We start from the raw sequence: 49,631 nt of genomic DNA on the forward strand, positions 1-49,631 counted from the left end.
GCCTTGGTCGCAACGTTTATACGTCAGACCGACTTACCCAACCTGACGAGCAGTGCCATTTAACACACAAACAAAAACACCCCATGCCAAGGCATGGGGTGTTTTCAATACAGCTGGTAGGACCAGGCGGATTTGAACCGCCGACCTCCACGATGTCAACGTGGCGCTCTAACCAACTGAGCTATGGTCCTGAAAATTGGTGCTGCCGAGTGAATGGTAGGACCAGGCGGATTTGAACCGCCGACCTCCACGATGTCAACGTGGCGCTCTAACCAACTGAGCTATGGTCCTATCTAGGCGCTATTTACTAAGAGCTATCTAATTAGGCTCTATTGCGCAGAATATTAAGCGCCCGCATGCCAAGCAACGGATGCGAATTTTACCCACTTGCCACTGAATTGCAAGCTATTTCCTTCCGTCATCAATATCTCGCTATACGGCCAAACATCAAAATTTATCAGACCAATGGACACTCATCTCACTATGGAACTAGTCTTAGCGCTCGATATTATGGATAACATAAATTAATTATATAAATTAAGGGGGCAAACCGTGCTTGGTCCTTTGCTAGGAAGCATAGCCATCGCGTTACTATTAGGCACCATTGTGGCACGCATTGAAGTGCACTGGTGGTGGATTCGGTGCTTTGAATTTCCCCGCCTGCAAATCGCTTCCCTGGCATTAGTTACCGCTATATTGACGGTATTTTTTGTTGATGATAGCCAATGGTATTGGGTAGCACTCATTGCATCTGGCACTACGCTAATCATCCAGGCCAATTACATTTTACCCTGGACGCGAATTTGGCCTGTACAAGTGATGGCCGCTGAATCCCCCGAAGCCGAACGCACAGTGACGCTGCTCATCGCCAACGTACTAATGCCAAACCACCGGACTGAAAGGCTAATCGAGATGATTAAGCACCATCAGCCTGACATTGTACTGACCCTTGAATCGGATCAGTGGTGGCAAGACCAGCTAGATCCAGTTCTCGCAGAAAACTGGCCACACAGCGTTAAAGTTCCGCTCGATAATCTATACGGAATGCACCTTTATTCACGCCTTGCTCTCGAGAACACTTCCATCGAGTGGCTAATTCAAGATGATATTCCTTCTATTCACACAAACATCACACTCGACAACGGCGAGCGCATTCGCCTATACGCAGTACACCCGCGCCCGCCCGCGCCAAGTGAAAGCGAGAAATCGCTTTGGCGCGACGCTGAACTACTGCTGATAGGTAAAAAAATCCATGAAGATCCCAAGCCTACGCTGGTGGCTGGAGACCTGAATGATGTGGCATGGTCGCGCACAACACGGCTTTTTTGTCGCGTGGGAGGCATGCTAGATCCACGCCGCGGACGCGGCATGTTCAGTACCTTCCATGCCAAATACCCCTTGTTGCGCTGGCCTTTAGATCACATCTTTGTGACAGAGCATTTCACGCTCGTTAGCATGCAGCGCTTAGGTGCGTTTGGCTCAGATCATTTTCCTATCTTAGCAACGCTCTGTTATCGCCCCTCGCGCAAAGACGAAAATAAAGCGCCTGAAGCAAGTGCCGAGGAGCGCCAAGAAGCCAGTGAAACGATCCAAGAAGGCAAAACCGAAAAGCAAGAGACCTGAGTCACAACATTTTCATGCAGGCTAACTCACCACCTGCTTACTCAGGGATTCCACCCTGAGTGAGCGCCTTCGGATCAAGTAACCGCTCTAAGGTTTTTCTATCAAGGTCAGTCTTCTCTTCTGCCACGTCAATGATGGGTCGTCCCGCCTGATAAGCTTCTTTAGCAATGGCGGCAGCGGCGTTATAACCAATTTCCCCGTTTAAAGCGGTGACCAAAATCGGGTTACGCGCCAGCGGGCCCATCACATTATCTTCACGCACTTTGAACGTGGCGATGGCACGGTCAGCAAGTAGGCGAGCGGTATTACTCATTAAGCTAATGGATGTCAGCAAATTGGAAGCCACCAGCGGTAACATGACATTTAACTGGAAATTACCACTTTGCCCCGCCACGGTAATGGCGGCATCCAAGCCGATCACTTGGGCGGCTGCCTGAGCGGCTGACTCCGGAATCACCGGATTCACCTTACCCGGCATAATTGAACTTCCGGGCTGCAACGCCTCAAGCTCAATTTCACCCAACCCGGCTAATGGCCCGGAGTTCATCCAGCGCAGATCGTTGGCAATTTTCATAATCACGCAGGCCAACCCTTTCAACTGCCCAGACAGCTCCACGGCCGCATCTTGTGAAGAGAGGCTAGCGAAAAAACTGTCGTTAGGCGTAAACAGTAACCCGGTTTGCTCGCTCAGTTCCTGGGCGACTTGCTCAGCAAACCCGACTGGCGCATTGATACCGGTTCCCACCGCTGTACCACCCTGGGCTATGCGGCAAAGCCTTTGCATGGCGCTATCAAAACGCTCTATCGCCTGCCCTACTTGGCTCGACCATGCCCCAAGCTCTTGATCCATACGTAAGGGCATGGCATCCATTAAGTGAGTGCGGCCGGTTTTCACAATGTGGCTTAATTCACCAGCACGCTGGTCAATGGTATCGCGTAGATGTAGTAGCGCTGGCCGCAGCGACGCATGTACCGCAATGGCTGCGGAAAGATGGATAGCTGTCGGAATAACATCATTACTCGACTGGCCCATATTCACATGATCGTTGGGGGTTACCTCAACACCCTCACGACTGGCCAGTGTTGCGAGCACCTCATTGACGTTCATATTGGTAGAAGTACCCGACCCGGTTTGAAACACATCAATGGGAAACTGCTGATCGTGCTTGCCGGTTAACACCTCGCGAGCAGCCTTCTGAATTGCTTCGGCGCGGTCATCATCAAGCCCACCTAATGTTTGGTTGGCGCGTGCTGCCGCAAGCTTAATTCGGGCAACTGCGTGAATAAAGGCGGTCGGCATAGGCGAATGCGAGACCGGAAAGTTGTTAATCGCCCGCTGCGTCTGAGCGCCATAAAGCGCATCGGCGGGCACTTCCAGTTCGCCCATGCTGTCGCGTTCCATACGTGTTGCCATTGCTCGTCCTCCTTTGATTAAAATAATTCCCGCCGTTAACTCTGAGCCATTAACCTGTAGATCGTTCGCTTAGTTATTAATCATCTGAATTACAACCTATTAAGATCAAATGTTGCGCTGCACAAAAACACTTGCTATGCTGCACTGCAAGATAGATTGAAAAATAAGCCAATCAGCAGCGCCAACCTCTGGACAACTGCTCTCGGCAACTAATTTTGGCAATACTGGTTTTGAATATACAGCTCAAACAGTCTTGCTATCACCCTGGAGGGTATAAATATGCGTACTGTAAATACTAACGAAATGACTCAACAGTTTGACAACCTGTTTATGGCACCAATGCGCGCCTATATGACTTTAAGTGTCGATTACACTGAGAAAATGATCAACGCCCAAATGGACGCAAGCAAGGCCTACGTTGATACCGGCATTGCTCAAATGCGCCAAATGATGGACGTAAAAGATGCAGAAGGCCTGCGCAGCTACATGGAAGGCCAGCAAAAAGTAGTTAAAGAATTAGCTGAGCGCGCTAAAGGAGATGCCGACAAGGTCGTTTCTTTACAGCAGGACTTTATTCAGAAAAGCCAGAAAATTACTGAAGACAATGTCAAGCAAGCACAAACGGCTGCTAGCAAGATGAGCAAAACCGCTTAAGTCACTCCTTTTTGGAGGTTCCTTAACGGAGCAGCGTGCTTCGTATGATGAAAACGCCCTCGTCGGCTTTATGCTGACGAGGGCGTTTTTGTTACCAGCCGAGCGCCGACTTCACAAACGGGATTGTGAGCTTGCGCTTGGCAGATAATGACGCTTTATCGAGTGTTTCAATGGCGCGGCATAACTCACCTAATTCGCGCGGGCCACGGTGCAGAATATAGCGTCCTACGTCATCAGGAAGCTGCATTCCTCTTACGCTGGCACGCAGCTTTAAGGCAGCCAAGCGCTCATTATCATCCTCTAACGGGTGAACATGAAACGTAACTCCCCATGTTAAACGCGATGCCAAGTCGGGCAAAACGACATTTAACTGCCGGGGAGATGCGCTGGCGACAATGATCAGCTTTTTACCAGCGTCACGCAGGCGATTGAAAGCATGAAACAGTGCCTCTTCCCAGCGCTTACGTCCGATCACGCACTCTAAATCATCAATGGCAACGAGGTCCAAACGCTCGATATCTTCAAGCATCAAGGGAGGAAAGTGGCCTAGATCATTTAATGGCAGGTAAAGCGCGCGTTTATCAGCATCTGACGCCGCATGGCACGCTGCCTGGAGCAGGTGACTACGCCCCACGCCTGGCGCTCCCCATAAGTAGAGAAACTGCTCTCCCTCAGCCGCTAGCTGCTGTGACACATGCTCAACCAGCGGCGCGTTTGTACGCGCCACATAATAGTTATCAAAGGTTGCATCGTCGCGCAATCCTACCCCTAAGGGAAGCTGTGCCGGCGGACGGCTCATAGGGACTCCCTGTGGTCTGGACGACTAGCGGCTTCATGATTAGGCGTATGGCGCCCCAATTCAATATGATGGGAAGAACTCTCTTCCAGAATCGTCGTATGTTTATCGTTATATAGCTCACTGTCTTGATAACGGATTTTTACTTCTTTCAGCAACACTAAAATTACTGCTGCAATGGGTAATGCCAATAGTACCCCCGTTAATCCAAACAGACTCCCCCCCGCCAACACGGCGAAAATAACCGCAACCGGATGTAACCCGATTTTATCGCCAAGCAGTTTGGGCTGCAGCACCGCGCTTTCGATGATTTGGCCAACGCTGAAAACAGCGATGACGCCGGCCACGCCTAGCCAGCTTCCATACTGGAACAGTGCTACCACAACCGCAATGACCAGCCCAACGATAAAGCCTAAGAATGGAACGATGCTGACCAACCCGGAGATAAACCCTATTAAAAGGCCAAAGTTAACACCCATCAGCGTTAATCCAGTCGCGTAAATAACGCCTAAACACAGCATCACTAGCAGCTGACCACGTAAGAAAGCCGATAATACTTCATCGCATCGGCGCGCCAGCCTAAAGGTATCATCAGCAAACTGACGTGGAATGAGATCAGCAATACTGGCAAGCAACCGGTTCCAATCCAGGAGTAAATAAAAGGTAACCACGGGGATTAACGCCACATAAGTTACCCAAGTGGCAAAGGCCATTCCTGAGCGCCCAATCTGGCCTAATGCTTGGGCTAAATAGCCACTCGCATCGCGCCAGTTTTCCGCCAACATCTCTTGCACATTATCTAACTCAGTTGCTAGATCATAACCTGTCCACTCTTGCACCTGAGGTGCCAATACATTTTCTACCCAATCAAATACACCTGGTACAGCCTCACCCAATTGCTTTAGCTGCTGGACAACAAGCGGTATTAAAATCAGCAAACTTGCTGCCAAAGCGACAAGCAACACTAAAAAGACGCTGCTCACCGCCAATGGCCTGTTCATTCCCCAGCGCTGAAAACGGTTAGCCAAAGGATCGGCTAAATAAGCGAGAATCATCCCAGCAATAAAAGGCATCAGCACTGCATCTAACAAAACAATCAAGCCACCGACCACCACTAACAGCAGGATACCCCACCAAGAATTACGCATACATCCCTCTCAATCCCGGTTTTAATCCGAGCACTAACTATGCCGGATATGAGCGAAAGTCGCTCGTTTAGCGTTGCATAATGTGTGACAGCGGTGCGAGCTGGGCCGCTGAGTGTTACAATCCGCTGCAGTTATCGCCCAGCACTGGCTATGTCGCCAGCACTACCAGCACCGCTATTTGCTTCACAGGATCTGTCATGACCGAGACCTCCTCTTCTTCGGCTACTCCTTCCCTCAGCTATAAGGACGCAGGCGTCGATATTGATGCCGGTAACGCCTTGGTTGACCGCATCAAACATGTCGCCAAACGAACCTCTCGCCCAGAAGTAATGGGCGGGCTGGGTGGTTTTGGTGCGCTTTGCGAAATTCCAGCAGGCTATCGGCAACCCGTGCTTGTCTCGGGCACAGATGGCGTCGGCACTAAGCTGCGTCTGGCAATGGATCTTGGCAAACACGATACGATTGGTATCGATTTAGTCGCCATGTGTGTTAACGATTTGATCGTTGCCGGCGCCGAGCCGCTGCTATTTCTTGACTACTATGCCACGGGTAAGCTTGATGTGGATATTGCTGCTGACGTTGTCACCGGTATTGGTGCCGGTTGTGAGTTAGCAGGATGCGCGTTGGTAGGTGGGGAAACCGCCGAAATGCCTGGCATGTATGAAGGCAGCGACTATGACCTGGCTGGATTTTGCGTGGGTGTCGTTGAAAAATCAGACATTTTAGATGGCAGCAAAGTAGCCGAAGGTGATGTAATTCTTGGCTTGGCTTCATCGGGTCCGCACTCCAACGGCTACTCGCTGATTCGTAAAATCCTCGAGGTCAGTAACGCCTCGCTGGACGCTGACATCGCAGGCACCAGCCTCGCTGATGCACTTATGGCACCCACCCGGATCTATGTTAAATCGCTGCTCTCTTTAATGCGCGGTAGCGATATTTCTGTACATGCCTTATCGCATATTACTGGTGGTGGTCTGCTGGAAAATATTCCTCGCGTGCTGCCCGACGACCTCGCTGCCCATATTGATATCAACAGCTGGCAGCGTCCGGCGGTGTTTGATTGGCTGCAAGCCAAGGGCAACGTCAATGAAACCGAAATGCATCGTGTGCTTAACTGCGGCATCGGCATGGTTGTCGTAGTATCGGCGCATCAAGCGGAGCAAGCTATCGCTCACCTGGAAACTGAAGGTGAGTCCGTTTATCGCCTGGGTCAGATTGTTAAGCGTCAAGAGGAAGCCGTTATTCTGGAGAACCTCTCGGCATGACCAATACGGACTACCAAAGCGATACTATCCGTGACGTAACGCCAGAGCCCCTTGGTGCACGCCGCATTGTGGTACTTATTTCGGGTAGTGGCAGCAATCTACAGGCACTTATTGATGCCCAGTCTCATGATCGTTTGGGCGGTGGTGAAATTGTCGCGGTGATTTCCAATGTTGCTGACGCTTACGGCTTAAAGCGCGCTCATGAAGCAGGCATTGAAGCGGTCGCGCTACCCCACCGTGAATATGATAGCCGCGAAGCCTATGATGGCGCGTTAATTAAAGTCATTGAGCGCCACGAGCCAGATCTCATTGTACTGGCCGGCTTTATGCGCATCTTGACGCCCCGTTTTGTGCAACGGTTTTTGGGCCGCATGTTGAATATCCACCCTTCGCTTCTGCCGGATTACCAAGGCCTCAACACTCATGCGCGGGCGTTGGCGGATGCTGTTGCCAGCCATGGCTGTAGCGTGCATTTTGTCACTGAAGAGCTAGACGGTGGTCCAGTAGTGCTGCAAGCAGAACTGCAGGTCAGCGCTGATGATACGGTCGAGACGCTACAAGAGAAGGTTCATGCCCGTGAGCATTTGATCTACCCCATTGCTGTGCAGTGGTTCCTGGAAGGCAGGCTTCAGTTCAGTGCAGAAGGCGCTAAAATGGATGGTCACTTGCTGCCAGCACACGGCATGCGACTTTCCCACGCCGACGCTGCTGAAGAACTTGATGAGGAGTTAGACGAAGAGCCTCAGGATTAACTGGCGCATTTAACCAACAGCGTAGTGACTAAAAAGCGCCTTACGATTAATAAACCGTAAGGCGCTTTTTCATAGCGCGATGGTGAACATCAGGTGCGTGGCAGCGTAACGCCGCGCTGCCCCATATATTTCCCGCCCCGATCTTTATACGAGGTTTCACACACTTCATCGGACTCTAAAAACAGCATTTGAGCCACGCCCTCATGGGCGTAAATTTTCGCGGGCAGATTGGTGGTATTAGAAAACTCAAGGGTCACATGGCCTTCCCACTCAGGTTCTAACGGCGTTACATTAACAATAATGCCACAGCGCGCGTAGGTAGATTTTCCTAAGCAAATGGTGAGTACGTTGCGAGGAATACGGAAGTACTCAACTGTGCGCGCCAGGGCAAATGAATTCGGCGGAATAACGCACACATCGCCTTTAATATCGACGAAGCTTTTTGCATCAAACGCTTTCGGATCAACAATCGCCGAGTGGATATTGGTGAATACCTTAAACTCATCCGCACAACGCACGTCATAGCCATAACTTGAAGTGCCATAGGAAATAACGCGCTGGTCGTTTACATAGCGCACCTGTTCGGCTTCAAATGGCTCAATCATCGCATCGCTTTTTGCCATACGACGAATCCAATTATCAGATTTGATACTCATGTGTTACTTCATCACTCGCTAAAAGAAATAGTGGGGCCATTGGCTTGGCTGGCATTAACCGCTTCAGCTACTTTTTGGGCAATCGCAGCAAAGGTCTGACTCACCGAACCTTCAGGCTCAGATATCACACTCGGGCGCCCAGAATCTGTCAGCTCGCGAATAGAGAGCGTCAATGGCAACCGACCTAGTACTTGAGTATCGTACTCTTGTGCGATGCTGTCGCCACCGCCAGTGCCAAAAATAGCCGCTTCGTGGCCACAGTTTTCACAATGATAAAGGCTCATATTCTCAACCACGCCCAGCACTGGAACATTAACCTTACGGAACATTTCGATGCCTTTACGGGCATCCAGCAGCGCAATATCCTGGGGCGTTGTGACAATGACAGCCCCTGCCACTGGCACTTTCTGCGCCAGCGTCAGTTGGATATCGCCGGTGCCCGGCGGCATATCGATCAGCAGAAAATCCAGATTGTCCCATTGGGTTTGTGTCAGCATCTGCTGAAACGCCCCCACAACCATTGGCCCGCGCCATACCATCGGCTCGCGAGTATTGACCATAAACGCCATCGACATCGCTTGAAGGCCATGGGCTTCCAACGGCAGAAACTTATCATTGGCCGCCGCTTGAGGGCGAACGCCCTCTTTCACACCTAACATTTGGGCTTGGCTAGGCCCATAAATATCTGCATCAAGCACACCCACGCGGTACCCTTGCGCCGACAAGGCTAACGCCAAGTTCACGGTAACCGTGGATTTCCCCACGCCTCCTTTACCCGATGCCACTGCAATAATATGTTTAACTCCATCCATTCAATGGCACTCCTAGCGTTGTTAGGCTCTGCGCATTAAAGCAGGCTCTGAAATTCACGTTGAGTGAATGATACTCCTCGGGGCCTCAATCATAAACCAGCAACAAGAAAGCGGATGCCGGTTGCCCGACACCCGCTCTCATTTTGTTGTGTTAACGACTCACTGCGTGTTAATGATTAACCAGCATTTTGCTCTGCTTCGTCACTTCCACCGTCGCTGTCGTTGGCACTCTCATCATCAGATGAACTCTCTTCATTTGATGAATTACCAGTCTCTTCACTTACCGACTGCTCAGTCTCGGCCATACGTCTATCTAAGTTTGAAAGTTCGTCGCGCCATTCGCTGAGTTGAGTCTCCAAGCGCTCAAGCTGATTTTCTCGCTCTTCAATATCGCTCTCAACACTAGCCACTTCTTCACGGCCCATATCCAAAGCAACCATCAAGTCGTCCATCTCACTGCGCACTTGGCTGAGGCTCTGCTCTTCTTCTTCACGAAGTTCAGTCAACGAATCAATCTCATTTTGCAATTCATCGCGCTCACTAGCCAACGAATCACGCTCACTTTGAATAGTGGCAAGCTCTTCTTGGGCGCTAGCGACTTCCTCTTCCAGACCACTGATCTGTTCATTAGCTTGGCTGATCTGCTCTTCCAACTCAGCCAACGCATCTTCAGCAGTGCTTAATTCTTCTACAGCCTGTTGACGCTGCTCTTCTGCTTGCTGGCGCGCAGACTCCGCTTCCTGACGAGCAGTATCGGCGCTCTCACGCGCTTCTTCTACCTGCTGCAGGGTACTTTCAGCTTCATCGCGGGTTGAGACTATCTCGTCGCGCTCTTCGCGCAACGTGCTCATTTCACCTTCAGCACCTTCTAACTGCTCAGTTAAGGTGGTGATTTCTGACTGTAGTGCATCGCGCTCGGACTCAAGCTCCTCAAGACGCGATTGAACCTCACTGGCTTCGCCCTGAGCGCTTTCTAACGACACCCGTGCTGCCTCTTGCTGCTCTTCAAGCGATGCCATTTCTTCCTGAAGTGCCGCCAAATTGGTTTCAGCCTCCTCAATTTCCGCAATGCGTTGGCTTAACTGACTATTACGCTGCTCGGCACTGGCAAGCTGCTCCTCTAGGTTTTCGACGCGATCCTGACGGGTGCCCGCGTTCGATTGCGCCATGATTGCCCAAACAACTGCAATCGCGGCGATACCCGCAATGGCCTTTACCCGATTATCTTGAAAAAGGGTTTTCATATCCGATTTTTTAGCTGGCTCTGGCTTTTTGGCGGGCGGCTGGTGATCGGTATGGTTGGTTTCCGTCATTATGCTTTCCTCTGTGGTCTAGGCTAACACTTGTTCAAGATAATGATAATTAGTAGCATTATTAATGCGCTAGCAATGGCTGATTTCCCTTTCAGCATACACAGCTCACTGGATCTAGCCAGTCTGTTAATGAAAACGTGTATAAATGTTGCTGAAGCGTTACTGAAAAACGGCTCAATAAAATTAAAAAATTAATCTCGCTTGGCTACCAACGGGTGTTTACCAGGGTCAAAGCCTGAGGCTTGTCCGTTTAATGTGTCAAACCAGGCTAACGTGGAGTGCAGCGAAACGACGCTACCTACCACTAGTAGCGTAGGCGGTTTAATCTCACCCGCCAAGAAAGCATCTGGCAACCGTGAGAGCGTACCAATATGCGTTTGCTGCTGGCGCGTCGTGCCTTGCTCGATTAATGCTAGTGGTGTCTCAGCAAGCAGTCCATTGGCAATAAGTGCGCGACTAATCACTTCGACACTGCCAAGCCCCATGTAAAACACCAGCGTCTGTCCCGGGCGCGCTAAGGCATCCCAATCCAACTCACACTCACCCTGTTGCAAATGGCCGGTAACAAACCTCACCGACTGGGCATGATCGCGATGGGTCAAGGGAATGCCTGCGTATGCAGCACACCCTGAGGCAGCCGTGATTCCTGGTATTACTTCCACACTAATCTGCGCCGCTACTAAAGCTTCAAGTTCCTCCCCACCGCGCCCAAATATAAAGGGATCACCGCCCTTAAGCCGCACCACGCGCTTACCCTGCTTTGCCCAGGTAACCAGCGCTTGATTGATGCCCTCTTGGGGCACACTGTGTCGCGAAGATGCTTTACCCACATAAAATCGCTCAGCCGGATCAGAAATAAGCTCAAGAATCTCACTGCTTACCAAGCGATCATAAAGCACTACCTCAGCGGCCTGCAGCCGCTTGTAAGCTTTTAATGTCAGTAACTCCGGGTCTCCCGGCCCTGCACCTACTAAACTAACGAAACCTTGCGGCTGAATGGTTTGTTCTTGTCTTGCCTCCAACACATCACCTCAAAGAATAAAAAATCTATTTAATATATTAAAAAGTAATTAATCATATCATTTATTTTTTCTCCTGCATGGCCAGCATCTTGAAAGGACACTTAATATTCCAAATGCAAATAAATATATTCCAAAAAAATATTAATAATATTCATTTTATCCGCAATGGCTTACATCCTGTTTACGTAATTAGCGCTAATCTTCACGATTGAATTTTAATTGGCATATGCTTGGAGATTCACGCATGCCCGTGAATGAGATTACAGCCCCTCAAAATGTCTGTGCTGATCAGCTCATTGCCGCTATTCCTGGGGTCATTTTTCAGTTTCACCGTTCACATAATGGCCATATGTACTTTCCCTATTTGGAAGGAGGTGGCGTAGCCCTTAAACATGTTGACCGGGATATATTGGCGCAAAATGCGGGGGGCCTCGTTGAGCAGTTGACGGGAAGCGATCATCCTAAAATCATGTCTGCCATTGAGCGCTCTGCTCGCTGGATGCTGCCATTGACAACCCGTTTTCGACTGCCTTTTCCCAAAGCCAATCCCCACTGGATTGCGGTCAGTGCACGACCAGAACCCGTTACTGACGGTGTGCGATGGAACGGCATAATGATGGACATTAGCGATCAGGTAACTGAAGAGCAACGACTTCGTAAATTGTGCGATACAGACCCTTTGACCGAGCTGCCCAATCGACGCAAGCTGATGGTGCATCTCACTCAATTAGCCTCAACCAGTACGCGTCACGGTACGCCCTTATCTATTATGATGGTGGATATTGATCACTTTAAGCGCTTAAACGATCGCTGGGGTCACTTGCATGGCGACGATGTTCTCAAACAGCTTGCAGATAAAACACAGTCGTTATTGCGCTGTGAAGACATGGTCGCCCGCTTAGGGGGCGAAGAGTTTATGGTAGTGCTGCCACTCACACCGCTGCAGCAATGCCATACGCTTGCCAACCGATTACGCCAAGCGATAAGCATGCACGACTTCGGCATGGGCGCGGGCCATGTAACGCTAAGCATTGGCGTCGCCGAGTACCGCTGTGGTGAACCCCTCACCAGTTTAATCGAACGGGCTGATCAGGCGCTTTATAGTGCCAAAGATATTGGTCGCAACTGTGTCTGTATCATGCGCTAGAACGTAAACCTACGGGTGGGAGATAAATCATGGCAACGCTTGCCGAACAAACTTGCCAGCCCTGTAAGAGAAATGCGTCAAGGTTAAGCCCAGATGAGGCTAAAACACTGCTAAAAGACGTCTGCGAGTGGCAGATTGTCGAGCACGATGGCATCATGAAGCTGTCGCGAAGCTTTACCTTTCGTGACTTTTCCAGCGCATTGGCATTTACCCAGCGCGTTGGCAATATCGCAGAGCAGGCTGGCCATCACCCCGTTATTGTGACTGAGTGGGGTAAAGCTACCGTCACATGGTGGACTCATGCCATAAAGGGCCTGCATCTTAATGACTTCATTCTTGCCGCCAGAACCAACGAGGTAGCCGACTAAATGTTTGAGCATATTGAGCGAGTCCCAGGAGACGCCATTCTCGGGCTGATCGAAGCTTTCAAAAAAGACACCAATCCACAAAAGGTCGATTTAGGTGTTGGTGTTTACCGCGATACTCAAGGCAATACGCCGGTAATGCGCGCCGTTAAGGAAGCAGAAGCTCGCCTGCTCAAGAATGAAACCACCAAAACGTATATCGGCTCTCACGGTGCTCCAAGCTATGGTGAAGTGGTACTTCCCATGGTATTTGGCACTGAATCATCCGTACTAAAAGCCCACCGTGCCAGTGCCACGCAGTCACCTGGTGGAACTGGTGCCCTGCGGTTGGCCGCTGATTTTGTTGCTTCACAGCTACCGGGCAAGGGCATTTGGGTAAGCGATCCAACGTGGCCAAACCATCACGGTATTTTTACCGCTGCCGGTATTGAGTTACACAAGTACCCTTACGTTGACCCTGACAATCGCCTAGATTTTGATGGCATGCGGGCAGCACTAAAAAATATTCCTGAGGGCGATGTGGTGGTACTGCACGCCTGCTGCCACAACCCAACCGGCTTTGATCTTTCACATGATCAGTGGCAAGAAGTATTAGAGATTGTCCGTGAGCGCAAGCTACTGCCCTTGATCGACTTCGCTTACCAAGGCTTCGGTGAAGGTTTGGATGAAGACGCCTATGGCGTTCGTTTGATGGCTGAAAGCCTCGACGAAGTTATCATTACCAGCTCCTGCTCTAAAAACTTCGGTATCTACTGTGAACGCACCGGCTGTTTGATTATGGTGGCAAAGGATAGAGAGCAAATGGAAAACGTTCGCTCTCAAGTCGCGATCGTTGCTCGGGAGAATTACTCCAACCCACCGGCACACGGTGGCGCAATTGTAAGCGAGATCCTGCACGACGCCGAGCTAACCGCGTTATGGCGTGAAGAACTCACCGAAATGCGCGACCGCATCAACACCTTACGTCGTGATTTCGTTGAGGCATTGAAGCCCTATGGTTTGGACCAGAAGTATGCCTGCGTTGCTGAGCAGCGCGGTATGTTCTCCTATACAGGCCTCACACCCACTCAGGTTGATCGCCTGCGCGATGAGTTTGGCATTTACATGGTGCGCTCTGGGCGTGCCAACGTAGCAGGATTCTCCCAAGAGAACCTTCCTTACCTTGCCAAAGCGATTGCCGCCGTTAACGACTGATAAACGCATAAGCGCACGACTAACGCCCAGGCCTGCCTGGGCGTTTTTGTGTGTTGAGCGCTTGACCGATCAGTCAACTATTCGGCACACTCAGCTCTGCCTTGTATACAACACACCATAATCAAGAGGCCTATCATGGCGGCTGCCAGCACTCACTACCCCTGGTACAAAAAAGAAGATACCGACGCGTTTTTCGCACTGTTTCAGAACAATATTGCCAACTTTGTGATTATCGCGATTACCATGCTGGGCATGGGTTTTCCCTCATCCATTGTTTATGGGCAGGTGTTGCCAGGTGCCGCAGTCGCCGTGATGGTGGGCAACTTCTATTATGCCTGGAGTGCGGCAAGACTCGCGAGGAAAGAGAATCGTGCTGACGTAACAGCGCTCTCTTACGGCATTTCCACACCGGTGATGTTCGTATTTCTATTCGGTGTACTGCTACCCGCAAAACAACTTACCGGGGATGCCGAACTGGCCTGGAAGGTGGCCGTTGCGGCCTGCTTTATCAGCGGGGCGATTGAAGCGCTAATTAGCGTTATTGGACGTTGGGTGCAGCATCACCTCCCCCGCGCCGCTATGCTTGGCGCTGTTGCCGGTGTGGCGCTTACCTTCATTGCCGGTGAAATGCTGTTTAAAACGTTGGAAATGCCGATTATCGGCCTATTGGTCTTGGCGATCATTATTGTTGGCTTAGTAGCAAGAGTCAGCATGCCGTTTAAACTGCCCACCTCGCTATTCGCCATTATCGTAGGTACTGCGATGGCCTATTTAATTGGCGACGCTGGTACCGAACGCTTTAGCGATGCGTTTACCCACTTGGGCTTTTATCCGCTACTGCCGAATCTCGCCTGGTTTGAAGGTTTAGGGCTACTACTGACCAGCATGCTTGCAGTGCTGACGGTAGTGCTACCCATCACACTTTATAACGCCATTGAAACGATGAACAATGTCGAGGCAATGGAAGCCGCTGGCGACAAATATGATGTGCGAGAGTGTCAAGCGGTAGACGGCGCAGGCACCATGATCGGCGCGCTATTTGGCGGTGTTTTCCCTACTACTGTTTATATAGCCACCGTGGGCGCGAAATGGATGGGCGCGGGGCGAGGATATAGCCTGCTTAACGGCGCCGTGTATGCAATCGCTACCATGTTCGGCTTAATTGCCGCCCTGGCAGCGATTATTCCCGTATCCGTCGTGGCGCCCATTTTAGTCTTTGTGGGCATGTCGATGATTGCTACCGCGTTCCAGGCCAACGACACCCGTTACTACCCCGCGGTCGCTTTGGCCATGCTGCCCTACTTCGCCAACTACGTGATGACGCGCTTCAATCGTGGCGCCGGCGACGTAGTCACCGATATCTCCAGCGCCATTGTCGTGATGGGCCAAGGCGCGATGTTTATGGCGATTCTACTCGGCGCTATGACAGTCTCGGTAATTGATCACCAATTCAGACGCGCTGCCGTTTTCGCCGCGATTGCCGCTGGCTTCTCGTTTGTCGGCCTGATGCACGCTCCAGAGCTTTCATTCAACGCTGCCCCGGAGTTCGTCATGGGTTATCTAGGCATGGCGCTGCTGTTTATGTATTTCTCTTTCCAGGAAGCGGCACGTAAACGTTAATTGACGAATCCCGCCTGCCGATGCGGGCGGGATAAAATACGCTTCATCACTTGCCAAGCCATCAAGCCTGCCAATAGGTTACCTACTGCCGCACCGGCAGCCAACCCCCACCAACCGAAGAACTGCGAGCCCAGCCATAGGCAGGGTAAGTAGCAAATAAACAGCCGTGCGCTTGATAACAGCATAGCGCGGAGTGGCCAGCCCAAAGCATTGCCCGCGGAAACCACCAACATACACACCCCAAGCGCTGCGTAGCTTGGCAGTAGAAAACGAATCAGTAAGGTTAGCTCACTTTGCACATCGGGGTTACCGGCTAACGCCATGGCGAGCCACGGTGCCCCCAGCGCCAACAGCGCGCCAAGGCTTAACTGCCACACTAGCGCCACTTTAATCGCCAAACGCATAAGCTGCTGTATCTGGCCCCAGTCACCGGCGCCATAACAACGCCCCAGCCACGGCGGCAGCGACATCGTCATGGCTAAAATAACCATTAACGAGAGCGTTTCTAAACGGCTTGCCAAGCCCCAGGCCGCCACTTGAGTGTCACCAAGCCCTGCTACTACAGAGATAGCCAGCATAGCCGCCAAAGGAGGCATAAGCTGGCTCACCATCGCTGGTGCCGCGATCCCCGTAAAGGGCCGCCAGGAACGCTGTGCCTCTTGCCAAAGGTCATGCTGGGTTGCCCACTGGCGGCGTAATAATTTGCGGCTAGTCACCAGCAAACCAACCGAGAAAGCGATAGCGGTTGCCCATGCAGCCCCTGGTAAGCCCCCCCCTTCCCAAGGCCCTACACCAAAAATCAGCAATGGATCTAATACCAGGTTAATAATGCTGCTGAGTACCATCATCTTGCCCGGTAAACGGGTATCACCATGGGCGCGGAATACACTATACATAAAATAGAGCAGCGCCCCGAGCCAAGCGGAGAACAGCTGTGGCCCCCAGTAAACACGAATATAGGAAAGCGTCGTTTCATCGGCTCCCAATAGTCGAAAAATAGGCACATGAAATAGCCATAAAGCGACCGCTAATAGCCCGATCACCCCACCGCCAGCCATCAGCACTAAGCTATTCAATCGCTTGGCCCGCGCCTCTTCCCCAGCGCCTAATGCGCGAGAAATTAGCGCGGCAATGGCTATCCCCATCCCGACCTGAATACCGATGATTAAAAACGATAGCGGGAAAGTAAATGACTGCGCCGCCAACGGCGCGGTACCCAAACGAGCAATAAATGCGCTATCAACAAGTTGAAAACCCAATAGTGCCAATACACCGATGGCCATTGGCCAGGTTTGGCGCCATAGGGTTATCGCCAACTCGCGCTGCTGCATAACAATTGCCAACTAAGCTCTCCTTTTTATCCGGCCATAACGCAAAAACGCCACCACCCCTAATGGGATGATGGCGCTTGATCAAACATACCGTTTACTGACGAATACCTTCAAACGTCACATACAGCTCAAGCTCATGCATGGCTTCCGGGAAGTCACTCATATCAATGCCGTAATCGCTCAGCGTTAAGGTAGTGCTACCTTCAAAGCCAGCGCGGTAGTTGCCCCAGGGGTCATCGCCTTCACCCATCAACTTAACCGGCATTTCAATTTCTTGGGTTTCGCCGTGCAGAGTCAAGTCGCCCGTGATCACGCCTTCGTCATCGCCAGTGGACTCAAAACCCGTCGAGGTAAACGTGGCCGTTGGGTACTCGCTGGCATTTAGGAAGTCGTCGCTCAAAATATGACGATCACGTTCAGCATGATTACTGTTCAGGCTGCTTACCTGAACTTCAAGCTCAACGGATGAAGCATCAAGGTCTTCAGGGTCGTAAGAGAACTGACCATCAAACTCTTCGAAGCTACCCAGAATGTAAGAGTAACCCAAGTGATTAATTTTGAATTGAATAAACGCGTGCTGACCTTCGATATCAATCTGATAATCATCCGCCTGCGCCTGGCTCAAGGGTACTAGTGCTACCGCGGCGATAGCAGATGCAAATGCTGTCTTCTTGAACATATTAAATCGCTCCTTGCTTTACTTAATTGGCACTACGAGTAGGCAATGATCACCCTCGCAGTGTATTGAAAATGTGCAAATCAATTCTTTGTAGTGAAGCGGCTACCGTACCACTTTATGATCGCTACGCTTGCTGAGCACAGGATTCAACATACGCACTAACGTTTTATGACCATCTAACCAATGGTGCTTAATCGCGGCAAGCGCATGCCCTGCGGCTAAGATCATCAATGCCAAAGCGGTGTACCAATGAATATCACCTGCCAAACTGGCCTGATTGGGTAACCCATGCAGCAGTGCAGGCACTTCAAACCAACCAAACACACTGATACCTCGCCCATTAGCGGTAGAGATCAAATAGCCACTAATCATTACCACCAATACAAGCACATAGAGTCCAATATGACCCAGGTGAGCTGCGATAGTTTCTAATCGGCTACCCTCAGCTTTCGGTGTCGGCTGAACGAGACGCCATATCAAACGCGCCAACGTGGCAAACAGCAGTAATAGTCCAATTGAGCGATGTATCCAGGGGCCTTGATTATACCAGGGGTCATAATAGCCTAGCCCGGTCATCCACCACCCCAGTGCGAACAGACCAATAATGGTCAGCGCGCTGAGCCAGTGAAATAGTATGCTGACCAATCCCCATCCACTGCGACTATTGCGCCACATCACTGTCTTCCTTATCCGACCATCCTTATCCATCGCTATCTATTAGCGAAACGTTGATAGCCAAAATCATATCGCGTAATGGCAATGGTAACCGCTGAAAAAAGCAGAATGCACCATTCGTAAAAACCACTGCTTGTAACATGCTTATAAAAAAACCGGCCAACGACGTGGCCGGTTTTACTAAGCAAGTCGTGCTAACGCGCTACTAATCCATCAAGTCCGCGGGCTAAATCACGCTGAATATCTTTCTGGCTCTCTAACCCTACCGCAACACGGATTAACCCGGGGGCTATACCAGCAGCGGCCTTTTGATCATCAGAGAGTCGACCATGAGTCGTGGTCGCAGGGTGGGTAATGGTGGTTTTAACATCGCCAAGATTACCGGTAATCGATAGCATACGGGTCGCGTCAATCACTTGCCACGCCGCCTCTTGCCCACCCTTCACTTCAAATCCCAGTACCGCACCAAAGCCTTTTTGCTGGCGTTTCGCCAAGGCGTGCTGAGGATGGCTCTCCAGACCACTGTAATAGACCTGGGCAACGGCCGGGTGCGCATGCAGCCAACGCGCCAGCGTCAGGGCATTTTCGCAGTGCGCCTTCATACGCAGCGACAGGGTTTCTAAACCCTTGGTAAAAATCCACGCGTTGAAGGGGCTTAGACAAGGGCCGCAGGTACGCACCACGCCAAACACTTCTTCAAGTAGCGTGTGGCTACCGACGACCGCCCCACCAATAGCACGGCCCTGGCCATCTAAATACTTGGTCGCCGAGTGAATGACCAAATCAGCGCCCAGTGCCAGCGGCTGCTGAAGCGCAGGGGTAAGAAAGCAGTTATCAATCGCCAATAGTGCGTCATGGCGTTTTGCTAACGCTGCTAGCGCTGGGATATCGGCAATTTCAGACAGCGGATTTGACGGCGTTTCAGCAAACAGTAAGCGCGTTTTTGGCGTGATCGCCGCTTCCCAGGCAGACACATTGGAAAGCTCGACATAGCGCGTAGTAATACCAAATTTGCCTAGGTACTTGTCGAATAGGCTAACCGTGGAGCCGAACAGCGAACGAGAGGCCACAATTTCATCACCCGCCGAAAGCAGCGCTAGCGCAGTCGATAAAATAGCCGACATTCCCGAGCTGGTCGCGACACAACGCTCGCCCCCTTCAAGCGCCGCCAAGCGTCGCTCAAAGGTATGTACCGTAGGATTGGTAAAGCGTGAGTAGACATTGCCAGGCTCTTGCCCACCGAATTTACGCGCCGCTTCAGCGGCGCTTTCGTAGACAAAGCTTGAGGTAGGAAAAATAGGCTCAGAGTGCTCCTGCTCGAAAGTACGCTGATGCCCTGCACGAATCGCCAGTGTCTCTAATGACCACTCATCCTGGTACTTGTCTTCCTGGTGCTTGTCATCATGCATAACGCTTAGCTCCTAATCGTCCAGGTCATCATCCTGATTATGCATATCGACCAAGGCATGGTCACCGGCACTCTGATCCTTGGCGGAATCGTTACGGCTGGCTTCCAAAGCGGCCAAGTAGGCGTCGTCAATGTCACCAGTCACGTAGTTACCGTCAAACACCGAGCAATCAAACTCTTCCATTTCTGGATTCACTTCTCGGCAGGCCGCCTTCAGATCTTCCAGGTTTTGATAGAAGATACGGTCAGCGCCAATCAGGTCACCCACTTCCTGCTCGGTACGGCCATGGGCAATTAATTCTGATGCAGCGGGCATGTCGATGCCATACACGTTAGGGAAACGCACCGGTGGCGCCGCTGAAGCAAAATAGACTTTACGCGCACCTGCATCACGGGCCATCTGAATAATCTGCTTACAGGTCGTACCGCGAACAATGGAATCATCCACGAGCAGCACGTTTTTACCCTTAAACTCAACATCAATGGCATTGAGCTTTTGGCGTACCGATTTTTTACGCTGGGTCTGCCCTGGCATAATAAAGGTGCGGCCAATATAGCGGTTCTTCATAAACCCTTCGCGATAGGTCACCCCAAGGTGCTGCGCCATCTCAAGGGCTGAAGTCCGCGACGTATCTGGAATCGGAATAACCACATCGATATCGTGATCCGGCCACTCATTTAAGATTCGGTCGCCCAATTTGCGCCCCATCTGCATACGGGTGCCGTAAACGTAGGCACCGTCCAACAGCGAATCAGGACGTGCCAAATAGACATGCTCAAAAATACACGAACGAAGCTGCGGGCGATCAGCACACACCTGGGTGTGTATATTGCCTTCGATATCGACAAAAATAGCTTCACCAGGCGAGAGATCACGCTCAAGCTCGAAGCCGCCCACATCCAGCGCGACGGATTCTGATGCAATCATCACCGCCTGCCCGTTCTCTTCTTCACGGGTGCCAAACACCACAGGACGAATACCGAAGGGGTCGCGGAAAGCCACCATGCCAAAACCGTTAATAATAGCGACGGCCGCATAGCCACCCTTACAGCGACGATGCACACGGCGCACGGCGTCAAAAATATCTTCCGCTTCCAGGTGCAGCCCTTGCTTGCCCAGCTCATGGGCAAACACGTTGAGCAGCACTTCAGAATCGGAACTGGTATTGATGTGACGCAAATCGGTGGAAAACAGCTCCTGCTTCAACTGTTCTGAGTTGGTCAGGTTGCCGTTATGCGCCAGCGCAATACCGTAGGGAGAGTTAACGTAAAAGGGCTGAGACTCAGCTTCACTGGATGAACCTGCCGTAGGGTAACGGACGTGACCAATACCCAGGTTACCTTTTAAGCGAGCCATATGACGGGTGTGAAAGACATCGCGCACTAAGCCATTACTCTTGCGCAGTAGGAAGCGTCCTTCGCTCCATGTCATCATGCCGGCAGCGTCCTGGCCACGATGCTGAAGTACGGTCAGAGCATCATAGATTCCCTGATTTACCGCCTGCTTGCCCAGAAGGCCTACTATACCGCACATTCACGTTACCTCGCTTAATGCCCTGGCTTACCTAAGTCACTTACCTAAGCAAGCCCGTACGTTCGTAGAATGGTGTGTTCAACAGGCCAACACCTGTTGGTGTAACTTAGTACTTTTAACCCGACCTTTAAGCCCCCTCGCGGGGACGAAGTTCGGGTAAAGAAATATCGCGCAAGGATGCCGGCGCATCAGGCAGCTCTCGATCCCATTGATCTAGCTGGCTAACCGCCCAATCGCGTAGTTGAATAAAGGTGGGTCGCAGTTCAGCTTCTTGCCACGCCTGTAGCTCAGACAAAGGCGTGAGCGTAATCAGCACGGTAGCAATGAGCAGTATGACCGCACCGCGCGCAACGCCAAAAGCGGCCCCCGCGACGCGATTTAAAAGCCCCATACCAACCCACTCAACCGCTGCATGTACCAAGCGAATAACAATGCCGCACAGCAAGATCACCGCGAAAATAACCAGCACAAACGCCAACACTAACCGGGCGTCAGAGCTTTCAATAAATCCGCTCATCAATTCAGCGACCGGTTCTGCAATAACCCGGGCCACCATGAGTGCAACGACCCAAGCAGCTAAACCCAATGCTTCGCGAACGAATCCTCGTACAAAACCGGCCAGCATAGATAACGCCAGCACGGCTAAAAAAACTGCATCAATCCAGGTTAACGCCATCGTTTAGTCTCTTACCCGCACGAGAAGACCTTGCACATTGGCTCGCTCTTTAATGGATGTCATGGCAGCCTCGCCATCTTCAGAGGTGGCATAAGGCCCCACAAACACCGTGGTCATATTGTTATCACGCTGACGCTGATACACAGTAAAGCCCTCGCCAGAAAGCTGCTCACTCAACCGACCGGCGTTGGACGCGTCGCCAAAGCTACCCACTTGCACCGCCCATTCACCCTGAGCGCTAGAAGGACTTGGTGAACTTGGTGCAGAGCCACTTGAGCCGCTTCCACTGCTCGCAGTGCCACTGCTGGTATTATTGGCTGCCACCAAATCCGCGATTGGGTCACTAGTAGGCGTTGCAGGCTCATCAGGTTCGCTCGAACCAGCGGCTTCGGCAGTCGTGGGCGGTTCGCGGGAAGTATCTATTTGATCGGTTTGTGGCAGCCGCGGCGTGGCCTCAATCGCATCAAGGCTCTCTTCCCCATCATCGCTCGGCGTTGATGACAAAATGGGATCATTAATAGAGGCGGGCCGTTCAGGCGCAGGAACGTCACGGCGCTCCACCGCCACCGGCTGCTCTATAATAAAGCTCGGCTGCGGGCGCTCTTCCCGTGGCGCGGGATCGCTCATCAGCCATGGCACAAAAATCGCCAGTAGCGCGAGCAGAATGACAATACCGCTAATGCGTTCCGTTTTACCGTATTTCATTTCCGTCTCCATCAAGCGAAGCAACGCCTGTTGGCAGTGGCCGAGCTAACAGTGCCGCTACTGTAAAGAACGACCCGGTTGCCAAGACACGATCATTAGGCGTTAACACGTTAGCTAACCAGTCAACACCTTCTTCTGGTGTATCGGCACAAACGTGAACCCGCCCTCCCTGAGCAATAATACGTTGAGACAACTCCTTCGCCTGGCAGCCTCGTTCACCAGGCAACGTTACACAAATCCAATCGTCTATGCGTGATGCTAATGCTTTTATAACACCTTCCATATCTTTATCGTTCAACATACCGATCAGACACCACTGCCGACCGCCTGTCGGCGGTGAAGGCAAATGTTTTGCGACATATTCAGCGGCATGGGGGTTATGGCCAACATCCAAGCACCATGGGCCAATCCACTGTAAGCGCCCCGCTAACTGAACGGTACTCAACGCTTTCAAAACAGCCGTTTTTTCTAACGCCAACCCAGTCAGCGCAAGCGCCTGTAAGGCAGTCGCGGCATTATCAATAGGCAGCCCAGGATCAGGCAGCCCCTTAATTTCGATACGGCTACCATCGGCCTGCTGCCCCTGCCAACACCATTCGGCTGACGCTGCAGACGATGAAAAATGCTGAAAGTGCTTACCTAATACAAAGGCAGGTGCCGAAAGAGCTTCCGCACATTCAGCGACGCTATCGGGTAACTGTTGACTCCCCATCACCGCGGAACGCCCAGGCCGAAAAATACCGGCTTTTTCACGCCCAATTTGCGCCAGGTCGGTACCTAGAAAATTAGCGTGATCCTGAGCAATAGTGGTAACGATAGCAACGTCTGCATCAATAATATTGACCGCGTCCAGCCTACCGCCAAGCCCTACCTCAAGCACCGCCATATCAAGTTCAGCGCTGGCCAAACACCACAGCCCACACAGCGTGCCTGCTTCAAAATAAGTCAGGCTAACTTCAGGCTCCTGCAAGCGCGCGCGCTCAACCTGTTCAAACCCCTGCACGAGCAGTTGATCGTCGGCTTCAAGGCCGTCAATTTTGACACGCTCGTTATAGCGTAACAAATGGGGAGAGGTATAAGTGCCCACTCGCTGACCATGCGCGCGGGCAATGCTATCGATCATGGCAAGGGTTGAGCCCTTGCCATTAGTGCCCGCCACGGTAATAACACAAGGGGCGATGGGGCCGTTAAGCAGCCCCATTCGATTGGCTACTTGTGAAACGCGCTCCAGCCCCATGTCGATCCCGACCGGATGCAACGTTTCCAAGTGCAGGAGCCACTGTTGCAAAGAGTAGCTCGGCAAAGAGTGCGGCGGCAGAGAGTGTGGTTCCAAAGTCTCAGGCATTGCGCGAATGGTCGTCACTCTTAGCGGTAGTGGTGTCACTCTGTGACGTTTCTGCCTTATGCAACGTTGTTTCTGCTGCGTCTGCCAATGCAGCCTCTTCAACGATAGGCTCAGCAACATCTGCTTCCACAACGTCCAGCGAACTATCAAGCACAGCATCGTGATGCGTTAGCTTGCGCAAAATGCTGCCAACTCGCGCACGCATTTCATGACGGTGCACAATCATGTCGACAGTGCCATGCTCAAGCAGAAACTCACTGCGCTGAAACCCTTCAGGTAAGGTTTCACGCACGGTCTGCTCAATGACCCTAGGGCCAGCGAAACCAATCAAGGCATTGGGTTCGGCGATATTCAAATCACCCAGCATGGCCAGCGACGCTGAAACACCACCAAACACCGGGTCTGTTAGCACCGAAATATACGGCACTCCTTCTTGTTTAAGCTTCTCAAGCGCGGCTGATGTTTTAGCCATCTGCATCAGCGAGAAAAGCGCCTCCTGCATGCGCGCGCCACCAGAGGCAGCAAAACACACCAGCGGAATGTTCTCTTCCAGCGCTAAGGTCGCTGCGCGAACGAATTTCTCGCCTACCACCGCGCCCATTGAGCCGCCCATAAAAGTGAACTCAAAGGCAACCGCCACCACCGGTAAACCATCCAACTCGCCGCGCATGGCTACCAGCGCATCTTTCTCGCCGGTATCTTTTTGCGCCGCAGTCAGGCGGTCTTTGTATTTCTTGGAGTCACGAAACTTTAATCGATCATTGGGTTCGATTTCCGCTGCGATCTCTTCGCGCCCTGTTTTATCCAAGAACCAGTCCAAGCGTTTACGCGCCGTTAAGCGCAGATGGTGATCGCACTTAGGGCAGACGCTATTGTGCTTCTCTAACTCAGGAAGGTAGAGAACCGCTTCGCACTTGGGACATTTACGCCAGAGGCCGTCGGGCACACTGGCGCGACGGTCTTTACGCTGGATACGACCCATTGAGGGCACGATCTTGTCTAACCAGCTCATATCAAAAAGGCTTCCGTTTTACGTCAACGCCTGGCAAAACCAAGCTTGATGAGTGTCGTCAATCTATTCAGTATAGGCGATACAGCATTCCGCTTTAGGCATCCATCGCCGTACGCATTTCTGCTAATACACTTTTCAATTGGCCCGCGATGGTTTCCGGTGCTTCTACGCTCTCTGCTATGCGGTTGACCAGAGCACTGCCCACAATCACGCCATCGGCAACTTTGGCCACTTCTGCGGCGGCCGCACCGTCGCGAATGCCGAAACCAACACAGAGCGGCAAATCAGTCATTCCACGCAGCGGTGCCAAATGTTCGGCCACATCGTCAGCGTTTAAGGTGGCAGCTCCGGTAACGCCTTTCAGCGATACGTAATAGAGGTAGCCCTCACCGTGGGCGCATATTGTAGCGGCACGCTCATTAGAAGTGGTAGGCGCAACGAGAAAAATCGCGGCTAAATCACGCGATTTTAGCAGCGGCCCAATCTCGTCGGCCTCTTCAGGCGGCATATCAACAATTAACACACCATCAACACCAACACTGGCTGCTTGATCGGCAAAGTTCTCGTAGCCAATCCGCTCAATCGGATTTAAGTAACCCATCAATACAACAGGGGTGGTGGCATCGGTTTGGCGAAACTCTTTGACCATCTGTATGAGGTCAACCAGCCGTGTGCCCTGCTTTAATGCACGCTCACAGGCTTTTTGAATGACCGGACCATCCGCCATAGGATCAGAAAACGGCACACCAAGTTCAATTATGTCGGCACCAGCTTCCACCAATGCATGCATAAAGCCTACCGTATACTGCGGCGCGGGATCCCCTGCGGTGATATAGGGAATTAAAGCCTTACGGCCCTGCTGTTTAAGTTCCTGAAAACGCTGATCAATACGATTCATTGCCTGCCCTTAAAATTCTATGCCGTCAATCTTGGCCACGGTCATGATGTCTTTATCACCACGTCCGGAAAGGTTGACCACAATGTGCTGGTCTGTCCGCATAGTGGGCGCTAATACTTTGGCATGGGCCAGTGCGTGCGCCGACTCAAGGGCGGGCATAATACCTTCCATTCGGGTCAACTCACGGAAAGCGTCTAGCACTTCTTTATCATTAGCCGTCACGTACTCGACCCGCCCTACATCTTTCCAAAGCGCATGCTCAGGGCCTACGCCAGGATAGTCCAGGCCAGCCGAAATGGAGTGAGTATCAGACACCTGCCCCGCCTCATCGGACATCAAATACGTACGGTTACCGTGTAATACTCCTCGCGGCGCATTAGACGCCAGCGGTGCTGCATGGCGCCCTGTTTCCACGCCATCGCCACCGGCTTCAACGCCGTACATGGCAACATCGTCATCTTCAACAAACGGATAGAACAGACCCAGGGCATTAGAACCACCGCCCACACAGGCAATCAACGCATCCGGTAGACGGCCGATCTGTTCCAGCGATTGACGGCGCGCTTCACGCCCCACTACGGCGTTGAAATCACGCACTAGCAGCGGATAAGGATGCGGGCCTGCCACCGTGCCAATGATATAGAAGGTGTTATCAACGTTGGTTACCCAGTCGCGCAGTGCTTCGTTCATGGCATCTTTAAGGGTACGCGTACCGGACTCAACAGGAATAACCCGGGCTCCCAGCAGCCGCATGCGGTAAACGTTCAGCTTCTGGCGCTGAACATCTTCTGCCCCCATATAAACATCGCACTCAAGCCCCAAGCGGGCGGCGACAGTGGCTGAAGCAACACCATGCTGGCCCGCACCGGTTTCAGCAATAATCCGCGGCTTGCCGGTTTTTTTTGCCAGCAACGCCTGACCAATGGTGTTATTTACCTTATGGGCACCCGTGTGATTCAGGTCTTCCCGCTTTAACCAAATCTGCGCGCCACCCATGCTCTCCGACCAACGCTTAGCGTGATAAAGCGGTGAAGGTCTACCCACATAGTGAGCAAGGTCATAGTCAAACTCGGCTTGAAAGTCGGGGTCATCACGTAAGCTGAAATAGGTTTTTTCCAACTCTTCCAACGCAAAGCTGAGAGTTTCTGACACAAACCGGCCACCGTAGGGGCCAAAATGACCACGCGCATCCGGCATTCGGGTCAGGTCGCTGAACTTGGTTTTCGAGGAAGTTTTCGAATGAGTTCCAGAAACAGTCACAGTGATACCTCACTAGATCGCCAGCACAGGCAAACATTTAATGAACTTAATAAAGCGCAGCTCGATAAATATAAACAGCTACGCCATGTAATTTAACGGGCGTCGGCGAGGGCCACTTGATGTACAAAATGCGCCATCTTGCCAGCATCTTTACAGCCGGGTGAGGCTTCAATTCCGCCTGACACATCAACCGCATAGGGGGCCACTTGGCGCACAGCCTCTGCAATATTATCAACGGTCAACCCACCTGCCAGGATAACAGGTTTTGTAAGATCTGCGGGGATTCTCGACCAATCAAAGGTCTCTCCCGTGCCGCCTGGTGTGCCTGGACGATAGGCATCTAACAGCAGCGCCTGAGCCTGATGATAGCGCTGGGCTTCATGGGCTAAATCTATCTCATCGCGCATTCGCAACGCCTTCATCCACGGTAGCGAATACTGCTGGCACGCTGAAGGCGTTTCATTACCATGGAACTGAAGCATATCCAGATAGGGCAAGCAGCGTTCAATAAGCTCAGCGGGCTGATCAACAAATAGCCCCACCCTTGTCACAAATGCAGGCACACGGGCGGATAGCGCTGCCAGCTGTTCGATGTCCACACTACGAGCACTTTTCGGCCACATAACGAAACCTAACGCGTCCACACCTAAGGCGACGGCACGGTCAATATCGTCAGCCCGAGTAAAACCACAAAACTTGATTCGTGTACGACGTTGCTCACTCATAGCGATGCATCCTGTGCTGGGTTAGCGTACATCTCACTCAATGCGCGGGTACGGCGATAAGCGACACGAGGCGTATCGGGAAGCTCACGCTCGCCCGTCCACTCACCCGTAAACGAAAGTAGCTGCGGCCCTAACGGCTCTTTTGGCAAATCAAAACGCTCATCGTAAATTGAATCGACAAAATGCAGCCCAAAAGCAGGTGCTGTCACATCGCCTTTACGGCGGTTTTTAAGTGCCAGTAACTCCCCGATATACGCTTCACTTTGCGCACCGCGCCCAACGCTGACCAGCGCGCCAGCAATGTTGCGAATCATATGATGCAGAAAGGCGTTACCTTGAATATCAATGACCACTAACTGGCCGTAGCGTTTCACATCAACAAAGTGCAGGTGTCGCCAAGGCGTTTTGGATTGACAGCCTGCGGCACGAAAACTGGAAAAATCGTGCTCGCCAACTAACGCTTGGGCGGCCCGATGCATGGCATCGGCGTCCAGAGGGTCACGGCACCAAGTGGTATTGGCACGCTCCAACACTGGGCGACTTACTTGATTCAAAAACACATAGCGGTAACGGCGGCCCAGCGCGCATAAGCGGGAATGAAAGTCATCGCCCACTGGCTTCACCCAGCGAACGGCAATATCTCTTGGCAAGTGCGTGTTGGCACCAAATATCCAGGCTTTTTCTGACCGCTTCGCAGACGGGTCAAAATGTACAATTTGCCGCGTTGCGTGCACACCAGAGTCAGTGCGACCGCTCGCGTGAACCCTGATAGGCTCATTGGCCACCTTGCCCAGGGCATCTTCAAGTGATGCCTGCACAGAAGCGGCGTGCTTCAAGCGCTGAAAGCCGCAGTAATGGGAACCGTCGTACTCAATGCCCATGGCTAAGCGCCCGGTTAGCGGTATTTTCTCATCGAAGGGATAGAACAGCGTCATCAAGCCACATCATTTTGAAGATTTTGGAGGATCGCTATTATCCCGGCCTCGCGGCTTGAATGCTACCTCTTCAATCTCCCACTCCTCTTCAATGGGCCGACGCGGCTTTCTCACCGGCTCCTCTGGTAGCGCTCGCTTCTCAGGTGCAAACTCCACCGTTGGTTGCATAGGCGTTTCGGCACGTGGGGACTCTTCGCTTTTTGAAGAGCTCGTTAAGGCAGGCGGGTGATAATCGATAAAACGACTATCTGCCGTCGCTGTCAGGGTAGCACTTGGCGCTATAGCCTCTTCGCTTTCAGTTGGGGGGCTCGTCGACTGAGAGATAGCATCGAGTAATTGGCGCATGGGTTGGGAGTTAGCCGGGGGCGATAGTGATACGCCATCAGCATCACCAACATCGACAGCATGCAATCCTAGCCGCCGTTGACGCCCCTGTTCAGCCAACCCTGCCGCTTGGCTCTTCTCAAAGTGAGGCGAATCGTCCACTGCCAGTGTCGCTGCATCAGCATCAACAAACCATGACTCCGCTGCTAACGGGGAATCTTGTAGGCTCTCTGGTTTTTCTATTTCTTGAGGGAATATTTCGTCTACTTTTTTGTCTTCCGCTTCCGTTTCGGACTTAAATTCAGCCGCTTCTGGTAAGGGCTTCTCTGCCACTTCAGAAACCGCCATAGGTTGTACGCTAGGTGAAACGTTAGTGCGAACCACAGACTCAGCAAAAGACTCGGTCTCCCAGGTCTCTTCCCGGCGCTTACGTAGCCATACCAGTAGCCCTATTAGCAGCGCAATAGCGGCGGCTGCTAAGGGCCATTGGTAACGGGCAATTAACCCACTCAAACTCTGACTATCCGCCTCACCGATGCTGGCCGCTAATGGCGTTTGCGTCTGATCTTGTAGCGCTTGTTGCGGGGCAGCCAACGCATCACTTAACGCTTGTGTGAGTGAAGCCACTTCGCCACGAAGGGCATCAAGCTCGGCGCGCATCAGCTCACGCTCTTCAATCACCTGCTGAAGTGTCACTTGACTTAAACGCAATTGCTCAGTTAGTTCAGCACGGGTTAGTGCGTCGGGTTCGTCGCCCTCTTGCGGTGTAATCTCATCCGTTTCGCTAGGCTCGTCTGCGTTTAGTGTTTGAGCAACCTCTATTGAAGCCTCAGAAACAGCGGCTGTCGCAACTTCAGGTAGTGGTACCGCTGGCGAGGAGCCATTGCGGCGTGCCCGCCAGGCTTCATTCATCGCCTGAATAGCAGCAGCAGCCTCGGCACGGGAGCGTGCCAGTACCCGTTGCGTATCAGGTACATCCAGCGTTTGACCTGCGCGCATGCCGTGAATATTGCCCGACGGAAAAACGCTGGGATTAGCTTCCAGCAGCGCCACCATCATTTGCTGGACGCTTACCTCCGCAGGCTTAACACGCTCCGCGACACCCCATAGCGTATCGCCACTGCCTACATAAGCCGTGTTATCTCCCCTGCTATTGGCATTACCACTTCCGCTCGCGCGCGGCGGCGTTGCGGTAGTAGCAGTGGGTTCAGCTAATGAAGATGGACGAGTATCGCTGACGGTAGCAGACACAGCGCTTTGGGCCTGACGTTGCGTATCGTTGCTCCCATAGCCTTGGGGGTCAAACAGCAAGGTAATATCGCTAAACTGTTGGCCACCGGGGAATTCAAGCGTCAGCAGCAGATCAAGCCATGGATCTTGCACGGCCTGACCGGAACTCAAACGTACCTGGCGGCGCCCTTGATGCTCCACCACTTGAGCACGAACGCCCGCCGCCAGCGGGCTCCACTCAAGCCCGGCGGCGGCAAAATCTGTCTGGTCGGCAACGCTGACACGGATATCACTTAACGCATAGTCACTGCTTTCCAGCAAAGGAATGGCAGCTTCCAAAGGCGTATCTAAATACGAGCTGACCGTCGCTTGCCCAAGCCCCACCGCAAAAGCAATAGGACTTACTGCACTCAACGACAGCCATGTAATCCATGTCAGTGTTTTTTTCATTAATGCTCCCTAGCTCCCAACTTACTTTTGCTCTGTCTAACTTTGTGACTATCGACGCCAGCTTATTGTATTACGCCTTTTTTATCATAACCTGACGAAATAGCGGCGTTTTTCACGCCAACGCAAATTAGTTACCCAAAAAAACGGGAAGCTGCTAGCAGCTTCCCGTTTTCGGTTGACCTACCACCACAAATGCTTACTGTTCGCGCAAAATCTTCAGCATGCGCTTAAGCGGTTCGGCAGCGCCCCAAAGCAACTGGTCACCAACGCTAAATGCTGAGAGGTACTCACCACCCATCGCCAGCTTACGCAGACGGCCGACAGGAACTTGCAGCGTGCCGGTAGCAGCGGCTGGCGTTAGGCCCGCAATGGTGGCGTCTTTATCATTGGGGATCAGCTTAACCCACTCATTGTGCTTGGCGATGCGCTCTTCGATTTCATCCAGCGGCACATCATGCTTCAGCTTAATGGTGAAGGCTTGGCTGTGCGAACGCATGGCGCCGATACGCACGCAAAGGCCATCAATGGGAATCGGGTTATTGCCGAGGCCGAGAATCTTGTTGGTCTCAACACTGCCCTTCCACTCTTCACGGCTCTGACCGCTATCCATCTTGGTATCAATCCATGGCAGCAAGCTGCCCGCCAACGGTGCGGCAAAGTTATCCGTCGGGAAGTCGCTGCTGCGCATCGCGGCCGTCACTTTACGGTCGATATCCAAAATCGCGCTGGAAGGATCTTTTAGCTCTTCGCCTACGCTGTCACGCAGTTGGCCCATTTGATTGAGCAGCTCACGCATGTGCTTGGCACCAGAACCAGAAGCCGCTTGATAGGTCATGGAGGTCATCCACTCGACCATATCAGCTTCAAACAGCCCGCCCAGGCCCATTAGCATCAGGCTGACGGTGCAGTTACCGCCCACAAACGTTTTAGCGCCCTTGGCTAGCTGGTCATCAATGACCTTGCGGTTGACCGGATCAAGCACAATGGTTGCTTCATCTTCCATACGCAGGGTGCTGGCGGCATCGATCCAGTAGCCTTTCCAACCTGAACTACGTAGGTCTTTGTAAACCGGCTTGGTGTAATCACCGCCCTGACAGGTGATAACCACATCCAGCGCTTTGAGCGCTTCAATATCAAAAGCATCTTTCAGCGGAGGTACATCTACACCGATATCGGGGCCGGGCTGACCAACCTGGGAGGTGGTGAAAAAAATCGGCTCAATGCCGTTAAAATCACCATCTTCCTGCATGCGCTGCATTAGCACTGAGCCAACCATGCCACGCCATCCCACGAAACCGACTTTCAACATATGAAGTCCTCCTGCAAAGAATGAGTCCTTGTATTATACACACTTCTTTACGGTGATTTTGAAACCAGAGATGGTTAAGGGCTACCCCTGCGACAGGCCTACGGAGGGGGCGCTGTGAACCCATCCCTGGGCGCTACATTTGCCATCCATGGCAAATGACCCCCTCTACGGCCTGCCCCAGGCGCCCTTAACGCAGTCTCATTGCCAATATGTTATTGCTTAGCAAACGCTGCCAACACGGCATCGCCCATGGCATCGGTGCCGATGGTTTGCATCCCTTCGGAAGCAATATCCGCAGTACGTAGGCCGTCATCCAGCACGCTACCCACGGCGGCTTCAATGCGTTCTGCCATGGCAGTTTCATTTAGCGAGTAGCGCAGCATCATGGCCACCGACAGCATCATCGCCAGCGGGTTGGCTACGTTTTGGCCAGCGATATCCGGCGCGCTGCCATGGCATGGCTCGTACATACCCTGGCCGCTCTCGTTCAAGGAGGCAGAAGGCAACATACCAATGGAGCCAGTCAACATCGCGGCGGCATCAGAAAGAATGTCACCAAACATATTACCGGTTACTACCACGTCAAACTGCTTGGGCGCGCGCACCAGCTGCATGGCGGCGTTATCCACGTACATGTGGGAAAGCTCCACGTCCGGGTACTCCGGTGCCAAGCGATCCATCACTTCACGCCACAAAATAGTGACTTCGAGTACGTTAGCTTTATCTACCGAGCAGAGCTTCTTACCACGCTTTTGGGCCATTTCAAAAGCAACGCGACCAATACGCTCAATCTCACTTTCAGAGTAAATGTAGGTGTTAAACCCCACCCGCTCGCCGTTGCGCACTTCAATGCCACGAGGCTGGCCGAAGTAGATCCCGCCGGTAAGCTCACGGACAATCATGATATCCAAGCCCGCTACTAGCTCAGGCTTAAGGCTTGAAGCACTGGCCAACTGCGGGTAAAGCATCGCCGGGCGCAAGTTACCAAACAGACCTAAATTCTTACGCAGGCCCAGCAGGCCTTTTTCAGGCCGTTTGGTTAAGTCTTCGATTTTATCCCACTTAGGGCCACCTACCGCAGCCAGCAAAATCGCGCTGGCAGCTTTGGCTTTATCCAAAGTTTCCGCGGGCAGTGGTTCGCCGTGAACATCGTAGGCAGCCCCACCCACCAGCGCTTCTTCTACTTCAACATCCAAGCCTGCTTCCTGGCAGGCTTTCAACAAACGTGCCGCCTGGGCAGCAATCTCGGGGCCAATACCATCACCCGGTAGCAATAAAACCTTATGAGTCATGCTGAATCCTTAGCACTTATAACTAAATAACTTAGGGTCAACGGCAGACCTCTGCGAGGGCGCTGTGAACCCATCCCTGGGCGCTACTTGCGCCATCCTTGGCGAAAGACCCTCGCGTCGACCTGCCCTTGCCCCAACATAGGGGGAACTGAAAAATACTTACGCTGACTGACGAAACAGCCAGGGGCGAGCAGCTTTATGCTTCTGCTCAAAGGCACGAATGGCGTCTTCATCTTTTAGCGTCAGACCAATATCGTCTAACCCTTCCAGCAGGCAGTGCTTGCGGAACTCATCCACTTCAAACTCAAGAATCTCGCCACTCGGGGTAGTTACCCGCTGGTGCTCTAGATCGACATCTAACTGGTAGCCTTCGTTGGCATTCACTTCAGCAAACAGGCGATCGACCACGTCTTCAGGGAACGTGATCAGCAAAATACCGTTTTTAAACGAGTTATTATAGAAAATATCCGCAAAGCTAGGCGCGATGACGACTTTAAAGCCGAAATCTTCCAGTGCCCAAGGCGCATGCTCACGGGAGCTACCGCAACCAAAGTTGCGCTTGGCGAGCAGCACTTCAGCGCCTTTAAAGCGCGATTGATTTAACACAAAGTCAGGATTGATCGGGCGCTGCGAGCAGTCCTGTCCTGGCTCGCCTTCGTCTAAGTAGCGCAGCTCATCGAACAGGTTAACGCCAAAACCGGTGCGCTTGATCGACTTCAAAAACTGCTTCGGAATAATTAAATCGGTATCGACATTGGCACGATCAAGTGGCGCGACGATGCCTTCAAAACGCGTAAATTTTTTCATGGCTTAGGCCTCCTGAGCGTGAGTGGCGTCGTTGGCAGGCAGCTTGCGAACATCAACAAAGTGACCGGCAATCGCTGCCGCTGCGGCCATCGCCGGGCTTACCAAGTGTGTGCGGCCGCCGTAGCCTTGGCGCCCTTCAAAGTTGCGGTTAGAGGTAGACGCACAGTGTTCACCAGACCCCAACTTATCGGCATTCATTGCCAAACACATTGAGCAGCCTGGCTCACGCCACTCAAAACCTGCTTCAATGAAGATTTTATCCAAGCCTTCCGCTTCTGCTTGGCGCTTCACCAAGCCTGAACCCGGCACCACCATGGCCAATTTGATTGAATCGGCCACTTTATTGCCCTTCGCCACCTTGGCAGCCTCGCGCAAATCTTCAATGCGTGAGTTGGTGCAGGAGCCAATAAAGATTTTATCCAGCTTAATATCAGTAATTTTCTGATTAGCCTGCAGGCCCATATACTCAAGCGCACGTGAGTGGCTGCGCTGCACGGTTTCATCCAACGCGGCTTGTGGGTCAGGCACTTGGCCGGAAATACCAGTGACCATTTCAGGGCTGGTGCCCCAGCTCACCTGCGGTTCAATGTCCTCAGCTTTCAAAACGACCACTTTATCGAAGGCAGCATCTTCATCGGAAACTAATTGACGCCAGTCAGCCACGGCAGCTTCCCACTGCTCAGCCGTTGGGGCGAAGGGGCGCTCGGCCAGGTAATTAATAGTAGTGTCGTCAACCGCGATCAAACCCACTCTCGCGCCTGCTTCGATGGCCATATTGCACACGGTCATGCGGCCTTCCATAGAGAGCGAGGCAATCGCACTACCGGCAAACTCAATGGCGTAACCGGTACCACCGGCTGTGCCGATCTTACCGATAATCGCCAGCACCACATCTTTCGCAGTGACACCCAGGCCCAACTCGCCTTCTACGCGCACCTGCATATTCTTCATCTTCTGCGCCAACAGGCACTGGGTGGCCAGTACGTGCTCAACTTCAGAAGTGCCGATACCGTGTGCCAGGGCACCAAAGGCGCCGTGAGTAGCCGTATGAGAGTCGCCACATACCACAGTCATGCCGGGTAACGTTGCGCCCTGTTCTGGGCCGACCACGTGCACAATGCCCTGACGCGGATCGTTAATTTTGAACTCTTCAATGCCATATTCCAGGCAGTTGTCATCCAGGGTTTGTACCTGAATCAACGACACCGGATCTTTAATGCCGCTATTACCCTCGGCACGCTCTTTAACTGTCGTTGGCACGTTGTGATCAGGAGTGGCCAGGTTGGCATCTAAACGCCACGGCTTACGCTTAGCCAAACGCAGCCCTTCAAATGCCTGGGGCGATGTCACTTCATGAAGCAGCTGGCGATCAATATAGATTAATGCAGTGCCGTCATCGCGCTGCGTTACCAAGTGCTGGTTCCAAAGTTTGTCGTAAAGCGTTTGACCTGACATGTGGCTCTCCTGGGCAGTGCCCTTCTCTTACTAGATGGTCGTGCTAGTTGGTCGTGCTGGCGTCTTCGCGCCAGTGATGCAGTGAGTGTTACGCGGGCTGCACATAAAAGCAATTCATGTTATTCATAGTTTAGATTCCAAATTGGAATACATACTTATTATACCTGCTAGAAAAGCTGGTTTAGGAGCATGTCGATGGATACGCAAAGTTTACAAGCGTTTATGGCCGTGGCCGATACGCAAAGCTTCTCCCGCGCTGCCGAGCAGTTACACCTTACCCAACCGGCGGTCAGCAAACGTATCGCTACCCTGGAATCTCAGGTGGGTACTCGGCTATTTGATCGTATTGGGCGGCGCATTGCGCTAACGGAGGCAGGCAGTGTATTGCTACCCCAGGCACGGCGTATCTTAATGACTGTAGACGATAGCCGCCGCGCGTTGGCTAACCTTTCAGGGCAAGTCGGTGGACGGCTGACCCTGGCGACCAGTCACCATATTGGCCTGCACCGTTTACCGCCACTCTTAAAGCAGTACACCCAGCGCCACCCAGAGGTAGAGCTAGACCTGCATTTTTTGGATTCAGAACAGGCTTATCAAGGGGTATTGGATGGCACACTGGAGATGGCCGTAGTGACATTGGCTCCCCATCCTCACGAGCAGTTGCAGGTGGTTGAGCTATGGCGCGACCGCCTGTGCTTTGCCTGCGCTACTGACCACCCCCTCACCAACCAAGCCACGGCCTCTAAAAGCCTGCTGTCGCTAGCCGACCTGTGCCAATACAACTGCGTGATGCCAGGAGCAAAAACCTTTACTGGGTCACTGATCGCAAAACGGTTTAGCGAAGCGAACCTACAGCTGCCCGTCAGCATGGCGACCAATTATTTAGAAACGCTAAAAATGATGTGTAGCGTAGGATTAGGCTGGAGCCTGCTGCCAGAAAAGATGATCGATAGTGAACTGATCGAACTTAACGTAGACACCCCACCGATTTTCCGTCCGCTAGGGTACTTAGTGCATACCAATCGAACGCTTTCTAATGCAGCGCGCAGAATGATTGAACAGTTAGAGACAGCGTAAGATGCATCAGCCAGCGCTTGCCTAAAGCCAAATGGTTAGCACCATGCCCTCTCGTTTAAAAAATTAATGATGCGTTTTATTTCTGACGCTATGCGCCAGAGCATTGCCTTTTCCTTTAATTAATGAACCATTTCTTAATTTTTTAATAAAAACAAATACTTAAAATCATTGACGCAAGTTGGTTACAAAAAAATATCGGCTTAATTCATAGCGCTGGCATGAATTTTCTCATCTTTTCTAATTATTATTATCCTCAATAATATCATGTTTTGTTCCAGTTTTTACTTTCAGAGACTCCTATATAATAAAAATATACATTTCATTACAAAACTGTCGTCACTTCCTCTCATTGCAGGAATAACACCATGCACAGTCGTCCAAGCTCCCTACTGCCGATTTGCCTCATTGCCTGCTTGACGGCCAGTACGGCCCAGGGGCAAACCACGACCGACGCACAGCGGGAAGCATTCGTTATACAGGCACGCCAAGGGGCGCTTGATAGCGCTATAGAAGGCTTGCAAACGCTCTACCACCAAACAAGAGATGAGCGAGTGCGAGCCGACTTGCTTGCCTTACTGGTTCGCGCCTCTCGACATCAAGAGGCGCTAACCGTTTGTACATGGTGTCAAACCGACGACTATAGCAATTCAGAGCTTGCCAACCTGGGCGGAGCGGCCCGCAGCGCCAGTGAATACCCTAAGGCGCTGGAACTTTTTCGGGCGTTAACCTTCCGCGACCCATCAAATACTGAGGGGTGGCTTGGTCAAGCACTTGTCCATACAGACATGGGTAATTATACCCTCGCAGACATCGCGTTACAGCAATATACCCAAGTGGCCGGCTCAACCACAGCGGGCCTTGAAGCTAGAGGCTATTTAGCGTCACGAACTGCAAACGCCATGCAGGAATTGAACGCTCGCCAGACATTAGTAGAGCAGGATCCAACGAATACCGGCGAGCTGCATGCGCTGTATCGCTTGGCGGTGGGCCTCGGCGCCAGCTCAGCGGCACGCAGCATTATGCAAACTAACCCGGAGGTGTTTACGGCCAGTGACCGCCTATGGTTGACCTACTACGAAGCAGTCACTGATATACGCTTGGGCATCCACACCGACCAACCCCCAAGGGTGCAAAACGGATTGGCACAGCTTGATAGCGTACTGAGGACGCCAGAAGCGCCGCCAGAGCTTATTACCATCGCCGAGTACGATAAGGTGGTAGCACTTGCAGAACTCAGGCGCTTTTCAGAAGCAGAAGCCCTCGCGGTCAGGCTTGAAAACCAGCATGGCCAGCTACCAAGCTATGTTGCGCGTGCTAGAGCCTATGCGCTGAACGGCATGGGACGCCCCGACGAAGCCATCGCGCTCTACCAAAGCCTGATCCGTCAGTCCCCCGAGCAGGCCACCAATCCAGACGACCCATTGAATGAAGGGCTGTTTTACAGCTACACCGACGCAAAACGTTTTCGTGAAGCTGATCAGTTATTGCAAGAGTGGATAGCCAAAGAACCAGAACAACGCTTGGACTTCACCAGAACCCTGCGCATCGAGAACCCCAACTATCAGAAAGTATTGCTGCTCAATGTCCTACTCAGTGCATGGCGCGGCCAGACTAACGAAGCCAGCGAACAGCTAGCTTTATACCAAAGCCAAGCCCCTGGCGACCCTTATCTATGGATGATGAAAGGCGACCTTGAGCGTGTTAGAGGCTGGCCGCGACAAGCTGAAGAGTCCTACCTGCAGGCTGCTCAGTTACTGCCACCAGACCAGCAGGATGCTGCCCGTCACGGCGTATTAATCGCTGAATTACAGCGTGGCAAGTGGCGTGGCACCACCACTGAAATCGCCCGTGAAATTGCCGAGGCCGACCCTAGTGCGACACGCGATGATTTAGCACGGGAGTGGCGTGAACAGCGAGCGCCTCAGCTAAGCAGTTCCTTTGCGCGCAGTGAGGGCGAAGGCAGTGGCACCCAGGCATCGCGCGAATGGCGCTATGAAGTGCTTCTAGAAGGACCACGCAATGATAGCGGTTCTCGCCCTTTCGCCCAGCGCATTGGCCAATATGGGGAGTTTGAAGACGAAAATCTCCACGCGGCTTATAACATCGCTGGCTACGAGTGGAATCTTCATCCTGCTACGGTAACCCTCGCAGCGGGGCATGGTGCTCAGCTCAATCAAGATTTTCTGGCGCTTGCCGAGCTCAAGTACGCTCCTACCGACCACCTGACCACGACGCTAGGCGTTGAAATCAACACCACTGACACGCCCCTTCGTGCGCTGCGCGACGGCATTAACGCCGACCGCTACCGTGCTGAAGTAGCTTATCGTCGTGATGAACGCGGCGCTGGCGCTATCGGGGTGATGGCCACTGACTTCGATGATAGCAACCTTCGTCAATCGGCTTACGGCTACTGGAATCAAACGCTCTATCACCTGGATCGTTGGCAGATCAACGGTGAGTTACAAGCTTCTGCCTCACGCAATGATGATGTTGAAGCCAGCTATTTCAACCCAAGCCGCGATGCCAGCCTAGCAGGTGTTTTGTCCGTTAGTTATGAGATTCCTCTTGATTACCGCCAGTCCTTTATTCAAACCATTTCATTAGGCTCTGGCCGTTACTGGCAAGAGGATTTCGACAGTGAAAACACCTGGTCACTGGGTTATCAGCATAGTTGGGAGCTAGCACCTGACGTTAGCTTCGAGTATGGCATTGCCAGGGAAAGAGCCGTTTATGACGGTGTTCCCGAATACGACAACGTTATTTCAGCCGGCTTTGTATGGAGATTCCTATGACACCCTGGCGCGTCATTGTTATGAGCGTGGTTTTGCTGGTGATTGTTAATATTCAGCAGGCCCAAGCCGCACGCTCAGCTGATGACTATGTGGTCATCAGCTACCACGACATTGTGGACACTACCGTCACGCCTGATCTGCCGATCTATTCGCAGACCATTACCCGTAGTCGGTTAATCGAGCATTTCAACCTTATCTCCGTAGGGGGCTACCACCCGGTTAGCTTGCAACAAATCATCGACGCCAAAGCGGGCGGCCAACCACTGCCAGATAAAGCGGTGTTATTAACCTTCGATGACGGTTATCGAAGCTTTTACGAAATAGTTTTTCCGCTGCTCAAACTGTATGGCTTCCCCGCTGTTCAAGCGGTGGTTGGCAGCTGGCTAGACGTTCCTGCTGGCGGACGAGTGCCTTATGGCAACACTACCCTGCCCCGCGAGCGCTTCCTAAGTTGGGAGCAGGTCAGAACGCTAGATGAATCGCCACTCGTTGAAATCGCCTCTCACTCTTACAACTTGCACTACGGTGTTAGCGGCAACCCAATGGGTAACGAGCAAGCGGCGGCTGTCACCAGCATATGGAACGCACAGAGTGGCTACGAAAGCGAAGCGGCCTACCTTGAACGGATACGCCAGGACATGGCGCAAACTCAACGGCGGTTTCAAGAGCAGGTAGGCCACACCCCTCGGATGATGGTATGGCCCTATGGCGCATATAGCGAAGCAACGTTAGATATCGCCGCTGAATATGGCATGACGTACACGTTCAGCCTATTGAGTGCGCCCAATCAGCTTCGAGACCCCATGCGGGTTATGAATCGCTACCTCATTGACCAGGAAACCAGCCTTCAAACCATCGACGAAATTCTCTCTAACCGTGTGTGGGAAACGGAAGATCTGCGTATTGTCCACGTTGACCTGGACTATGTGTATGACCCTGATCCAATCCAGCAGGAACAAAACCTCGACAAGCTGATTGAACGCATCTATCGCTATGGCGTTAGCACCGTTTACTTACAGGCCTATGCCGACCCCGATGGTGACGGAGTAGCCGATGAACTCTACTTTCCCAATCGCCACTTACCGGTACGAGCCGACCTTTTTAACCGCGTTGCATGGCAGTTAAAGAAACGCGCCAATGTAAAGGTCTACGCGTGGATGCCGGTGCTGTCATTTGATCTTGGTGATGGTCATCGTTATGTGACCGATGTGCGCACCGGTGAAGAGTCCCCCGACCAATACCGTCGCCTCTCACCCTACGTGGAAGATAACCGGCGCATCATTCGGGAAATCTATGAAGATCTTGGCCGCATGACCAAATTCGATGGCCTGCTGTTTCACGATGATGCCTTCTTTACCGACTTTGAAGATGCCAACCCAGAAGCATTAGCTGCCTATCAGAGCGCTGCTTTGCCAAGTGATATCAATACCATCCGCAACGATGACACGATGATGGCGAACTGGGTGCGCTTTAAAACAGCGTATCTCACGGACTTTACCAACGAGCTTGAGCGGGCTGCCAACTACTACCGACAAGCTGATAACAAGCAATTTACCACCTCGCGCAATATCTATGCTGTGACGATCATGAACCCACGTAGCCAACGCTGGTTCTCGCAAAGTCTCGAAAACTTCGCCACTGGTTATGACTATGTCGCGGTCATGGCCATGCCTTACATGGAAGAAGCTGAAAACCCTAATGAATGGCTGCGATCACTTGCTCAACGCTCATTGGCGCAGGTTAGCGCGCGCCAATTAGTCTTCGAGCTACAAACTCAAGACTGGCGTACCCAAACGCCTATCCCCAGCGAAGAAATAGCTCAGTGGGTACGCATACTGCGTGAAGAAGGCATCAAGAACATTGGCTACTATCCAGATGATTTCCACCAAAATCATCCAGATGTGAATGTTATGAGGCCGGTCTTCTCCATCGGACGTCGTTTTAGGGCAGCGCCATGAACATTCTCGATACTCTGGCTATCTTTACCCTCGGCTACCCTAGCTTAATGGCGACGATATGGATCTGCGGCGGCATCTACTTCTACGTTCACTGGGAGCGTAAGCAGCCGTGGCCCGCCACGTTTGAGTGGGGCGAAAACGCCCCAAACGTAACCGTACTACTGCCCTGCTATAACGAAGAGGCCAATGTGGATGAAACCATTCACCACCTGTTCAAGCAGAACTACCCTCATATGAACGTAATTGCCATTAATGATGGCAGCAAGGACAGTACGGCCGCGAAGTTGGACGCGTTGGCGCTAGAATACCCAATGCTAAAAGTGCTGCATCAGTCTAACCAAGGCAAGGCTAGCGCCATGAATCATGGGTTAAGCCACGCCACCGGCGACATTATTGTAGGGATTGATGGCGACGCGATCATGGATTACGACGCCATTAGCTACATGGTCGGCCACTTTATCAGCAGCCCGAAGGTTAGTGGTGTGACAGGCAACCCACGGGTAAGAACGCGCTCTACCGCCATTGGTAAGATTCAAACCGGTGAGTTTTCCGCCATTATCGGGTTGATCAAACGCGCCCAACGCATCTACGGCATGGTGTTTACCATTTCCGGAGTCATCTGTGCCTTTCAGCGTAAAGCACTGGAGGAGATCGGCGGCTGGAACACCGATATGATCACAGAAGATATCGATGTGAGTTGGCGGCTACAACTGGCGGGCGGGCAAGTACGCTATGAACCCCGCGCCATGTGCTGGGTCCTTATGCCTGAAACACTGCGGGGCTTATTCAAGCAGCGACTGCGCTGGGCACAAGGCGGCGGAGAGGTTTTTCTACGCTACTTTTCTCAAACCATTCGCTGGCAAAACCGCCGCTTCTGGCTACTCATGCTGGAGTATATCGTCAGCGTGGTTTGGTGCTACTCCGTTATCGTACTGCTGCTTGCCTGGCTAGCGTCACAATTCCTAACGCCCATGGCTTGGCCCATTACGGCCCGAGTGCTCTCGTACTTTGGGAGCATCTTGATCGCCATCAGCTTCATCCAGTTTACCGTTAGTTTCTATATCGATAGCCGCTACGACAAAGAGATATTCCGCTGTGTGTACTGGAGTATCTGGTACCCCTTCGCTTATTGGATTATCAACATGACCACCGTTGTCATCGCCTTTCCCAGAGCAATAATGCGCAAGAAAGGGAAGCAAGCCACCTGGACCAGCCCAGATCGAGGGGAGCAATTCCATGAACAATAAACTGGTACCCATTATCATCGACAACCCCTGCCAAAAAGGCTGGGGCTACCGAACTCGCGACACCATTATTACCCTTGCCACCCTGGCTTTATGGGTATTAGTAGTCGCAAAAATGTACATGTTCTTTTTCATCGAAGAAGCGATCCTGGAACAGCTGTATAGCTCAATTATGATAAAGATAGTATTGATTGGCTTTGTTGTGACCTTCCTAACGTTCCACCTTTGGGCGGTCTACAACCAGTTTCTCTACACTCGTTACCTAAAGCGCCAGCTACGCACTTTCCAGCCGCCTACGCTCACCATTGAACAAGATACGGATAATGAGATGGAAGACCTAATAGAAAGAGGTCAAATGCACGAGCAGCAAAAAGTAGCAATATCCAATCAAGCAACTAACTAAGCCCCACTGCTGTTCCCTCTATCAAGTCAAAGCAGCCTGATAGAGGGAGCGCTAAAGAATGCACACCACTAGATTCACCGTGGGTGGGCGCTTTAGCGCGCGGTGATAATGACATCCAAAATCACTTGGTACGAACAGCTAAGCGCCCGCCTGAACACCGCGCTGTAGTGCCTGAATCAAGCTCCAAGCCTAAGTCAGGAAATTCACTTCTAACGCTCATGCATCTGGGCATTGGATAGCACAAAAGATGAAGGCTTAGAGCCTGTATCAAAACCCTCATCAATCATCGCCGCCGCAACGCGTGCAGTTGAAATAGGCCTAACCGATTTAGGTAAAAACGACGAAGCAGGAGCAAGCAACGTACTTGCCACCTTTTCGATCAAACGGCCGTCATCGGGTCGCCCCAGCAGCAATGAAGGCCGCGCAAAAAATACACACGGCAAAGCGAGCGCCTGAATATCGCGCTCCACCTCGCCTTTAACGCGATTATAAAAAGCCGCAGAACTAACATTAGCACCGTGCGCAGTTACTACACCCAACTTGCTAACGCCCGCACTCTTGCAAGTGCGCGCGAAGGCCAGCACTAAACCATGATCAATACGTCGAAACGCCTCTTCACTGCCGGCTTGCTTTTTGGTTGTGCCCAGCGCGACAAAGGCAACTGAACCTGACGGAATCAAAGCTGCTGCTTGCTGCTCCAACTGCTCCAACTGCTCAAAATCGACAATGTGGGACTGGATTTTTGAATTGATAGCTTCAGGAAAATAGCCCTGTAGATTTAATTCACGACGGGCGATCAGGATGACGTGAGCCACATCATTACGTTGGGTTAACTGAGTGACTAACTGCGTACCAATAGCCCCCGTTGCGCCTAGCACAATGGCAGTGTTAGACATTAACTCTCCTTTATTAAGGTTATAATCACGGACTAAGCCCAACCTACTCGACTAGTGAACGCCAAGCCTCAGGCCTATGACTGTGAACCCCCATAATCGAAGTGAAAAAGACCGCGCCAAGCCTGTTCGCAAAGGCCTGCACCCGAGGAATCTACACAACCAAGGCTATGACTTCCCTGCCCTGGTAAAAAGCCACCCAGCACTAGCCCCTCATGTGAAACCGAACGCTTATGGCCAACTTTCCATCGATTTCGCAGACCCACTGGCAGTCAAAACCCTCAACGCAGCGTTATTAAACCGATACTACAACATTGTCGATTGGGATATTCCAGAGGGCGCGCTTTGCCCTCCCATCCCCGGCAGAGCCGACTATATCTATTACATGGCGGACTTAATTAGGTTTGGACTTGGACGTGAACAGCCCAACATCAAGCTGCTTGATATAGGCACGGGAGCCAATGGCATCTACCCGCTACTGGCCTGCCAAATTTATGGCTGGCAGTGTGTGGGGAGTGATATTAACCCTCATTCGCTTGAGAACGTCGCCAAGATTATCGCCAATAACCCCACGCTCAAAGACCGCTTCTCGCTGCGCGCACAGCCCGATAAAAACCACATTTTTGAAGGGATCATTCAGCCTGGGGAGTTCTTTGACGTCAGCGTATGCAACCCACCCTTCCATGCCTCGCTTGATGAGGCACTTAAAGGTAGCCAGCGTAAACGCAATAACCTTGCACGTAGCCGCGGTGAACAAAAAGTAAAAACCAAATCGCCTACGCTGAATTTCGGCGGGTTGGGCGCAGAGCTTTGGTGTAAGGGCGGCGAGCAGTTGTTTCTTAAAAAGCTAATCAGAGAAAGCCAAACGTATTCAACTCAATGCCGCTGGTTTAGCAGCCTGGTTTCAAAAGCCGACAATGTGAAGCCTGCCAAGAAGCTGATTGGTAAGCTCGGCGCTGTTGATTGTCGGGAAATAGAGATGCAGCAGGGAAATAAGGTGACGAGGATATTGGCCTGGACATTTATGTGAGCCGCCTCTATTCGATGCCGATGCTCATAAGAACATTGCTTTCAGAGGGAGGTAAGAGAACTTGCCATCTCGTCCAATGTATTGGAAAGCGCTTGGTAGGCCAGCTTGGGTTGATACTGGGCATCATAAATCAGCCCGTTACCATGGTTGTAATAGTCGTACCACTCATTAAGTGACGACCAACGATCGGTGAAGCCCCACATAGTGAACGAGTGTGCACCCTCTTCGATGCACGCTTCCAAGTACTGGGCATACCAATCGGCTACGGCCTTTGAGGTATCGGCATAGTTCTGATACGGGTTAATGTCCAGCTCCGACACCCGTACCTCGATACCCAGCGACTTGAAACGGGCAATGGCCGACTTCAAGTCTGCCTTGGTCACAGACGAAGTATTGCGTGGCCAGGTCGCCTGGTAATCAGCATTCACGTCTTCGTGCATCTGCAAGCCAATGCCATGAATGGGCACGCCGGCGGTTTGCAACTCGACCACCAGGTTGAACAGGAAGTCCTGTTTGTCACCCGCCTCTTCACACCCCCACTCATTAATGAACAGCAGTACGTCCGGATCCACTTCATGAGCTTTACGTAATGCCCGTTCAATGTAGCCACTTCCTAATGCCTGGTACCAGACAGAATCACGTAGCTGATCTGTCCAGCCCAGGAACGGCTCGTTGATCACATCGAATGACACCATGCGCCCCTTATAGCGACCGAACAACCTCTCGATATGCTCGTCGAGGATCTCACCCACCTCAGTTGCCGTGATGGTGCCATCGTTCCAGCCATTCCACAGCCACTGCGGGGTCGCTTCGTTCCAGGCCACCGTGTGGCCATGCACCTCCATGCCATTACGTTCGGCGTAGTCGATCAGCTTATCCGACTCATAAAAGTCGTAGACGCCACGGGCAGGCTGGATGAACTGGAACTTCATGCAGTTCTCAGGGGTGATCTGGTTAAACTCATTGCCTAGAATGGTGCGGTACTGCTCATCGAATACCATCGGGTACGTGGACACCGCGGTACCCACTCGGAACTTACCGGCCTTATCACGCAAGGTGCCCACTGTCTTCGGCATACTACGCACAGGCATCTCTTCCACGCTACCGGTCGTGGTGATCTGGGTGACAAGGAACGTTGCCCCCACGTTCACTTCATCCAGGCTTAGATAAACCACCCCATCGGCAAACAGACACATATCCGACTGACGGGTTACTTCCACACCGTTGGTCAGGAACACCAGCTCGGTGCCCTCCCGCTTGAAGGTGTAAACCACATTGGCACCTACACTGGCAGCAGCATTCCCCGACTCGGTATTGTCAGGGTGATACATTGTCCAGTAACACCAGTCACTGTTGACGATCTGGGCTTTGAAGGTACTCATCGCGGAGTACCACTCATCCTGCACCATCGGGATAACCCCGTGGAACAAGAAGTAGGTGGAGTTGGCCGCGGTCAGCGTAGCGGTGATATTGATCTCAAAGTCACCGGAGACCTGAAAGCGCATTGCCAGGTTGAGCGACGGATTATGGACCGGTGCATCTGTGCTTTCAGGCAACGGCGACAGCTTACGGTCGAGGCCTTCAAACAGCACGCCATTTGATTGCAAAGTGGCACCAGAAAATCCTTCCCACAAATGTAATGGAACATTGGTCACGGGAATCCCTCAAAGAAATGTACCAGTGGGTTTTCACACGCATTAATTGTTGGGTTTGGAGGAACAATTGCTCTTTAAGCGCAGGATGCTGACCACTGCTTGACCTGCCAACACTTAGGCGCCAGTGGTGGTTTTCTATAACGCGAAGCGCACCGGTAGGTTTGACGTCACGAAGCGGAGAAAAAAGTATTCGAGTGACGCACCGGATTAGCTGTTCCCAAGCATGTACGCACGAAGCTGCCGCTCCTCTCGCATAACATAGAGGACAAGAACCCGCATCTCATCCTCACGATAAAAAATGCGACATGGTGGAACAACGACTTCTCTATACACCGAATTAGGGAGTTCTGCAGGCATCCGTCCCGATTGGGGAAAATCTTCCAAGCGCTCGATTTTATCGAAAACCTCTTCTAACAGGCGGCTCGCAGCTCCAGGATTATCTAGAGCAATGTACTCTGCGATTGCGTTTAACTCTTGAAGGGCTGGCTCAGTCCAGATTACTTCAGCCATTTACTCATTTTCTCCCTGGCCTCACTTTGACTGTACGTTCTTCCCTCAAGTACAGCACGCTCTCCCCGTGAGAGCCCCTCAAGTAGCTCAAGCCGACGCTGCATGAATTCGTAATCTTGCACATCAACAAGATAAGCCGATGGCTGGCCATGTTCAGTGATCAGCACCGGCTCTTTAGACAGATGTAGGTCTGCCAAGATTTTTGTGGCTTGGCGTTTAAGGTTTGTAACAAGCTCAACTTTCATGGGCTCATCCCTGATTCAAATTGATAGTGACACTATAGTATCACTATGCAGGTGGAACAATTACAGCTAACGAGGCTGTAGAAAAACCCGATTTCGAGTCGTCTCCACCGCCTCTCGTCCTAATTTACTTACTCAGCCAGTCATCTGGCTGAGTAATCTTAATATCGGCATTTAGCCACTTGAGCGCCCAGCTAAAGCTTGTTTAAGTCGGCCTTTGGCTCTTAGAAAGCAACTTATCCCACTCTAAGCCCTTCAGGACGCGGCTAAGTTACCGTAATTCGCTAACTTCTCAATATTGTGCACCAAGCAGTAGAGCTGCCACTGACCTTGCACCTTTTTCTTACCCCGAAGGCTGAAGCGGTTCAGTCTTTTCGTCGTGCCAATGTTGCCAAAGACGGGTTCCACGACAGACATACGATGGCTGTAAATTTCTTTGCCCTTCGGGCTATCAACTCGGTGTTTCATCCAGTCGGTATAATTGGGTAAGCGTTTGTTCTCGATAATAAAAGACACTTGTCGACCAGCACCCTTGCGATGGTCGGCAGAACTCGGGGTCTGCATGCATCGGTATTTCTTTGGGCAGTGCCGACATTGCAGCAAACGCCCTTCAAAGTGTACCCGGATCTTGCCATTGTCCGTTTCTCGTTGCCCACGATAGGACAGCTTTTCGCCGGTTGGGCAGATACACGTTAGTTCTACCGGATCAAACTGGAACGCGCTGGCTGGCGTCGTCTCTCGCCAGCCTTTATCTGGTAAGTTCTGGTGGCGCTTGCCGTATTTGTCTTTCTGATCGGCGAACTTCGGATCTCGGCTGCGGAACTGGTTATCGGGGATGTAGCCGTTGATCTGCTGTTCGTGCAGATACTTCATATTGGCTTCGTTGGCAAAGCCTGTATCCGCGGTGACGACGGTGCCTTTCTGGTAGATGTTTTCCGCAATGCCCAGTTTCTTAAAACGGGCTTCTACCTGCTCCAGAACTGGCTTCAGGGTGTGATGCTCCTGGCCTTCGCCGAAGGCTTGAGCGTCAATGACGATCTGGTGCTTTTTATCCACCGTGGCTACGCCGTTATATCCCTGGATCGTGCCCTTGCTTGTCGTCATTTTGGCACTTTCGTTATCGGTCAGATTGCTCTTCACTTCCTTGATGCGCTTCCCCCGGCCCATCCTTGGGCTGTGCGTCTTTAGGAAACGGTCCACTTTGTTCATGGCCGCATCTAGCGAGAGAATCGTCTTGGCTCGGCGAATGTCCCGATCCAGGTCGGCTTCCGTTTCAGCTTCATCACGCGCGTAGTGCTCCAGTAGGTGATGCCGAATCAGGCCTCTCAGTTTCTCCCGTTTCTCGCCCAATTCTTTGAACGTACCCGACCATTCCTTAGAGGCATCGGAGGACATCTTGCAGCCGTCAATGGCAAAGAGTTCGTTACCCAGCAAGCCTTGTTCGTGGCACACCAGCAGCACTTGTTCGAATAGCGCTTCAATCTCATCGGCATGGCGACTGACGAAGCTGGCCAGTGTGGTGAAGTGGGGAACGGTATCGCAGGAAAGAGCTTTAAAAATAATATTGGTCTCGCAGCACCACTGCATTTCACGACTGGAGGTGATGCCTTTTGAGTAAGCAAACAGGATAATCTTAAGCAGGATGGCCGGATCATAGGCCAGCCGGCCAGTCGCATCGTTGCGGTACTTGGGATGGAAAACGGATAAGTCGAGTTTATGCTCGATCAGGTAATGCACTGCGTGCTCAAAGGTGCCGGGTTGGAGTTGATCTTGGTAGTTGATCACCACCATGGCATTTTGATCGTGGTTATAAGGCTTGAAGCGCGGCATGTTGACCACTCCTCGTCTGTTTTCTCGATCCTACCAAAACTTAGCCGTCAGCGGGGTTTTTCTACAGGCTCAACGCAGAGCGCACCGGCGACCTTGACGCAGCGAAGCGGAGACAAGGGCGTCCGAGTGCCGCGTTTTGTTAACTGGTTTGTTCGATATTGGCACG

Annotated in this window: 45 protein-coding genes and 2 tRNA genes (1 of these 47 only partly in view); 15 read left to right on the forward strand and 32 right to left on the reverse strand. The window is 52.1% G+C overall.

All coding sequences use genetic code 11. From position 1 onward, the window contains the following. On the forward strand, positions 1–63 hold the final stretch of the coding sequence (locus ACQKE4_RS10355) for a GAF domain-containing protein (RefSeq protein WP_427388241.1). 423 nt of this gene lie to the left of the window's left edge; the window shows 63 of its 486 coding nt (coding positions 424–486); its start codon lies beyond the left edge, outside the window; it ends in the stop codon at positions 61–63. Positions 64–114: 51 nt separating this feature from the next. Here ACQKE4_RS10355 and ACQKE4_RS10360 read toward each other — a convergent pair. Beyond that, positions 115–191: transfer RNA gene (locus ACQKE4_RS10360), tRNA-Val, on the reverse strand. A 23-nt stretch (positions 192–214) separates the two neighbouring features. Then, positions 215–291 (reverse strand) — tRNA-Val (locus ACQKE4_RS10365). Positions 292–552: 261 nt separating this feature from the next. On the opposite strand from ACQKE4_RS10365, the gene ACQKE4_RS10370 reads away from it, so the two are divergent. Then, positions 553–1,623, forward strand: a complete 1,071-nt coding sequence (locus ACQKE4_RS10370) for an endonuclease/exonuclease/phosphatase family protein (protein WP_427388242.1) — start codon at positions 553–555, stop codon at positions 1,621–1,623. Between the two features lie 37 nt (positions 1,624–1,660). Here the strand turns inward: ACQKE4_RS10370 and ACQKE4_RS10375 are convergent, their stop codons facing one another. Further along, entirely contained in the window at positions 1,661–3,037 is a 1,377-nt protein-coding gene (locus tag ACQKE4_RS10375) for a class II fumarate hydratase (RefSeq protein ID WP_427388243.1), read from the reverse strand. Between the two features lie 279 nt (positions 3,038–3,316). Here ACQKE4_RS10375 and ACQKE4_RS10380 point away from each other — a divergent pair, with 279 nt between their 5' ends. After that, complete coding sequence (locus ACQKE4_RS10380) at positions 3,317–3,691, forward strand: phasin family protein (RefSeq protein WP_427388244.1); 375 nt, start codon at positions 3,317–3,319, stop codon at positions 3,689–3,691. 91 nt (positions 3,692–3,782) lie between these two features. Here the strand turns inward: ACQKE4_RS10380 and hda are convergent, their stop codons facing one another. Together hda and ACQKE4_RS10390 are read right to left on the reverse strand one after the other, a co-directional pair. Next, positions 3,783–4,490: a DnaA regulatory inactivator Hda gene (hda, locus tag ACQKE4_RS10385; protein ID WP_427388245.1), complete on the reverse strand. Its 708-nt coding sequence runs from the start codon at positions 4,488–4,490 to the stop codon at positions 3,783–3,785. Then, a complete protein-coding gene (locus ACQKE4_RS10390) occupies positions 4,487–5,635 on the reverse strand; it encodes an AI-2E family transporter (RefSeq protein WP_427388246.1) in 1,149 nt (382 codons plus the stop codon). The genes hda and ACQKE4_RS10390 overlap by 4 nt, the downstream gene beginning before the upstream one ends. 197 nt (positions 5,636–5,832) lie before the next feature. Here ACQKE4_RS10390 and purM point away from each other — a divergent pair, with 197 nt between their 5' ends. Both purM and purN read left to right on the forward strand, forming a co-directional pair. Next, positions 5,833–6,900, forward strand: a complete 1,068-nt coding sequence (gene purM / locus ACQKE4_RS10395) for a phosphoribosylformylglycinamidine cyclo-ligase (protein ID WP_427388248.1) — start codon at positions 5,833–5,835, stop codon at positions 6,898–6,900. Beyond that, the gene (gene purN / locus ACQKE4_RS10400) at positions 6,897–7,652 is read left to right on the forward strand and encodes a phosphoribosylglycinamide formyltransferase (RefSeq protein ID WP_427388249.1); all 756 of its coding nucleotides are present in this window, start codon (positions 6,897–6,899) and stop codon (positions 7,650–7,652) included. The genes purM and purN overlap by 4 nt, the downstream gene beginning before the upstream one ends. An 89-nt stretch (positions 7,653–7,741) precedes the next feature. Here purN and dcd read toward each other — a convergent pair whose 3' ends face one another. The 4 genes from dcd to cobA all read right to left on the reverse strand — a co-directional run bounded on the left by dcd (position 7,742) and on the right by cobA (position 11,455). After that, positions 7,742–8,308 carry a dCTP deaminase gene (gene dcd, locus ACQKE4_RS10405; RefSeq protein ID WP_427388250.1) on the reverse strand — a complete coding sequence of 189 codons (567 nt, stop codon included), beginning with the start codon at positions 8,306–8,308 and terminating at the stop codon, positions 7,742–7,744. 11 nt (positions 8,309–8,319) lie between these two features. Further along, complete coding sequence (gene apbC, locus ACQKE4_RS10410; protein ID WP_427388251.1) at positions 8,320–9,120, reverse strand: iron-sulfur cluster carrier protein ApbC; 801 nt, start codon at positions 9,118–9,120, stop codon at positions 8,320–8,322. A 176-nt stretch (positions 9,121–9,296) separates the two neighbouring features. Then, positions 9,297–10,433, reverse strand: coding sequence for a kinesin (locus ACQKE4_RS10415; protein WP_427388252.1), 1,137 nt, complete (start codon positions 10,431–10,433; stop codon positions 9,297–9,299). Positions 10,434–10,624: 191 nt separating this feature from the next. Beyond that, positions 10,625–11,455: a uroporphyrinogen-III C-methyltransferase gene (cobA, locus tag ACQKE4_RS10420; RefSeq protein ID WP_427388253.1), complete on the reverse strand. Its 831-nt coding sequence runs from the start codon at positions 11,453–11,455 to the stop codon at positions 10,625–10,627. A 244-nt stretch (positions 11,456–11,699) separates the two neighbouring features. Between cobA and ACQKE4_RS10425 the strand changes: the two genes are divergently transcribed. The 4 genes from ACQKE4_RS10425 to ACQKE4_RS10440 all read left to right on the forward strand — a co-directional run bounded on the left by ACQKE4_RS10425 (position 11,700) and on the right by ACQKE4_RS10440 (position 15,781). Next, positions 11,700–12,602, forward strand: a complete 903-nt coding sequence (locus ACQKE4_RS10425; protein WP_427388254.1) for a GGDEF domain-containing protein — start codon at positions 11,700–11,702, stop codon at positions 12,600–12,602. A 29-nt stretch (positions 12,603–12,631) separates the two neighbouring features. Continuing rightward, positions 12,632–12,970, forward strand: coding sequence for a 4a-hydroxytetrahydrobiopterin dehydratase (locus ACQKE4_RS10430; RefSeq protein ID WP_427388255.1), 339 nt, complete (start codon positions 12,632–12,634; stop codon positions 12,968–12,970). Continuing rightward, complete coding sequence (locus tag ACQKE4_RS10435; RefSeq protein ID WP_427388256.1) at positions 12,971–14,161, forward strand: aromatic amino acid transaminase; 1,191 nt, start codon at positions 12,971–12,973, stop codon at positions 14,159–14,161. A gap of 135 nt (positions 14,162–14,296) precedes the next feature. Continuing rightward, a complete protein-coding gene (locus tag ACQKE4_RS10440; RefSeq protein ID WP_427388257.1) occupies positions 14,297–15,781 on the forward strand; it encodes an NCS2 family permease in 1,485 nt (494 codons plus the stop codon). On the opposite strand, the gene ACQKE4_RS10445 is transcribed toward ACQKE4_RS10440, so the two are convergent. From ACQKE4_RS10445 to leuC, 18 genes are all read right to left on the reverse strand, one after another. Next, positions 15,778–17,112 carry an MATE family efflux transporter gene (locus ACQKE4_RS10445; protein ID WP_427388297.1) on the reverse strand — a complete coding sequence of 445 codons (1,335 nt, stop codon included), beginning with the start codon at positions 17,110–17,112 and terminating at the stop codon, positions 15,778–15,780. The two genes, ACQKE4_RS10440 and ACQKE4_RS10445, sit on opposite strands and share 4 nt — an antisense overlap. 94 nt (positions 17,113–17,206) lie before the next feature. Beyond that, positions 17,207–17,791 carry a YceI family protein gene (locus tag ACQKE4_RS10450; protein ID WP_427388259.1) on the reverse strand — a complete coding sequence of 195 codons (585 nt, stop codon included), beginning with the start codon at positions 17,789–17,791 and terminating at the stop codon, positions 17,207–17,209. 102 nt (positions 17,792–17,893) lie between these two features. Continuing rightward, on the reverse strand, positions 17,894–18,466 hold the full coding sequence (locus tag ACQKE4_RS10455; protein WP_427388260.1) for a cytochrome b: 573 nt from the start codon (positions 18,464–18,466) through the stop codon (positions 17,894–17,896). A gap of 194 nt (positions 18,467–18,660) precedes the next feature. Further along, the gene (locus tag ACQKE4_RS10460; RefSeq protein WP_427388261.1) at positions 18,661–19,875 is read right to left on the reverse strand and encodes an O-succinylhomoserine sulfhydrylase; all 1,215 of its coding nucleotides are present in this window, start codon (positions 19,873–19,875) and stop codon (positions 18,661–18,663) included. Positions 19,876–19,887: 12 nt separating this feature from the next. Then, positions 19,888–21,408: an amidophosphoribosyltransferase gene (gene purF, locus ACQKE4_RS10465; RefSeq protein WP_427388262.1), complete on the reverse strand. Its 1,521-nt coding sequence runs from the start codon at positions 21,406–21,408 to the stop codon at positions 19,888–19,890. Positions 21,409–21,535: 127 nt separating this feature from the next. After that, positions 21,536–22,084 carry a CvpA family protein gene (locus ACQKE4_RS10470; protein WP_427388263.1) on the reverse strand — a complete coding sequence of 183 codons (549 nt, stop codon included), beginning with the start codon at positions 22,082–22,084 and terminating at the stop codon, positions 21,536–21,538. Between the two features lie 3 nt (positions 22,085–22,087). Further along, positions 22,088–22,789 (reverse strand): SPOR domain-containing protein, encoded by a 702-nt coding sequence (locus tag ACQKE4_RS10475; RefSeq protein ID WP_427388264.1) that lies wholly within the window; start codon positions 22,787–22,789, stop codon positions 22,088–22,090. Continuing rightward, complete coding sequence (gene folC, locus ACQKE4_RS10480; RefSeq protein ID WP_427388265.1) at positions 22,776–24,134, reverse strand: bifunctional tetrahydrofolate synthase/dihydrofolate synthase; 1,359 nt, start codon at positions 24,132–24,134, stop codon at positions 22,776–22,778. Before folC ends, ACQKE4_RS10475 begins: the two co-directional genes overlap by 14 nt. Next, positions 24,127–25,146 (reverse strand): acetyl-CoA carboxylase, carboxyltransferase subunit beta, encoded by a 1,020-nt coding sequence (accD, locus tag ACQKE4_RS10485; protein WP_427388266.1) that lies wholly within the window; start codon positions 25,144–25,146, stop codon positions 24,127–24,129. The genes folC and accD overlap by 8 nt, the downstream gene beginning before the upstream one ends. Positions 25,147–25,240: 94 nt before the next feature. Further along, positions 25,241–26,044, reverse strand: a complete 804-nt coding sequence (gene trpA / locus ACQKE4_RS10490; protein ID WP_427388267.1) for a tryptophan synthase subunit alpha — start codon at positions 26,042–26,044, stop codon at positions 25,241–25,243. 9 nt (positions 26,045–26,053) lie between these two features. Then, the gene (trpB, locus tag ACQKE4_RS10495) at positions 26,054–27,310 is read right to left on the reverse strand and encodes a tryptophan synthase subunit beta (protein WP_427388298.1); all 1,257 of its coding nucleotides are present in this window, start codon (positions 27,308–27,310) and stop codon (positions 26,054–26,056) included. Between the two features lie 86 nt (positions 27,311–27,396). Beyond that, positions 27,397–28,029, reverse strand: coding sequence for a phosphoribosylanthranilate isomerase (locus tag ACQKE4_RS10500; protein WP_427388268.1), 633 nt, complete (start codon positions 28,027–28,029; stop codon positions 27,397–27,399). Beyond that, positions 28,026–28,964, reverse strand: coding sequence for a tRNA pseudouridine(38-40) synthase TruA (gene truA / locus ACQKE4_RS10505; RefSeq protein WP_427388269.1), 939 nt, complete (start codon positions 28,962–28,964; stop codon positions 28,026–28,028). Before truA ends, ACQKE4_RS10500 begins: the two co-directional genes overlap by 4 nt. A 9-nt stretch (positions 28,965–28,973) precedes the next feature. Continuing rightward, positions 28,974–30,968, reverse strand: a complete 1,995-nt coding sequence (locus ACQKE4_RS10510) for a type IV pilus assembly protein FimV (protein ID WP_427388270.1) — start codon at positions 30,966–30,968, stop codon at positions 28,974–28,976. A 196-nt stretch (positions 30,969–31,164) separates the two neighbouring features. After that, a complete protein-coding gene (asd, locus tag ACQKE4_RS10515) occupies positions 31,165–32,277 on the reverse strand; it encodes an aspartate-semialdehyde dehydrogenase (protein WP_427388272.1) in 1,113 nt (370 codons plus the stop codon). Between the two features lie 212 nt (positions 32,278–32,489). Next, positions 32,490–33,569, reverse strand: coding sequence for a 3-isopropylmalate dehydrogenase (leuB, locus tag ACQKE4_RS10520; protein ID WP_427388273.1), 1,080 nt, complete (start codon positions 33,567–33,569; stop codon positions 32,490–32,492). A 159-nt stretch (positions 33,570–33,728) separates the two neighbouring features. After that, positions 33,729–34,376, reverse strand: coding sequence for a 3-isopropylmalate dehydratase small subunit (gene leuD, locus ACQKE4_RS10525; RefSeq protein WP_427388274.1), 648 nt, complete (start codon positions 34,374–34,376; stop codon positions 33,729–33,731). Between the two features lie 3 nt (positions 34,377–34,379). After that, positions 34,380–35,831, reverse strand: a complete 1,452-nt coding sequence (leuC, locus tag ACQKE4_RS10530) for a 3-isopropylmalate dehydratase large subunit (RefSeq protein WP_427388276.1) — start codon at positions 35,829–35,831, stop codon at positions 34,380–34,382. A gap of 195 nt (positions 35,832–36,026) precedes the next feature. Here leuC and ACQKE4_RS10535 point away from each other — a divergent pair, with 195 nt between their 5' ends. The 5 genes from ACQKE4_RS10535 (at position 36,027) to ACQKE4_RS10555 (ending at position 43,305) form a co-directional block, all read left to right on the forward strand. Next, positions 36,027–36,908 (forward strand): LysR family transcriptional regulator, encoded by an 882-nt coding sequence (locus ACQKE4_RS10535; RefSeq protein ID WP_427388277.1) that lies wholly within the window; start codon positions 36,027–36,029, stop codon positions 36,906–36,908. A gap of 365 nt (positions 36,909–37,273) precedes the next feature. Continuing rightward, a complete protein-coding gene (gene pgaA, locus ACQKE4_RS10540; protein ID WP_427388278.1) occupies positions 37,274–39,700 on the forward strand; it encodes a poly-beta-1,6 N-acetyl-D-glucosamine export porin PgaA in 2,427 nt (808 codons plus the stop codon). Continuing rightward, entirely contained in the window at positions 39,697–41,658 is a 1,962-nt protein-coding gene (pgaB, locus tag ACQKE4_RS10545) for a poly-beta-1,6-N-acetyl-D-glucosamine N-deacetylase PgaB (RefSeq protein WP_427388280.1), read from the forward strand. Before pgaA ends, pgaB begins: the two co-directional genes overlap by 4 nt. Continuing rightward, positions 41,655–42,905 carry a poly-beta-1,6-N-acetyl-D-glucosamine synthase gene (gene pgaC / locus ACQKE4_RS10550; protein ID WP_427388282.1) on the forward strand — a complete coding sequence of 417 codons (1,251 nt, stop codon included), beginning with the start codon at positions 41,655–41,657 and terminating at the stop codon, positions 42,903–42,905. The genes pgaB and pgaC overlap by 4 nt, the downstream gene beginning before the upstream one ends. Continuing rightward, a complete protein-coding gene (locus tag ACQKE4_RS10555; protein ID WP_427388283.1) occupies positions 42,895–43,305 on the forward strand; it encodes a hypothetical protein in 411 nt (136 codons plus the stop codon). Before pgaC ends, ACQKE4_RS10555 begins: the two co-directional genes overlap by 11 nt. 209 nt (positions 43,306–43,514) lie before the next feature. Here the strand turns inward: ACQKE4_RS10555 and ACQKE4_RS10560 are convergent, their stop codons facing one another. Next, positions 43,515–44,201, reverse strand: coding sequence for an NAD(P)H-binding protein (locus tag ACQKE4_RS10560; RefSeq protein ID WP_427388284.1), 687 nt, complete (start codon positions 44,199–44,201; stop codon positions 43,515–43,517). A 76-nt stretch (positions 44,202–44,277) separates the two neighbouring features. On the opposite strand from ACQKE4_RS10560, the gene rlmF reads away from it, so the two are divergent. Further along, positions 44,278–45,228 carry a 23S rRNA (adenine(1618)-N(6))-methyltransferase RlmF gene (gene rlmF, locus ACQKE4_RS10565; protein ID WP_427388285.1) on the forward strand — a complete coding sequence of 317 codons (951 nt, stop codon included), beginning with the start codon at positions 44,278–44,280 and terminating at the stop codon, positions 45,226–45,228. Positions 45,229–45,269: 41 nt separating this feature from the next. Here rlmF and ACQKE4_RS10570 read toward each other — a convergent pair whose 3' ends face one another. From ACQKE4_RS10570 to ACQKE4_RS10585, 4 genes are all read right to left on the reverse strand, one after another. Next, complete coding sequence (locus ACQKE4_RS10570) at positions 45,270–46,883, reverse strand: endo-1,4-beta-xylanase (RefSeq protein WP_427388286.1); 1,614 nt, start codon at positions 46,881–46,883, stop codon at positions 45,270–45,272. 207 nt (positions 46,884–47,090) lie between these two features. Continuing rightward, positions 47,091–47,393 (reverse strand): type II toxin-antitoxin system RelE/ParE family toxin, encoded by a 303-nt coding sequence (locus ACQKE4_RS10575; RefSeq protein WP_427388287.1) that lies wholly within the window; start codon positions 47,391–47,393, stop codon positions 47,091–47,093. Continuing rightward, entirely contained in the window at positions 47,381–47,638 is a 258-nt protein-coding gene (locus ACQKE4_RS10580) for a type II toxin-antitoxin system Phd/YefM family antitoxin (RefSeq protein WP_022990189.1), read from the reverse strand. The genes ACQKE4_RS10575 and ACQKE4_RS10580 overlap by 13 nt, the downstream gene beginning before the upstream one ends. A 252-nt stretch (positions 47,639–47,890) precedes the next feature. Next, positions 47,891–49,465: a transposase gene (locus tag ACQKE4_RS10585; protein WP_427388288.1), complete on the reverse strand. Its 1,575-nt coding sequence runs from the start codon at positions 49,463–49,465 to the stop codon at positions 47,891–47,893. Positions 49,466–49,631: the final 166 nt, after the last annotated feature.

Source organism: Halomonas sp. NPDC076908, from assembly GCF_050269715.1.
Lineage (GTDB): Bacteria > Pseudomonadota > Gammaproteobacteria > Pseudomonadales > Halomonadaceae > Vreelandella.

Excerpts from the sequence above, each read along its gene's own strand:
- ACQKE4_RS10375 (WP_427388243.1), bottom strand. The coding sequence starts at position 3,037 with ATGGCAACACGTATGGAACGCGACAGCATGGGCGAACTGGAAGTGCCC.
- ACQKE4_RS10380 (WP_427388244.1), top strand. The coding sequence starts at position 3,317 with ATGCGTACTGTAAATACTAACGAAATGACTCAACAGTTTGACAACCTG.
- hda (WP_427388245.1), bottom strand. The coding sequence starts at position 4,490 with ATGAGCCGTCCGCCGGCACAGCTTCCCTTAGGGGTAGGATTGCGCGAC.
- ACQKE4_RS10390 (WP_427388246.1), bottom strand. The coding sequence starts at position 5,635 with ATGCGTAATTCTTGGTGGGGTATCCTGCTGTTAGTGGTGGTCGGTGGC.
- purM (WP_427388248.1), top strand. The coding sequence starts at position 5,833 with ATGACCGAGACCTCCTCTTCTTCGGCTACTCCTTCCCTCAGCTATAAG.
- purN (WP_427388249.1), top strand. The coding sequence starts at position 6,897 with ATGACCAATACGGACTACCAAAGCGATACTATCCGTGACGTAACGCCA.
- dcd (WP_427388250.1), bottom strand. The coding sequence starts at position 8,308 with ATGAGTATCAAATCTGATAATTGGATTCGTCGTATGGCAAAAAGCGAT.
- apbC (WP_427388251.1), bottom strand. The coding sequence starts at position 9,120 with ATGGATGGAGTTAAACATATTATTGCAGTGGCATCGGGTAAAGGAGGC.
- ACQKE4_RS10415 (WP_427388252.1), bottom strand. The coding sequence starts at position 10,433 with ATGACGGAAACCAACCATACCGATCACCAGCCGCCCGCCAAAAAGCCA.
- ACQKE4_RS10425 (WP_427388254.1), top strand. The coding sequence starts at position 11,700 with ATGCCCGTGAATGAGATTACAGCCCCTCAAAATGTCTGTGCTGATCAG.
- ACQKE4_RS10430 (WP_427388255.1), top strand. The coding sequence starts at position 12,632 with ATGGCAACGCTTGCCGAACAAACTTGCCAGCCCTGTAAGAGAAATGCG.
- ACQKE4_RS10435 (WP_427388256.1), top strand. The coding sequence starts at position 12,971 with ATGTTTGAGCATATTGAGCGAGTCCCAGGAGACGCCATTCTCGGGCTG.
- ACQKE4_RS10440 (WP_427388257.1), top strand. The coding sequence starts at position 14,297 with ATGGCGGCTGCCAGCACTCACTACCCCTGGTACAAAAAAGAAGATACC.
- ACQKE4_RS10445 (WP_427388297.1), bottom strand. The coding sequence starts at position 17,112 with ATGCAGCAGCGCGAGTTGGCGATAACCCTATGGCGCCAAACCTGGCCA.
- ACQKE4_RS10450 (WP_427388259.1), bottom strand. The coding sequence starts at position 17,791 with ATGTTCAAGAAGACAGCATTTGCATCTGCTATCGCCGCGGTAGCACTA.
- ACQKE4_RS10455 (WP_427388260.1), bottom strand. The coding sequence starts at position 18,466 with ATGTGGCGCAATAGTCGCAGTGGATGGGGATTGGTCAGCATACTATTT.
- ACQKE4_RS10460 (WP_427388261.1), bottom strand. The coding sequence starts at position 19,875 with ATGCATGATGACAAGCACCAGGAAGACAAGTACCAGGATGAGTGGTCA.
- purF (WP_427388262.1), bottom strand. The coding sequence starts at position 21,408 with ATGTGCGGTATAGTAGGCCTTCTGGGCAAGCAGGCGGTAAATCAGGGA.
- ACQKE4_RS10470 (WP_427388263.1), bottom strand. The coding sequence starts at position 22,084 with ATGGCGTTAACCTGGATTGATGCAGTTTTTTTAGCCGTGCTGGCGTTA.
- ACQKE4_RS10475 (WP_427388264.1), bottom strand. The coding sequence starts at position 22,789 with ATGAAATACGGTAAAACGGAACGCATTAGCGGTATTGTCATTCTGCTC.
- folC (WP_427388265.1), bottom strand. The coding sequence starts at position 24,134 with ATGCCTGAGACTTTGGAACCACACTCTCTGCCGCCGCACTCTTTGCCG.
- accD (WP_427388266.1), bottom strand. The coding sequence starts at position 25,146 with ATGAGCTGGTTAGACAAGATCGTGCCCTCAATGGGTCGTATCCAGCGT.
- trpA (WP_427388267.1), bottom strand. The coding sequence starts at position 26,044 with ATGAATCGTATTGATCAGCGTTTTCAGGAACTTAAACAGCAGGGCCGT.
- ACQKE4_RS10500 (WP_427388268.1), bottom strand. The coding sequence starts at position 28,029 with ATGAGTGAGCAACGTCGTACACGAATCAAGTTTTGTGGTTTTACTCGG.
- truA (WP_427388269.1), bottom strand. The coding sequence starts at position 28,964 with ATGACGCTGTTCTATCCCTTCGATGAGAAAATACCGCTAACCGGGCGC.
- ACQKE4_RS10510 (WP_427388270.1), bottom strand. The coding sequence starts at position 30,968 with ATGAAAAAAACACTGACATGGATTACATGGCTGTCGTTGAGTGCAGTA.
- asd (WP_427388272.1), bottom strand. The coding sequence starts at position 32,277 with ATGTTGAAAGTCGGTTTCGTGGGATGGCGTGGCATGGTTGGCTCAGTG.
- leuB (WP_427388273.1), bottom strand. The coding sequence starts at position 33,569 with ATGACTCATAAGGTTTTATTGCTACCGGGTGATGGTATTGGCCCCGAG.
- leuD (WP_427388274.1), bottom strand. The coding sequence starts at position 34,376 with ATGAAAAAATTTACGCGTTTTGAAGGCATCGTCGCGCCACTTGATCGT.
- leuC (WP_427388276.1), bottom strand. The coding sequence starts at position 35,831 with ATGTCAGGTCAAACGCTTTACGACAAACTTTGGAACCAGCACTTGGTA.
- ACQKE4_RS10535 (WP_427388277.1), top strand. The coding sequence starts at position 36,027 with ATGGATACGCAAAGTTTACAAGCGTTTATGGCCGTGGCCGATACGCAA.
- pgaA (WP_427388278.1), top strand. The coding sequence starts at position 37,274 with ATGCACAGTCGTCCAAGCTCCCTACTGCCGATTTGCCTCATTGCCTGC.
- pgaB (WP_427388280.1), top strand. The coding sequence starts at position 39,697 with ATGACACCCTGGCGCGTCATTGTTATGAGCGTGGTTTTGCTGGTGATT.
- pgaC (WP_427388282.1), top strand. The coding sequence starts at position 41,655 with ATGAACATTCTCGATACTCTGGCTATCTTTACCCTCGGCTACCCTAGC.
- ACQKE4_RS10555 (WP_427388283.1), top strand. The coding sequence starts at position 42,895 with ATGAACAATAAACTGGTACCCATTATCATCGACAACCCCTGCCAAAAA.
- ACQKE4_RS10560 (WP_427388284.1), bottom strand. The coding sequence starts at position 44,201 with ATGTCTAACACTGCCATTGTGCTAGGCGCAACGGGGGCTATTGGTACG.
- rlmF (WP_427388285.1), top strand. The coding sequence starts at position 44,278 with ATGACTGTGAACCCCCATAATCGAAGTGAAAAAGACCGCGCCAAGCCT.
- ACQKE4_RS10575 (WP_427388287.1), bottom strand. The coding sequence starts at position 47,393 with ATGGCTGAAGTAATCTGGACTGAGCCAGCCCTTCAAGAGTTAAACGCA.
- ACQKE4_RS10580 (WP_022990189.1), bottom strand. The coding sequence starts at position 47,638 with ATGAAAGTTGAGCTTGTTACAAACCTTAAACGCCAAGCCACAAAAATC.
- ACQKE4_RS10585 (WP_427388288.1), bottom strand. The coding sequence starts at position 49,465 with ATGCCGCGCTTCAAGCCTTATAACCACGATCAAAATGCCATGGTGGTG.